General features: G+C 45.1%; 54 protein-coding genes and 1 tRNA gene. 27 read left to right on the top strand and 28 right to left on the bottom strand.

Going from position 1 to position 57,671, the window contains the following annotated elements; genetic code table 11:
* Window positions 1-84 precede the first annotated feature (84 nt).
* Entirely contained in the window at window positions 85-519 is a 435-nt protein-coding gene (locus NBH14_RS23585; protein WP_186961451.1) for a hypothetical protein, read from the bottom strand.
* Between the two features lie 219 nt (window positions 520-738).
* On the opposite strand from NBH14_RS23585, the gene NBH14_RS23590 reads away from it, so the two are divergent.
* On the top strand, window positions 739-2,211 hold the full coding sequence (locus NBH14_RS23590) for a RimK family ATP-grasp domain-containing protein (protein ID WP_186961452.1): 1,473 nt from the start codon (window positions 739-741) through the stop codon (window positions 2,209-2,211).
* Window positions 2,212-2,214: 3 nt separating this feature from the next.
* Window positions 2,215-2,676 carry a GNAT family N-acetyltransferase gene (locus NBH14_RS23595; protein ID WP_186961453.1) on the top strand — a complete coding sequence of 154 codons (462 nt, stop codon included), beginning with the start codon at window positions 2,215-2,217 and terminating at the stop codon, window positions 2,674-2,676.
* 5 nt (window positions 2,677-2,681) lie between these two features.
* Here the strand turns inward: NBH14_RS23595 and NBH14_RS23600 are convergent, their stop codons facing one another.
* Window positions 2,682-5,282, bottom strand: a complete 2,601-nt coding sequence (locus NBH14_RS23600; protein WP_186961454.1) for a glycoside hydrolase family 2 protein — start codon at window positions 5,280-5,282, stop codon at window positions 2,682-2,684.
* A gap of 96 nt (window positions 5,283-5,378) precedes the next feature.
* The gene (locus tag NBH14_RS23605; RefSeq protein WP_186961455.1) at window positions 5,379-7,367 is read right to left on the bottom strand and encodes a retaining alpha-galactosidase; all 1,989 of its coding nucleotides are present in this window, start codon (window positions 7,365-7,367) and stop codon (window positions 5,379-5,381) included.
* A gap of 123 nt (window positions 7,368-7,490) precedes the next feature.
* Between NBH14_RS23605 and NBH14_RS23610 the strand changes: the two genes are divergently transcribed.
* A complete protein-coding gene (locus tag NBH14_RS23610; RefSeq protein ID WP_186961456.1) occupies window positions 7,491-9,221 on the top strand; it encodes an SGNH/GDSL hydrolase family protein in 1,731 nt (576 codons plus the stop codon).
* On the opposite strand, the gene NBH14_RS23615 is transcribed toward NBH14_RS23610, so the two are convergent.
* The 4 genes from NBH14_RS23615 to tsaD all read right to left on the bottom strand — a co-directional run bounded on the left by NBH14_RS23615 (window position 9,198) and on the right by tsaD (window position 13,821).
* Entirely contained in the window at window positions 9,198-10,562 is a 1,365-nt protein-coding gene (locus NBH14_RS23615) for an MATE family efflux transporter (RefSeq protein ID WP_186961457.1), read from the bottom strand. The two genes, NBH14_RS23610 and NBH14_RS23615, sit on opposite strands and share 24 nt — an antisense overlap.
* 88 nt (window positions 10,563-10,650) lie before the next feature.
* A complete protein-coding gene (locus NBH14_RS23620; protein ID WP_007653179.1) occupies window positions 10,651-11,205 on the bottom strand; it encodes a Crp/Fnr family transcriptional regulator in 555 nt (184 codons plus the stop codon).
* Complete coding sequence (locus NBH14_RS23625; protein WP_186961458.1) at window positions 11,198-11,689, bottom strand: CinA family protein; 492 nt, start codon at window positions 11,687-11,689, stop codon at window positions 11,198-11,200. Before NBH14_RS23625 ends, NBH14_RS23620 begins: the two co-directional genes overlap by 8 nt.
* Before the next feature lie 1,112 nt (window positions 11,690-12,801).
* Window positions 12,802-13,821 carry a tRNA (adenosine(37)-N6)-threonylcarbamoyltransferase complex transferase subunit TsaD gene (tsaD, locus tag NBH14_RS23630; protein WP_128134365.1) on the bottom strand — a complete coding sequence of 340 codons (1,020 nt, stop codon included), beginning with the start codon at window positions 13,819-13,821 and terminating at the stop codon, window positions 12,802-12,804.
* A gap of 144 nt (window positions 13,822-13,965) precedes the next feature.
* On the opposite strand from tsaD, the gene NBH14_RS23635 reads away from it, so the two are divergent.
* Window positions 13,966-18,435, top strand: a complete 4,470-nt coding sequence (locus NBH14_RS23635) for a translocation/assembly module TamB domain-containing protein (RefSeq protein ID WP_186961459.1) — start codon at window positions 13,966-13,968, stop codon at window positions 18,433-18,435.
* Here NBH14_RS23635 and NBH14_RS23640 read toward each other — a convergent pair.
* From NBH14_RS23640 to NBH14_RS23670, 7 genes are all read right to left on the bottom strand, one after another.
* Window positions 18,398-19,333: a tRNA dihydrouridine synthase gene (locus NBH14_RS23640; protein ID WP_186961460.1), complete on the bottom strand. Its 936-nt coding sequence runs from the start codon at window positions 19,331-19,333 to the stop codon at window positions 18,398-18,400. The genes NBH14_RS23635 and NBH14_RS23640 overlap by 38 nt on opposite strands.
* Window positions 19,333-19,998 (bottom strand): lipoyl(octanoyl) transferase LipB, encoded by a 666-nt coding sequence (gene lipB, locus NBH14_RS23645; RefSeq protein ID WP_186961461.1) that lies wholly within the window; start codon window positions 19,996-19,998, stop codon window positions 19,333-19,335. Before lipB ends, NBH14_RS23640 begins: the two co-directional genes overlap by 1 nt.
* A complete protein-coding gene (gene mtgA, locus NBH14_RS23650) occupies window positions 19,944-20,738 on the bottom strand; it encodes a monofunctional biosynthetic peptidoglycan transglycosylase (RefSeq protein ID WP_186961462.1) in 795 nt (264 codons plus the stop codon). The genes lipB and mtgA overlap by 55 nt, the downstream gene beginning before the upstream one ends.
* A 129-nt stretch (window positions 20,739-20,867) precedes the next feature.
* Window positions 20,868-22,415 carry a D-xylose transporter XylE gene (xylE, locus tag NBH14_RS23655; RefSeq protein ID WP_186961463.1) on the bottom strand — a complete coding sequence of 516 codons (1,548 nt, stop codon included), beginning with the start codon at window positions 22,413-22,415 and terminating at the stop codon, window positions 20,868-20,870.
* A gap of 133 nt (window positions 22,416-22,548) precedes the next feature.
* Window positions 22,549-23,877, bottom strand: coding sequence for a xylose isomerase (xylA, locus tag NBH14_RS23660; protein WP_186961464.1), 1,329 nt, complete (start codon window positions 23,875-23,877; stop codon window positions 22,549-22,551).
* Between the two features lie 25 nt (window positions 23,878-23,902).
* Window positions 23,903-25,408 carry a xylulokinase gene (locus NBH14_RS23665; RefSeq protein WP_186961465.1) on the bottom strand — a complete coding sequence of 502 codons (1,506 nt, stop codon included), beginning with the start codon at window positions 25,406-25,408 and terminating at the stop codon, window positions 23,903-23,905.
* Between the two features lie 11 nt (window positions 25,409-25,419).
* Complete coding sequence (locus tag NBH14_RS23670) at window positions 25,420-26,160, bottom strand: NUDIX hydrolase (RefSeq protein WP_186961466.1); 741 nt, start codon at window positions 26,158-26,160, stop codon at window positions 25,420-25,422.
* A 268-nt stretch (window positions 26,161-26,428) separates the two neighbouring features.
* Here NBH14_RS23670 and NBH14_RS23675 point away from each other — a divergent pair, with 268 nt between their 5' ends.
* On the top strand, window positions 26,429-28,252 hold the full coding sequence (locus NBH14_RS23675) for a TrkH family potassium uptake protein (protein WP_186961467.1): 1,824 nt from the start codon (window positions 26,429-26,431) through the stop codon (window positions 28,250-28,252).
* A 13-nt stretch (window positions 28,253-28,265) separates the two neighbouring features.
* A complete protein-coding gene (locus tag NBH14_RS23680) occupies window positions 28,266-28,952 on the top strand; it encodes a potassium channel family protein (protein WP_186961468.1) in 687 nt (228 codons plus the stop codon).
* Window positions 28,953-29,108: 156 nt separating this feature from the next.
* On the opposite strand, the gene NBH14_RS23685 is transcribed toward NBH14_RS23680, so the two are convergent.
* Together NBH14_RS23685 and NBH14_RS23690 are read right to left on the bottom strand one after the other, a co-directional pair.
* Window positions 29,109-29,966, bottom strand: coding sequence for a SecDF P1 head subdomain-containing protein (locus NBH14_RS23685; RefSeq protein WP_186961469.1), 858 nt, complete (start codon window positions 29,964-29,966; stop codon window positions 29,109-29,111).
* A gap of 85 nt (window positions 29,967-30,051) precedes the next feature.
* Window positions 30,052-31,320, bottom strand: coding sequence for a hemolysin family protein (locus tag NBH14_RS23690; RefSeq protein ID WP_007653132.1), 1,269 nt, complete (start codon window positions 31,318-31,320; stop codon window positions 30,052-30,054).
* 96 nt (window positions 31,321-31,416) lie between these two features.
* Here NBH14_RS23690 and NBH14_RS23695 point away from each other — a divergent pair, with 96 nt between their 5' ends.
* Window positions 31,417-32,538 carry a Card1-like endonuclease domain-containing protein gene (locus NBH14_RS23695; RefSeq protein ID WP_186961470.1) on the top strand — a complete coding sequence of 374 codons (1,122 nt, stop codon included), beginning with the start codon at window positions 31,417-31,419 and terminating at the stop codon, window positions 32,536-32,538.
* Window positions 32,539-32,916: 378 nt separating this feature from the next.
* Here the strand turns inward: NBH14_RS23695 and NBH14_RS23700 are convergent, their stop codons facing one another.
* A complete protein-coding gene (locus tag NBH14_RS23700) occupies window positions 32,917-33,111 on the bottom strand; it encodes a hypothetical protein (RefSeq protein ID WP_128134522.1) in 195 nt (64 codons plus the stop codon).
* 29 nt (window positions 33,112-33,140) lie between these two features.
* Window positions 33,141-34,076 (bottom strand): sugar phosphate isomerase/epimerase family protein, encoded by a 936-nt coding sequence (locus NBH14_RS23705; protein WP_007653129.1) that lies wholly within the window; start codon window positions 34,074-34,076, stop codon window positions 33,141-33,143.
* 99 nt (window positions 34,077-34,175) lie between these two features.
* Here NBH14_RS23705 and NBH14_RS23710 point away from each other — a divergent pair, with 99 nt between their 5' ends.
* From NBH14_RS23710 to NBH14_RS23720, 3 genes are all read left to right on the top strand, one after another.
* Complete coding sequence (locus NBH14_RS23710; protein WP_186961471.1) at window positions 34,176-34,451, top strand: zinc ribbon domain-containing protein; 276 nt, start codon at window positions 34,176-34,178, stop codon at window positions 34,449-34,451.
* A 36-nt stretch (window positions 34,452-34,487) separates the two neighbouring features.
* Window positions 34,488-35,297, top strand: a complete 810-nt coding sequence (locus tag NBH14_RS23715; RefSeq protein ID WP_250817799.1) for an AraC family transcriptional regulator — start codon at window positions 34,488-34,490, stop codon at window positions 35,295-35,297.
* A gap of 74 nt (window positions 35,298-35,371) precedes the next feature.
* On the top strand, window positions 35,372-35,779 hold the full coding sequence (locus tag NBH14_RS23720; protein WP_122327895.1) for a pyridoxamine 5'-phosphate oxidase family protein: 408 nt from the start codon (window positions 35,372-35,374) through the stop codon (window positions 35,777-35,779).
* A 107-nt stretch (window positions 35,780-35,886) separates the two neighbouring features.
* Here the strand turns inward: NBH14_RS23720 and NBH14_RS23725 are convergent, their stop codons facing one another.
* Window positions 35,887-36,576: a CDGSH iron-sulfur domain-containing protein gene (locus NBH14_RS23725; protein WP_186961473.1), complete on the bottom strand. Its 690-nt coding sequence runs from the start codon at window positions 36,574-36,576 to the stop codon at window positions 35,887-35,889.
* 92 nt (window positions 36,577-36,668) lie between these two features.
* Complete coding sequence (locus NBH14_RS23730) at window positions 36,669-39,242, bottom strand: hypothetical protein (RefSeq protein WP_250817800.1); 2,574 nt, start codon at window positions 39,240-39,242, stop codon at window positions 36,669-36,671.
* Window positions 39,243-39,417: 175 nt separating this feature from the next.
* Here NBH14_RS23730 and NBH14_RS23735 point away from each other — a divergent pair, with 175 nt between their 5' ends.
* Window positions 39,418-39,669 carry a hypothetical protein gene (locus NBH14_RS23735; RefSeq protein ID WP_250817801.1) on the top strand — a complete coding sequence of 84 codons (252 nt, stop codon included), beginning with the start codon at window positions 39,418-39,420 and terminating at the stop codon, window positions 39,667-39,669.
* A 39-nt stretch (window positions 39,670-39,708) separates the two neighbouring features.
* On the opposite strand, the gene NBH14_RS23740 is transcribed toward NBH14_RS23735, so the two are convergent.
* The gene (locus NBH14_RS23740) at window positions 39,709-40,758 is read right to left on the bottom strand and encodes a PDDEXK nuclease domain-containing protein (RefSeq protein ID WP_186961476.1); all 1,050 of its coding nucleotides are present in this window, start codon (window positions 40,756-40,758) and stop codon (window positions 39,709-39,711) included.
* Between the two features lie 525 nt (window positions 40,759-41,283).
* On the opposite strand from NBH14_RS23740, the gene NBH14_RS23745 reads away from it, so the two are divergent.
* Both NBH14_RS23745 and NBH14_RS23750 read left to right on the top strand, forming a co-directional pair.
* Complete coding sequence (locus NBH14_RS23745) at window positions 41,284-42,681, top strand: RtcB family protein (protein WP_186961478.1); 1,398 nt, start codon at window positions 41,284-41,286, stop codon at window positions 42,679-42,681.
* Window positions 42,682-42,805: 124 nt separating this feature from the next.
* Window positions 42,806-43,750, top strand: a complete 945-nt coding sequence (locus NBH14_RS23750; protein WP_186961479.1) for a homocysteine S-methyltransferase family protein — start codon at window positions 42,806-42,808, stop codon at window positions 43,748-43,750.
* Between the two features lie 2 nt (window positions 43,751-43,752).
* On the opposite strand, the gene NBH14_RS23755 is transcribed toward NBH14_RS23750, so the two are convergent.
* Window positions 43,753-44,226, bottom strand: coding sequence for an Lrp/AsnC family transcriptional regulator (locus NBH14_RS23755; protein WP_186961480.1), 474 nt, complete (start codon window positions 44,224-44,226; stop codon window positions 43,753-43,755).
* A gap of 174 nt (window positions 44,227-44,400) precedes the next feature.
* Between NBH14_RS23755 and NBH14_RS23760 the strand changes: the two genes are divergently transcribed.
* Window positions 44,401-45,318: a DMT family transporter gene (locus NBH14_RS23760; protein ID WP_186961481.1), complete on the top strand. Its 918-nt coding sequence runs from the start codon at window positions 44,401-44,403 to the stop codon at window positions 45,316-45,318.
* 21 nt (window positions 45,319-45,339) lie between these two features.
* Here the strand turns inward: NBH14_RS23760 and NBH14_RS23765 are convergent, their stop codons facing one another.
* Complete coding sequence (locus tag NBH14_RS23765) at window positions 45,340-45,867, bottom strand: DJ-1/PfpI family protein (protein WP_007653110.1); 528 nt, start codon at window positions 45,865-45,867, stop codon at window positions 45,340-45,342.
* Window positions 45,868-46,032: 165 nt separating this feature from the next.
* Here NBH14_RS23765 and NBH14_RS23770 point away from each other — a divergent pair, with 165 nt between their 5' ends.
* The 8 genes from NBH14_RS23770 to NBH14_RS23805 all read left to right on the top strand — a co-directional run bounded on the left by NBH14_RS23770 (window position 46,033) and on the right by NBH14_RS23805 (window position 50,476).
* On the top strand, window positions 46,033-46,383 hold the full coding sequence (locus NBH14_RS23770) for a winged helix-turn-helix transcriptional regulator (protein ID WP_186961482.1): 351 nt from the start codon (window positions 46,033-46,035) through the stop codon (window positions 46,381-46,383).
* Between the two features lie 149 nt (window positions 46,384-46,532).
* Window positions 46,533-46,772: a hypothetical protein gene (locus NBH14_RS23775; RefSeq protein ID WP_186961483.1), complete on the top strand. Its 240-nt coding sequence runs from the start codon at window positions 46,533-46,535 to the stop codon at window positions 46,770-46,772.
* A 10-nt stretch (window positions 46,773-46,782) separates the two neighbouring features.
* Complete coding sequence (locus tag NBH14_RS23780) at window positions 46,783-47,121, top strand: DsrE family protein (RefSeq protein ID WP_186961484.1); 339 nt, start codon at window positions 46,783-46,785, stop codon at window positions 47,119-47,121.
* A gap of 57 nt (window positions 47,122-47,178) precedes the next feature.
* The gene (locus NBH14_RS23785) at window positions 47,179-47,595 is read left to right on the top strand and encodes a DUF3788 family protein (protein ID WP_186961485.1); all 417 of its coding nucleotides are present in this window, start codon (window positions 47,179-47,181) and stop codon (window positions 47,593-47,595) included.
* A 6-nt stretch (window positions 47,596-47,601) separates the two neighbouring features.
* On the top strand, window positions 47,602-48,057 hold the full coding sequence (locus NBH14_RS23790; protein ID WP_186961486.1) for a DUF3795 domain-containing protein: 456 nt from the start codon (window positions 47,602-47,604) through the stop codon (window positions 48,055-48,057).
* Window positions 48,058-48,150: 93 nt separating this feature from the next.
* Window positions 48,151-49,011, top strand: coding sequence for a DUF3658 domain-containing protein (locus tag NBH14_RS23795; protein ID WP_186961487.1), 861 nt, complete (start codon window positions 48,151-48,153; stop codon window positions 49,009-49,011).
* 50 nt (window positions 49,012-49,061) lie between these two features.
* On the top strand, window positions 49,062-49,850 hold the full coding sequence (locus NBH14_RS23800) for an aspartate dehydrogenase domain-containing protein (RefSeq protein WP_186961488.1): 789 nt from the start codon (window positions 49,062-49,064) through the stop codon (window positions 49,848-49,850).
* A 38-nt stretch (window positions 49,851-49,888) separates the two neighbouring features.
* Window positions 49,889-50,476 (top strand): sugar O-acetyltransferase, encoded by a 588-nt coding sequence (locus NBH14_RS23805; protein ID WP_186961489.1) that lies wholly within the window; start codon window positions 49,889-49,891, stop codon window positions 50,474-50,476.
* Window positions 50,477-50,555: 79 nt separating this feature from the next.
* Here NBH14_RS23805 and NBH14_RS23810 read toward each other — a convergent pair whose 3' ends face one another.
* Entirely contained in the window at window positions 50,556-51,440 is an 885-nt protein-coding gene (locus tag NBH14_RS23810; protein WP_186961490.1) for an NAD(P)-dependent oxidoreductase, read from the bottom strand.
* A 23-nt stretch (window positions 51,441-51,463) separates the two neighbouring features.
* A complete protein-coding gene (locus NBH14_RS23815) occupies window positions 51,464-51,904 on the bottom strand; it encodes a GNAT family N-acetyltransferase (protein WP_186961491.1) in 441 nt (146 codons plus the stop codon).
* Window positions 51,905-52,053: 149 nt separating this feature from the next.
* Between NBH14_RS23815 and NBH14_RS23820 the strand changes: the two genes are divergently transcribed.
* From NBH14_RS23820 to NBH14_RS23835, 4 genes are all read left to right on the top strand, one after another.
* A complete protein-coding gene (locus tag NBH14_RS23820) occupies window positions 52,054-52,689 on the top strand; it encodes a GrpB family protein (protein WP_250817802.1) in 636 nt (211 codons plus the stop codon).
* A gap of 3 nt (window positions 52,690-52,692) precedes the next feature.
* The gene (locus NBH14_RS23825) at window positions 52,693-53,220 is read left to right on the top strand and encodes a signal peptidase II (RefSeq protein WP_186961492.1); all 528 of its coding nucleotides are present in this window, start codon (window positions 52,693-52,695) and stop codon (window positions 53,218-53,220) included.
* 107 nt (window positions 53,221-53,327) lie between these two features.
* Window positions 53,328-54,173, top strand: coding sequence for an AraC family transcriptional regulator (locus NBH14_RS23830; protein WP_128134539.1), 846 nt, complete (start codon window positions 53,328-53,330; stop codon window positions 54,171-54,173).
* Window positions 54,174-54,180: 7 nt separating this feature from the next.
* Window positions 54,181-54,948, top strand: a complete 768-nt coding sequence (locus NBH14_RS23835) for a GNAT family N-acetyltransferase (protein WP_186961493.1) — start codon at window positions 54,181-54,183, stop codon at window positions 54,946-54,948.
* A gap of 309 nt (window positions 54,949-55,257) precedes the next feature.
* On the opposite strand, the gene NBH14_RS23840 is transcribed toward NBH14_RS23835, so the two are convergent.
* Both NBH14_RS23840 and NBH14_RS23845 read right to left on the bottom strand, forming a co-directional pair.
* Window positions 55,258-56,229 (bottom strand): hypothetical protein, encoded by a 972-nt coding sequence (locus NBH14_RS23840; RefSeq protein WP_250817803.1) that lies wholly within the window; start codon window positions 56,227-56,229, stop codon window positions 55,258-55,260.
* A 67-nt stretch (window positions 56,230-56,296) separates the two neighbouring features.
* Window positions 56,297-56,381, bottom strand: a tRNA-Ser gene (locus NBH14_RS23845).
* A gap of 191 nt (window positions 56,382-56,572) precedes the next feature.
* On the opposite strand from NBH14_RS23845, the gene trxA reads away from it, so the two are divergent.
* Complete coding sequence (trxA, locus tag NBH14_RS23850; RefSeq protein WP_007653008.1) at window positions 56,573-57,046, top strand: thioredoxin; 474 nt, start codon at window positions 56,573-56,575, stop codon at window positions 57,044-57,046.
* Window positions 57,047-57,115: 69 nt separating this feature from the next.
* Here trxA and NBH14_RS23855 read toward each other — a convergent pair whose 3' ends face one another.
* Complete coding sequence (locus tag NBH14_RS23855; protein ID WP_128135461.1) at window positions 57,116-57,664, bottom strand: 30S ribosomal protein S16; 549 nt, start codon at window positions 57,662-57,664, stop codon at window positions 57,116-57,118.
* Window positions 57,665-57,671: the final 7 nt, after the last annotated feature.

Consider the following 57,671-nt stretch of genomic DNA (forward strand, 5'->3'; position numbering starts at 1 on the left):
CAGCTGTTCAATAGCCTTGTTCTTGATACTCTCGAAATCAAATTCTTCTTTCATAAAAAAAACTGTGTTAGCAAAGTTAATACTTTATTCCTTGCTGACACAGTTTAATTTACATCCTCCAAATTTAGAAAACAATTTTTCATCCAACTTAGTATGAATAATTTTAAGTATATCACAAAATTCTTCTTCAGTAATTATTTCTGGTTCATCCTTTATTATTATTTCACAATAATTTTCTCTTCTGTTTGTATATTCATCAGAATTTTCATATTCAAATATACCATATCTAAATCCAGCATAAAAGCCTTTAAAATCAATAACGTCATACCTATCAAGATCCAAACGGTATATTTCTCTTACATAACAAATTTGTAATTCTGAAAGCCGCAAATACTTGTTATTATAGACCTCTTGCAAAAGCTTTTTTCTCTTCTTTTCACATGATTCTACTTTCTTCTTTGCATTAGCGATAGACTTCTCCATCTTCTCTATCTCTGCGTTCAACTCATCTATTTCCATTATTATAATATTTATGTTTCAACAAAAGTAAACATTTCTACATTCAAACCGTAAAAATCAAGATGTTTAACAACATGAGCAACGTGATTGGAAGTTATATGTGACAGGAAACACCCCCCTGAGACTCAATCAGCAAAAAGTGCTTTTAATAATTAATGATTATTCGCATTACAGATTGATTTATTTGTCTATTTTTGCGCACTCATTTTAATATTCAATATGAATAATGTGCTGATTCTTTTAGACAGTCTGAATGATTGGAAACCGTATTACAAGACAAGCAGTATCTTAACTGTTTCCGATTATTTAAAAAACAAATCTCTCCAAAAAGAAAAGGGGAGTAAATTTGTCATCAACCTCAGTAATGACTACAGTTATAATTCCGAAGGATATTACTGTTCATTACTGGCTCAAACCCGAGGACACAAGGTGATTCCCGGAGTAGATATCATCAATAAGCTGGAAGCCGGGGCGGGTGTCCGCATGGACCGGAACTTACAGAAGCTCTGTTATCAATGGATACAGAAAAACAATATTACCGATGATATCTGGTATCTGAACCTCTATTTCGGAACTTGCCAGGAAAAAGGGCTGGAGAAAATTGCCCGGTTCATTTTCGAAAACTATCCTGCTCCCCTCCTTAGGATCAGTTTTAATACCCGGGTTAAGAACCAGATCGAATCCATTCAACTCTTGTCATTGGAACAACTGAACGATGAAGAACAAAGTTTCTTCGCTGAAGCGCTCGACCGTTTCAACAAAAAGGTATGGCGTGCGCCTCAAACCGTTAAATCCGCCCGGTATAGCCTGGCTGTATTATACGATCCGGAGGAAAAGTTCCCGCCCAGCAACAAACAGGCCATAAACAAACTGTTGGAAGTAGCCAAAAAGATGGATATACATGCCGAACTGATCACGGAAGAAGATGCCACCCGCCTGATGGAGTTCGATGCATTATTTATACGTACGACGACATCACTGAACCATTACACCTTCCGGCTTTCGCAATTGGCAAGGCAGAACGGAATGGTCGTGATAGACGATCCGTTATCCATCATACGGTGCACAAATAAAGTATTCCTGAATGAATTATTTGAAAAGGAAAAGATACCGGCTCCCCTCTCAATGCTGATATTCAAGTCAAACGAAAATACATTCGAACAGATCAGCAGTCAGTTAGGATCACCGTTCATCCTGAAGATTCCGGATGGTTCTTTCTCTTTCGGGATGAAGAAGGTAACCAACGAAGCGGAACTGGAAGCAGCACTCGACCTGCTGTTTGAAAAGTCGTCCATCCTCCTCGCCCAGGAATTTACTCCGACTGAGTTCGACTGGCGGATCGGCATCCTGAACGGTGAGCCGTTGTTTGCCTGCAAGTATTATATGGCCAAAGGACACTGGCAAATCTACTGTCATTATGATTCGGGAAGAAGCCGGTGCGGACTGGTCGATACCATTCCTATTTATCAGGTTCCCCGCAAAGTGCTCGACACGGCAGTCAAAGCGACTTCATTTATCGGAAAAGGATTATACGGAGTCGATATGAAAATGGTCAACGACCGCGCCATGGTTATCGAGATCAACGATAATCCGAGTATTGATCACGGTATCGAAGACGCTGTACTGGGCGATGACCTGTATTACAGGATACTGAATCACTTCGGACGTATGTTGGATATGAAACACTTCTAAAAGATGGAACAGGAGATTATAACCAGGCAGGCAACCCGGGCAGACCTGGACGGGATTATGAGAATAGAGACATCTTGTTTCGGTCCGGACAGCTTTTCCAAAAAACAATTCGTCTATCTGATCACAAAAGCCAAAGGAATGTTTTATATCGTTGAATACCAAGAGAGAATAGTAGCTTACGTTTCTCTCTTGCAAAACGATCATACCCCCAATCTGCGCATCTATTCTTTAGCCGTACATCCCGGTTTCAGAAGACAGAAGCTAGGACAGCACCTGATAGACAAAACGATCGAATTTGCCAGACAGCATAATCATCCAAAGATTACGCTCGAAGTAAACGTCTCAAATCCGGCAGCGCTCCGTCTTTACCAAAAAAACAAATTCGAACCGGTCCGCACAATAAACAATTATTATGCGGACGGTTCGAACGCTTATTCCATGCACCGGGAAGTTGACTGCTTTTAAAGATTTCAGAGATCAGCAGGCTTCCCTCCGATCTTCACCTCCGAAAGTCCGGCACGACCGGAGGTGAAGCTGATGCGGACGAAACGGATATTCTTCCCCAGATCACCCTCGACACATTGTTTCTTTTCTTTCTTTTCGCTGGTACGCTGATCGGAAACAGTTGACCATGATTGGTTATCGGCAGAAACTTCAATGATATACCGGTGGATATCCGTAGTCGGGAAGATCACCTCGATCGCACTCAAATCATAAGAGGCTTCCAAATCCAGTTTCCACCAGGCATTTGCATCAGACGGATCGGCAAACCAGGCTGTCTGGTCGTCATCATCATTTGATAAGGTACGTGAAGACAGTTCCGCTGTCGAACTGACAAAAGACGGACGGTTAACCGCCAACAGCAATTCGTTGGCCGGTTCTTCTTTCACCGGAGCAATATAACGTTTATAAGGACGGTCGGCGACCTTCGGACACCCGGCGGATTCCCAGGTCGGTTGTCCTAACGTCCGGATCGTCAGTTCAGACGAAGGCAATCCTTCGGCAGAGGCTTCTATTACAGTAGTTCCGGCATAATAACTACGGAATTCGATGGCAGCTTTACCGTCACGGATCGTGATATCAGAGGCTTCTTCCTCCGATGGAGGCATAAATTGGATAGTCGTTCCTGTCGGGAACTCGCCGGGACCGGAAAGAATGGTCAGTTTAACCGGAACCTCATTGCTGACAGGATTACCATCTGCATCCGACAAGGTAATCAGGATATGGGCATCATCCGTTCCGTCGGGAGCAGCAAGCGTTGTTTTATCCGCAGACAAAACAATCTTTGCCGGAGTACCCGGTACAGGCCAGGCCGGTTCTGCCGGATTCCGGTTCCCTTTGGCATAGGCTTCCCGGTACCAATACCAGGAACGTTTCGGGATACGGAAATAGTCGACCAACCCCATGATAGCCAATCCTGTTCCGCCAACGGTCCCATGATCGAAACCACACCAGATAACTTGTCCCCCGCGCCACTCCGGACGGTTGAACCCGTCTTTCAGGTCTGCCCAGCCCGGATCGAAAGTTCCCGGACGGTGGGTTGTCACACTGCCGTATTCAGAAACCATGCTCGGAACGCCCGGTTCGAGGAAACCGGCTCCATCGCCATTATAGAAAGCAATCTGATTCTTTCCCAGCTTATCTACTCCTTTACGCTGGCTGCCACCAATGGCAACCAGGCGGGTCGGATCCCACAGATGCGTACTGTCCGTCGCTTTATTCAGCAATTGCTTCATCCGTTCGTTGGTAGAAGCATCCGTAAAGAAAGGTTCGTTCGACATGCTCCATGCCGTAATGGAAGGACTGTTCCGGTTGATACGGATCAGTTCTTTCAGCTGAGCCAGCACACTTCGGTCGAAATGATCCTGGTCTGCCGGGTTTGGCGGATAACAACTGGACGACGGAGTACCCCAACCGTCACGGTCGCCGGAGCCACCCCCCATTCCCCAGAAAGCATTTTCCGGGAAAAACAAAATACCTATCTCATCGCAAGCCCTGGCAAACGAAGGGTCGTGCGGATAATGAGAGCCGCGAATCGTATTGAAGCCGCAGTCTTTCATCATTTGTATATCCCGGCGGAAACCGGCGTTGGTTACAGCGTCTCCCCAACCGGCATGATCCTGGTGCACGTTAGCCCCCAGCAGGTAATAATGTTCACCATTGATAAAGAACCCTTTATCAGCCCTCCATTCAAACCAACGGATACCGAAAGTTGTCTCCTGCCGGTCTACGATGTTCGTTCCTTTCAGGATGGTAGTCACCGCTTTATACAGGTTCGGGGTATCAGGATGCCACAGGGACGGATTGGTTATAGCTGCCGGATACTGGGTAAATATCCGGGTACTTCCGGCTTTCAACATTTCTTTAGTCTCTGCCTGCGATACGGTTTTGCCTTCGGGCGAAACAATTTCCGTACGGATGGAAAATTGCTGCGACTGCGTATAGTCGTTTCTAATCTCCGTCTCCGCCCGAAAAGAGGCAGAAGCTCTGGAAACTTCCGGGGTAGAAATAAAAGTACCGCACCAGGAAACATGCAACGGATCCGTCACATGCAGATAAACATCCCGGTAAATACCTCCGCTAAACTGATGGTCGCCGGCACGCGGAGCCACATCGGGTTTCCAAAGATTATTGACCCGGACGGCTAATATGTTTTTTCCCGGTTTCAGGAAAGGAGTCAGGTCATAACAAAATCCGGTATATCCACCGGTATGCTCTCCCACCCGTTTCCCGTTCAGGTAGACCTCGCTTTGAATAAATACGCCTTCAAACTCGATAGCCACTTGCTTTCCTTTCCATTCCTCCGGCATTTCAATTGTCCTCCGGTACCAGCCATAGCCATTATATACACTCTTCCACATAAAATAAGGAAGAGAAAACGAATGGGGAAGATTGACCTGTTCCCAGGTTTGATCAGAAAACGAAGGTTGTTGCGCCCCGGCGGGATCACCCAGGGTAAAATGCCAGTCACGGTTCAGGTTGATTTGTTGGCGGACCGGATCAGCTTTTAATTCAGAAAAGATACTTGCCTGTAGCAAGCATAAAAATACAATCAAGATCTTTTTAAACATAGTATTTTAGATTTGTCATTTACCAAAGAAGTAGCGGCCAACAGATTAGAGACCGCTACTTCTTCGTTTTTTAAAATTTGTCAGATATGGATCTGCTTATTTATAGATCTTTGCAGCATATCCGCCGCCCGGAGCCATTTTGATCTTCAGCTTACGGTCGGCGGGAACCGGGATGATTTCTTTTTTATAATCGCAGGCGGCACGGTCGGCATTGATACCGTCTTTGAAAAGTTCCAGTTTGTAATTGCCGTCGCCCAGGAAAGAAAGATCCAGTTCCATCTCGCGTGGTTCCCAATTAGTCAGGGCACCCAGATACCAGATATCGTCGTGCTGGCGGGCCATAGCGATATATTCGGATACTTTTGCATCGAGCACCTGTGTTTCGTTCCAAACGGTCGGGATGTTTGCGATAAACTCGGTACATTCTTTTTCACGCATATAATTGGTCGGATTATCACAAAGCATATTCAGAGGCGATTCGAAAATCACATAAGTAGCCAGCTGGCGGCAACGGGTACCCTGGCTCATCGGTTCGGAGTTGACCGGACGATAATTGGCACGGGTTGCATTCCGCATGGCACCTTGTGTATAATCCACCGGACCGGCAACCATACGGATGAACGGGAATGTTACGTCGTAAGTAACCATATCATAAGAGGCAGGCGACCATTTCAATTGTTCCAAACCATTCACCCCTTCATAATTGATTACGTTCGGATAAGTACGCTGCAAACCAGTCGGTTTACATACGCCATGGAAATCAACCAACATCTTATATCTGGCACAAGTTTCTGCCGAGCGATACAAGAAATTAATCACCTCCTGATCGTCACGATCCATAAAGTCGACCTTGAAACCTTTGACACCCATATCCGCATAATGCTTCACCACATTCTCCATATCACGGTCGAAAGCATAAAAGCCTGCCCAAAGGATAATATCCACATTCTTCGATTTGGCATACGATACGATTTCTTCCATATCAATTTCCGGGATGACTTTCAGCAAATCTGCTTCCAGGTTAACAGCCCAGCCCTCATCCAAAATTACATATTCAATGCCATGTTCGGAAGCGAAGTCAATATAATACTTATAAGTCTCGTTATTGATGCCGGCACGGAAGTCCACTCCGTAAATGTTCCAGTCGTTCCACCAGTCCCAGGCAACCTTACCCGGTTTGATCCAGGAGACATCACTTACACGGGAAGGAGAAGCCAGGCGATACACCATATCGCAATCGACCAGTTGCTTGTCATTTTCAGAAACGACAAACACGCGCCACGGGAACGAACGATTTCCTTTAGTTTTAGCTATAAAATTTTCACGTTCCTTGACCAGCATCTGAAGGCGGTTATGTCCCCCCTGCTGTTTTACCTTCGGATAAGGGGCATGCACAGATTTCAGAGAGGGTTTATCTGTTGCATTGTTCAGGAACATACCCGGATAGTCTTCCAAATCAGCTTCGGTAATACACAGTTTCTTTCCGTTACCCAGATCCACCAGATAAGGGAGGATCATCAAACGCTTGTCGTTCAGTTTGGTGATAGCTTCATTCACATAAGGTTGCTCAAACGAGTTGGAGAACTGTTCTTCGAATGTCGGCTTCGTACTGTTCACATAAGCAGAAAATGTCTTATGGTCTGTCGAGAAGTTATAGGTTGCCGCTTCGTCTGCAACGACAATTTCCCCTTTCTTACGGGTAATGAAACGATAAGCCAGTCCATCGTTATATAAGCGGAAGGCGATACTGTAATCTCCACGGAAAGAAATCGTCATTTCATTATAGATATCGCTTACTTCCGTCTTCTTATAGAAAGGAGAAGGGATCATTTTGTCTACCGACCCTTTGGTTACTTTCGAGACTTTCGGTTTTGCTCCCAAAACTTCTCCATTCTGTAAAGTCATGGAGATTGCAGATGGTGCCAGGACCTCTGTCCCGTCATGAGTCAGGGAAAATTCTACATTATCACCTACGGAAACTACCGTTTGCAGTTTTCTGTCCGGCGATTGTAACTGATAACTCTTCTGAGCCATCAGCGACATGCTTCCGGCTAGAAGGAATACGAGCAGTGCTTGTACTTTCATGGTATTTTTACTTTTTGTTTAACTCTGGCAAATATACATGAATAAATAAAAATAGAATTCCTGAAATTGTTTTATCTTTGTCAATATCGTATCAAAAAGTAACATAAACACATAATAACGACCATGAAAAGACTCTTTTGCCTACTATTTTTCTGTATGGCATGCCTTTCTGCCGGGGCACAATGGAAATGGCAGAATCCGATGGATGCAGGTTTTCCTGTAGTACAAAACCAGGGCTGGCCTGATGAAATAGGTTACAAATATGTCCGTCTGCCTGACCGGGCAGAGAAGGAAATAAGACCCGCCGTATGGAACCTCTCCCGCAACTCGGCCGGGTTAGCGATTCACTTTTATAGTAATGCCCCACAGATCACCGTCCGCTACAAAGTGAGTGGCGGATTGAATATGCCGCACATGCAAAGTACCGGTGTATCCGGCGTTGACCTGTACAGTATCGACAGCGACGGGAAATGGGGCTTTTGCTTCGGAAACTATTCTTTCGGAGATACCATAACATACAGTTACAGGAATTTAGGCCAGGACAGCTATCATAACCGTGGGTTTGAATACCGTCTTTACTTACCTTTATATAATACGGTAGAATGGATGGAGATCGGCACTCCCGAAGACAGCGAACTGACCTTTATCCCGCAATCGCCGGAAAAGCCGGTCGTACTCTATGGTACCTCCATCGCACAAGGAGCCTGCTCCTCCCGTCCGGCTATGGCCTGGGCCAATATCCTGCAACGTTCGCTGGGCTACCCGCTTATCAACCTGGGATTTTCCGGAAACGGGAAACTGGAAAAGGAGGTGCTGAACTACATCATAGAGCAGGATGCACGTATATATATCCTGGATTGTCTGCCTAACCTGACACCAAACACCGAACAGGAAGTTACAGACCTGGTCGTTGCCGCTGTAAAACAAATCAGGGCGACCCGCAACGCTCCCATCCTGCTTGTCGAACACGCCGGATATAGCAATGCACCGACCGACAAGGGACAATATGAACTATATACCCGCCTCAACAGAGGTTCGCAAAAAGGTTTCGAAATACTACAATCGGAAGGAGCGAAAGACCTCTACTACCTGACACACGACGAGCTCGATTACTCGTCGGATGCCTGGGTAGATTACGTACACCCCTCCGACCTGGGTGCACAGGCTCAGGCAACAGCCGTAGAAAAGAAAGTACGTGAAATACTCCGTATCCCGGAAGGTAACCGCCCTACCTGCCAACCGGTAACCCAACGCCGCGAACCGAACAATTACGAATGGCAAAAACGCCATCGCGAAATAGTAAGCCATATCAAGCAGCATCCTCCCAAAGCCGTTATCATAGGCAATTCAATTACGCATTTCTGGGGAGGCGAACCAGCCGGTCCGCGAAGCAGAGGTCCGGAAAGCTGGAAGAAATACATGGCAGCCGCCGGTTTCCAGAACCTGGGATATGGTTACGACCGCATCGAAAACGCACTCTGGCGTATCTACCACGATGAACTGGACGGTTACGAAGCAGAGAAGGTCGTCCTGATGATCGGAACAAACAATATGGGTTCCAGTACGGACGAAGACATTGTAGAAGGTCTACGATTCCTTATCACAGCCGTTCGTAACCGCCAGCCGAAAGCAACGATCCAGGTAATGGGTATCCTTCCCCGTCGCGAACATGAGGACTGGGTGAAAAACATCAACCGGAATATCCGGACGATGGCCGAGGAGGAAAACTGCCTGTTCGGCGATGCAGGACCAGCCTTACTCCTGCCCAACGGAAAGATAGACGAATCCCTCTTCTCCGACGGATTGCATCCGAATGAAAAAGGATACCGGTTAATTGCTCCGATTATTAAATAACGACCTACGTACCAGCCAGAAAGAAACGGACAAGGTACATATCTCAGCGATCGGTACATCATACCAGATGGCATCGATACCGAACACGGCAGGGAGGACAAGTATGCCGATTCCCACAAATACGAGTCCTCTCAAAGCTGAGATAATAATAGATATCTTAGCATTCCCTATCGCCGTAAAATAGCTGGAAGCCAATATATTCAGTCCACACAACAAGAAAGCGAAACAATAAATCGAAACACCCCTCGAAGCAATCTCAAAAGCCTCGCTCCCATGATCCTTGAAAAAGAGTCCGATCACCTGCTCGCCAAACAGCAACAACAGCAAAAACAAACCGATCCCGATCAGCGAATTAGTCCGCGCCGCCAATTTCAGGATCAATTTGATACGTTCCTGTTGTCCGGCCCCGTAATTATACCCGATAATAGGAATGATCCCATCCGATATACCAAGGAATACGGTCGTTCCGATAAACAATATATAATTGATTGCCGTAAATGCAGCCACCCCACTCTCTCCCAGATACCTCATCATGGTAATATTGAAAAGAAATACCGTAATCGCCACCGACAACTCCGACATACCTTCGGACGAACCGTTATAGAAGGCATTCCATACCAGCCGCTGGTCATAGCGTCCACGCTGCACGGCAACCACTTCATGACGTGAAAATAAACGGGGCACGTTAAAACAGGCTCCCATCGTAAAAGCAATACCGGTAGCCAGTCCGGCTCCCATAACGCCCCACCCCAGAACGGCAACAAACACGAGGTCCAGAACAATATTCAGAACCACAGTCATCCCCATAACAGAGGTCGCATACAACGGATGCCCCATCGCCTTGATTATGTAGTCACCGAAAAACATCGCACACAGCAGCGGGAAGAAAGGAACGAGTGCCCGTATATAATGTACCGCATCGGGTAACAACACTTCGTTCGCTCCCAAAAAAGAAGCAATCTTTCCTGCTGACAGAAAAATAACCAGGCTCACCACCACAGACATCCCCAGCAAAAACACGAATACTGAGCGCAAAGCGTTATTAGCCTCCTGCTTATCCCCTCTTCCGAGGCTGATACTGACGAGGGTTTGCCCCCCGATACCCATCACGATTGCAAATGCCGAAATCAAACTGTAACACGGCAAAACCAGATTCACACTGGCAAGCGCATTGGCTCCTACGAAACGTCCCAACACAATCCCGTCGATCACAGATTGTATACCCAAGAACAACAATCCCGCAACACCGGGAAGTGCATACTTCATAAATAAGCGGGGAATCTCACCTGTCAACAATAATTTCTCCCTTTCCAGGCGGAAGAGAGCTTTGTCTTTATTCATAAATCAACTCACTTTTGGTTTCCGGCTGCAAAGGTAGGGAGGTCTTTTCAGAGAAAAATTACCATAGGATAATTTCGGTCTGCTCTTTTTATTTAGAAGAAGAACGAATACGGCTCAACGATTGAGGAGTGATCTGGAGATAAGAAGCGATATGCTTGAGAGGTACTCGCTGGAAAAGTTCGGGATTGCTGCGCAACAAGGCTTCGTATTGCTCACGGGCATCACTCCAGCTATCATTAATAAAATAATTTTCATACTCCCGGAGATAATAATCAAGCAGTTTGAGTCCCCAGACAGCAATGTCGTGCGACTGCTCGAAAAGTTCTTCCAGCCTGCGGGCAGGGATACGGAGCAAGTCCGAATCTTCCACCATCTCGATATTATAAGCGGCAATATCCCGGTAGACGAAATTTATCATTTCGCCATCCGAAGCGAACCATAATGTGATGTCTTTCGTTTCCCTTTCGACATATGAACGGATCAATCCCTTCCTGACGAACCACACGAACGGATCACGGTCGCCCTCCCTGATAAGAAGATCGCCCTTCGGGAAAGAAACCTCGTCCATCTCATCGATCAGAAGCCGGATGGCTTCGTCCGACATCGGATAGATCAATCGCTGTTGTTCTATAAATTTATCCATCGGACTTCTGTAAAAGTTCCAGTAACATTGTCAAAGCGGCATCGGCTGCCGACTGTATGTTTTCGGCCCGCACCGTACCGAAATGATAACAATGCGAAACGACCTGTTCCTTCAAAGCGGCAGCGATCCAGACTGTTCCTACCGGTTTTTCGGGACTTCCCCCGCCTGGTCCGGCAACTCCCGACGTCGCCACCGAGCAATCGCATCCCAATGTACGGATAGCTCCCTGCGCCATCTGTTCCACCACTTCACGGCTCACAGCACCGTAAAGACGCAAACTGTCTTCCGAAACTCCGAGCACATTATGTTTCACCTCGTTGCTATAAGAAACAACGCCTCCGACAAAATAATCGGAACTACCAGCCACCAGGGTAACCATATTGGCAATACGTCCGCCCGTACAGCTTTCCGCCGTACCCATTACCAAACCTTTCGAACGGAGAAGTCCGCCAAGTTGTTCGCTGAGCGAATTATTATTATTCATATCGTTTTATTATCAGGTTTAAATGTTTTAATAATTATCAGAAACGAGTCTGTTTATAGTAGCTGGTTGTAACTGATTCCCCTCTCGAGAGGGGGAAGGGGGTGTGTCATATCCCCACCTATCAACTATCATAATCAGAGTTACTTGACTATTACAGGTCCATTTGCCGTCTGCTTCAGCTCAATGTCATTAAGTTAAGGATATAAGCCTTAAAAATCAGAGTCACTTGGTCATTACAGATTCATTTGCCGTCAGTTTTAACTGACGGTTTGGATGTCTAACTATTGTTTTGGCTTTAGCCACATTTCCATTAATTATCAATATGTGTAATCATAGAGAAATGTGACTAAAGTCCGGAGAAATAGATAATTTACCAATCCGTCAGCTGAAGCAGACGGCAAATAAACCTGTAACAAGGTCTGTTTTTATTGACTGGCTTTAACACACCCCCTACCCCCTCTCAAGAGGGGAAGCAGTTACAACCAGTCATTATAAATAGACAACTCAATTCTTCTAAAATAGAATTATCCCTCTCAACGCAAGAGGTTTTCACGGAATATACTATCATACTGTCATTACGACATATAAATAACTATATAGCAATCATTTAAACTATGACAGTACGTTTTTATACTATCATTTACCTATCATGCAACCATCATTTTAACTCTATTTTAACCAACAGACAGTCTTTTTAACCCGACAAAGGCGTTGGTTACAACCGCCTATGGCATCTTATCATTCGTCAGATTACTACCTTTTTATCCCAAAACTATGACTTAATTTCACTCGAACACAGACTTTTTGTTGCCGGGATGCCCATTCCACCCCTTTTTACACCCCCATCTCGACGATGCCTACACCCGGGTGTCAAGGGTATCGAGACCCGGGTGTCAAGTAACTTTTGCTTCTATGCCACTGATTTTAAGCTATATAATTACTAAAAACAGTATACTGTCTATCCCATTTTTTAAGTAGGAAATGATAGTAGTATGATAGATAAATGATCGTTGAAAACAGCTACTATCATACTATAACAAACATGTATACAACTACTTATATCGAAATATGATAGTATGATAGTATATTTCTTCCAACCTTTGTATTCTTCTTTAAATAACAACCCTTGAGAAAGGAACTGCATCCATCGGGCAGAAATCCTTATCGAGGTATTTATAATAACCTGTAATGGCGACCATCGCTGCGTTGTCTGTTGTAAACGCAAACTTCGGGATATGTACCTTCCAACCATACCGCTTGGCATGATCCAGGAAAGCATCACGCAAACCGGAGTTTGCCGATACACCTCCGGCTACCGCCACCTCTTTTATATTCAGGTCTTTCGCTGCCTTGCGCAACTTATCCATCAGGATATCGATCACTGTAGACTGTAAGGAAGCACAGAGGTCTTGTTTGTTCTTTTCGATAAAATCGGGATCTTCCTGCAACCGATCCCTCAACGTATAAAGGAAAGAGGTTTTCAACCCGCTGAAACTATAATCGTATCCCGGAATATGCGGTTTACTGAAAGCGAAGGCTTTCGGATTTCCTTCGTTGGCCAGACGGTTCACCACCGGACCACCGGGATAACCCAATCCCATCACCTTGGCACATTTGTCGAAGGCTTCGCCGGCCGCGTCGTCTATTGTCTGGCCTATCACCTCCATGTCGTTATATGCGTTCACCTTGATGATTTGCGAATTGCCACCCGACACCAGCAAACAAAGGAAAGGGAAAGAAGGCGCATGATCATCTTCCGGCGTTTCCTTGATGAAATGGGCAAGCACATGGGCCTGCAAATGGTTAATCTCGATCATCGGGATATCCAGAGAGGCGGCAAATCCTTTGGCAAAAGAGGTCCCGACCAACAGGGAACCCATCAATCCCGGCCCTCGTGTGAAAGCGACAGCGCTCAGTTCCGATTTATCGATACCGGCCCGTTTGATGGCTTCAGCAACCACCGGAATAATATTCTGCTGGTGTGCCCGCGAAGCCAGTTCAGGAACGACACCGCCATAAGCCTCGTGAACGGCCTGGCTGGCTATCACGTTCGACAGCATCACGCCGTCGCGTATTACGGAAGAGGAAGTATCATCACAGGATGATTCTATCCCCAATATTGTTACACTCATACTCTTCTCTCGTTTTTTTTGTGCAAATTTAATGAAATCTATCGCGATATTGTTGTAGATTTGCGTTTAAAATATAGTAAAGATATCAGAGGACTAAAATACATAATCATTACCCTACTTGTTTTGTTCTGGATATTCTATGCAATGCCTTTCATTTTATTGAAGATACCTTATATCCAATCTCAGGTTTCCGGCATTGCATCGACAGAATTATCCAGCCATCTCGGTGTGCCCGTAAAGATAGGAAATGTAAATATCGAGTGGTTCAACCGCGTGGTACTCGACAACTTATACCTGGAAGACGAGGCTGGTAAGACCTTATTCGAGGCAAATCATGTGGCTGCCGGTTTCGAAGTCCTCCCATTGCTCAAAGGTAAATTTGTATTCTCTACGGTCCGGTTATTCGGCTTTTCGGTCAATCTCAATAAAAAGACTCCCGACAGTCCGTTGAACCTCCAGTTCGTTATCGACGCTTTCGCCAGCAAAGATACGATGAAGAAGAATCCGAATATCGACCTGCGCTTCAACTCCATCCTGATACGCCGCGGGAATTTCCGGTTCGATGTGGAGAGCGAGGCGCAAACGCCCGGTAAGTTCAACGCCAAACATGTGGATATCAAAAACCTGAGTGCCAAGATTTCCATGAAAGCGTTCAATAAGGACAGTCTCAACGCGAACATCAAAAAGATGAGTTTCGACGAGGCATCCGGCTTTACGTTGAATAAACTCTCGATGAATATCATCGGCAACCGCGACAGCACGTTTATCAATAACTTCGAAATCAAGTTACCGGAAACCGATTTGAAAATAAGCAAGGCCAGGATAGACATGCGCGAAATCAACAATGCTTCCGAGCTGCTGAACCATGCACCGCTGGCGCTGAACATATCTCCGTCGCAAATCTGCCTGAAAGACCTTTCGTCCTTCGTTCCTGCCTTTAGTAATTTCACCGAAACCATCGAACTTTCGGCCGAAGCCTCCGGAGCCATCAACAATATCAACCTGAAACAGTTGACATTACGATACAGCGACAAGATGCTGTTTATCGGGAAAATGGACCTGAAAGGAATCAGCCACCCGGAAGATGCCTATATCTTCGGACAGGTGAACAAAATGTATATTACCACCGACGGACTGAGCGGACTGATAAACAATTTCAATAAAAAACCGGTCGTGCTGCCCGATCCGGTTATCAGACTGGGCACAATCAACTTTACCGGGGAGATATCCGGCTTCTTCGATAACCTGGTGGCTTTCGGAAAGTTCTCTTCGGCTATCGGCTCCGTACAAACCGATATGATATTCGGTAGTGATAAAGAAAATAATATCACAGCCTACCTGAAAGGACATGTTTCCACCTCCGGCCTGCTTCTGAACGAACTTTTCGACGAAGGCAACCCTTACGGTAACGCCAAGCTGAACATATCGGTCGATGCCAAACGGCATAAAAACAGCAGTTTCTTTGGTAATATCAAAGCAAATATCGACGAATTCGAATACAAGAAATACAAATACGAAGATATTCAGTTATCCGGAAATTTCAAGAAAAACAGCTTTGACGGAATGGTACAGGTGAACGATCCGAACGGTAAGTTGTATGCAGAGGGTATGTTCCGCCACGAAGGAAAGAACTCCATGTTCAACTTCACCGCCAATCTGGAACATTTCCGCCCGGACAGCCTCCACCTGATCGATAAATACGAATCGCCGGACATCTCGTTATCCCTAAACGCCGACTTCACCGGCAACAATATAGATAACCTGGAGGGGAACATCACGATAGACAGTCTGTCCTTCCTCACAGCGCCCAGCAGCTTTTTCCTGAAAAAGTTCCAGGTAACGGCCTCCGGTCATTCGCTGGATCGCCATCTGACGATCTCGTCCGACATTCTGAACGGGGAAGTGACGGGTGCTTACTCGTTCAAAACGATCATCCCGAGTTTCATGAATACCTTCAAAGGATATATTCCGGCGCTTATCAATGCCACCCAGAAAAAGCAGCAGGTTGAAGAAAACAATTTCTCGCTGTTGCTGACTGTGGAAAACACAGAGAAAATATCCGAAACACTCAAATTGCCGGTAACAGTAGTAAACCAGGCACGTATCACGGGGCATTACAACAACCTGTATAACAAATTCCGCATCGAAGCCTTCCTCCCCAAGTTCAGGCTGGGCAAGTCCATGTTCGAATCCGGCTATCTGACATGCGACAACCCGCAGGAAAACATCAACCTGCTATTAAAAGCGATCAACTACAACCAGAAAGGACTTCGCAACTACCTCGATCTGAAAGTGGATGCCAAGGATAACCGGATCAATACGCTGATCGGATGGGCAAACAACAAGGAAAAAGAATTTCGTGCCGAACTTTCGGCTTCCGCCCTCTTTACGGAAGAGGAACAGGAGAAGAAGCCTGCCATGCTACGGACCGATATTGCCGTGAAAGAGAGCCAGCTGGTGCTGAACGATTCTCTATGGATCATCCATCCGTCGGATATCAGAATAGCCGACGGTAAAATAGATATCCATAAATTCAGGGTAGGCAACGAAAAACAATCGTTGTTGCTGGACGGGAGTATCTCCAAAAATCCGGCAGATACCCTTTTAATGGCTCTGAAACAGGTTGAACTCAGTTATATATTCGATATACTGAACATTCCGGTATTACAGTTTGCCGGGAAAGCAACGGGTACATTCAATATCTGCGACCTTTACGGAAGTCGCATGCTGAACACCGACCTTGAAATAAATGACTTTTCATTTAACCAGACTCCCCTCGGCCGGCTAAATCTGTTCAGCGAGTGGGACGATGCCCAGAAAGGTATCCTGATGCTGGGCAGCATCTATAAAAACGATACGACATGGACCGACGTAAGCGGCTATATCTTCCCGGTCGGACAAAATGCCGGACTCTCCCTGTTCTTCGATGCCAACGATATCAACCTGGGATTCCTCCATCCTTTTGTGGAAAAGGTTGCCAAAAACATGAAAGGACGGGGATTCGGAAACGTCCACCTACACGGCCCGTTCAAAGCGCTGACCGTAGAGGGCGACGCATACGTGCTGGACGGCGGCCTGGGTATCGAATATACCAATACGTATTATACATTCTCCGACTCCATCTACATGGATGCCGGTTCCATAAATATGCGCGACCTGACGGTTCACGACGAGTTCGGCAATCCGGGTACCGTCAACATGAGCGTCTATCATAACCACTTCAAAGATGTCAGCTTCGACGTGAATGTCAAGACAAAGAATATGCTGGTATTCAACGCTACCCGCAAACTGAATCCACTGATCTACGGTACCGTTTTCGGTAGTGGTTCGGCCTCCATCAAAGGAAATGACAAGCTAATCAACTTCGATATCAATATGCGGAGCGATCCTAAGACGTCCATTACCCTCGACTTCATCAACAATACTACAGCTGCCGACTATGACTTTATCACTTTTGTGGATAAAAAACAATTGAAAGATCTGGCCAACGGAACTTTATCGCGGGATTCCCTGAAGATTGTAAACAATGAAGAAGAGGAAGGGGCCGAAATGCGCATGAACTTCCTGCTCGATATCACTCCCGATGCCAGGATCGAACTGATTATGGACCCGATTGCCGGCGACAAAATAACCGGTAATTGCAGCGGAAGCATGCAGATAGAATACGGGACAAAAACGGACTTACGCATGTATGGCAACATGGGAATCGTCAGCGGTAACTATAATTTCAGCTTACAGCAGATTATCCATAAAGACTTTAAGATACGTGAAGGCAGTGCAATCGACTTCCGTGGCGATCCTTTCGATGCGACGATGCATATAAATGCTATTTATAACCTGACAGCCAACTTGCGTGATCTGGATGAAGGGCTTGCCAGGGAAAGTCCACGAACCAACGTCCCCGTCAACTGCGTGCTTAACCTGGATGGTATGTTGCGCAGTCCGGCAATCTCATTCGACCTGGAACTGCCCGGCACCAACGAAGAGATAGAACGGCAGATGAAGGCATTGGTCGATACCGAAGATATGATGACGCGTCAGATCATCTATTTGCTGGTATTGAATAAGTTCTACACACCCGACTATTCTCAGAATGCTTACCGTTCGAGCGAGTTCAGCGCAGTAGCTTCTTCTGCCATCTCATCCCAGATTTCAAGTATCCTGAACAGCCTGACCGACAAGGTACAGATCGGAACGAATATCCGTACCAGCGAAGACGGCATACAGGATACGGAGGTGGAAATGTTACTTTCCAGCCAATTGCTCGACAACCGCCTGCTGTTCAACGGCAGTTTCGGATACAGGAACAATACGTATCAGCAAAAGAATGATTTTGTAGGTGAGTTCGACCTGGAATACAAGTTAACTCCCAGCGGAGAAATCCGCCTGAAAGCATACAATCATGCAAATGATATGTACAAATACCTCAACGGAGCGTTAACAACTCAGGGCGTAGGTGTCATGTTCAAGAAAGACTTCTCCCATCTCTCCGAGTTTTTCCGCCGGAGAAGGAAGTTATTACCGATTATCCCGCTTGCCCCTGCCGATACAATCGCACCGGCGAAGGCTGATTCAACTATTGTAACAGTTCCTTCACGGCCTGAAGGTAAGTAGGCAGTTGGTTGCTTTTCAGTATCTTCTTCCGCAGACGTTTCTCAGCCTCCGGCAACAGGTAATCCCAAAGGGTTTTCATTTTGGCCAGTATCTGATGGTCGCCTCCTTCAAGCGCACTGCTGTATTTTTCAAACAACAACGTGTGGAAATGAAGCAGTTTCGCTTTCTTTTCTTCATCCGTAAAACCGTTGCCAGCTGCTGCATATTCCGCTGCCAGCCAGGGAGAGGATAACAGGCCACGCCCCGACATCACACCTGCCAGACGGGGAAACCGGCAGAGAATCCGGTCTATATCTTCCAGGCTGTTCAAATCTCCGTTATAAAAAAGCGGATGCCTGCATACCTCATAGAAACGGGCGAAACTGTCTGTATCCACATTCCCTTTGTATTGTTGCGTGCCTATCCGGGGATGCAAAGTAACATGAGCCAGAGGCAGGGAGTTCATAACCGGAAGCAAGGCAAAGACCTCATCCGGGGCATTCCAACCCAACCGGAGTTTAACCGAAAAGCTCATCTCCGGGAACTCCCGGATCATCTGCAACAAAGCCTCCGCCTCTTCTACAAAAGGAAGAATCCCCGCCCCCCGGTGCAAACGCGCCTGCATAGGGAAAGGACACCCCATATTGATATCCGCCTGCCGATATCCCTTTTCCCGGAACAATGCTGCCAGACGGCGGAACTCATCGGGAGTAGCAGCAATCAGTTGGGGAATCACCGGTGTTTCCGAATTTCTTTCCGGAGCGATATCACGGATATCTTTGTTACGGAAACCGTCTTTCTCCACACGCACAAAAGGGGTGTAATAATTCTCCACCCCACCGAATATACGGTGATGGACTTCCCGGTACACGGCATCGGTATATCCTTGCAAAGGAGCGAAATGTATTTTATAATCCATCAGGGAAACAGTTCTGAGAATAATGAATGAAGTTGTGTTTTAGCTAGTTCGAAATCCTGCTTTCCGCCTAATTCCTTTTCCAGCGAAGTGACGCCTTTATCTGTGAAGCCACAAGGATTAATCAGGGAGAAATAGCTTAAATCCGTATTGATGTTCAGCGCAAAACCGTGCATAGTGACATACCGGCTGCTCTTCACCCCGATGGCACATATCTTACGGGCACGGCCTTTTACCAGCGGGTCGATCCAGACCCCGGTCGCCCCTTCCAGCCGCTCCCCTTTTATCCCGTAGAGAGACAGGAAGCGGATAAAGATCTCTTCCAAGAGATGAATATATTGTTTAAGTCCCAGCTGCCAATGCTCCAGGTCGAATACCGGATAACCGGTAATCTGCCCGGGACCATGATAGGTGATATCCCCTCCCCGGTTCGTATGAAAGAAGGAAATGCCCCGCAGTTGCAGCAGTTCGGCAGGGATCAGCAAGTTTGTGTCTTTCCCGCTCTTACCGATTGTCAGCACCGGCTCATGTTCGCAGAAAAACAGTTTATTCTCTCCTTGTCCGCCCCACACTTTTGCATGCAGCAGCGTCTCAAACGCTTCCGTCTGGACCTTTAAAGCATCGGTATAAGCGATATGTCCGAGGTCGTGATAAGTGAAGCTCTCCATTTTTTTCTCTTTTTTATCTTTTTGTTTGTATTTTCTATTTCACCGGCTCCGTAACCCATCTGTATCTTTAGCAGTTTACCCATCAAGGAAAGAATCTGCCCCTGCCGCTTCAACATATAAGGGGAAGGTTTACCGGAATTAAACTTACGGGGATTCGGCAGGGACGCAGCGACCAAAGCCGCTTCTTCACGGGTCAGCTGATAGGCCTGCTTCTTAAAATGGGCTTTGGCTACCGCCTCCGCTCCGTAGATGCCGTCTCCCATCTCAATCGAATTGAGATAGACTTCCATAATCCTTTCTTTGCCCCATATCCATTCGATCAACAGGGTGAAATAGACTTCTATGCCTTTTCGTATATAACTTTTCGTTGGAAGCAGGAAGACATTCTTGGCTGTCTGCTGGGATATGGTGCTGGCGCCACGCACCCGCTTTCCTTTCTCCGCCTCATCACGTGCTTTCTGTATCTGTTCGATATCAAAACCGTTGTGGTCGAGAAACAGATTATCCTCGGAAGCGACCACGGCCTGCACCAACGGTTGGGCTATCTTCGACAGCGGAACCCACGTATGTTCGAGTTTGAAAGGCTTCCCCGATTTATACTGGTCGTACAGTCGTGTCAGCATCAATGGCGTATAATAAACAGGAATGAATTTATAGGCCACCACCGCCAGGATGCTGGATATAAACAGGAATAGAAGGATATTCCTGCACCAGATCAGGATCCGTTTTATAATAGGCATACTAAAAGTCTTTTTTAACGCAGACAAATGTACAAAAAAGCAGTAAAACAGATGATAAGATTATGCAAGAGAAAACAAAAAGAGGCCGCCAAAAGATATGACAGCCCCTCTATTCATATGGAAAATAAATTATCTCTTCCAGTACTGTTCCATCTGTTCCAATGTCTTACCTTTCGTTTCGGGAACGAATTTCCAGATAAAGGCAGCGGCAAGGATACCCATCAAGCCGTAAATCCAGTAAGCCACACCGTGGTTGAATGTTTCCGTGAGATACTGGTTCTTGTCCAGCATTGGGAAAGTCCATGAAACAAGGAAGTTGGCTATCCACTGTCCGGCAACGGCAATACTCATCACCGTCGAACGGATAGAGTTCGGGAAGATTTCCGCCAGCAATACCCAGCAAACAGGTCCCCATGACATAGCGAAACCGGCAGTATACACCAGCATACAAACCAACGACCCCACACCGACAGAGTGTGTATAGAATGTTGTTCCCAGGATAATCATGGAAACGGCCATCACCAACGCACCGATAATCATCAACGGACGGCGGCCGAACTTATCGACCGTAAAGATTGCCAGCACAGTAAACGACAGGTTCACAGCCCCTACCACAATCTGCTGCAACAAAGCGGCATCGGTAGCGGCTCCCATCGTCTTAAATATCTCCGGTGCATAATAAAGCACTACGTTGATACCGACAAACTGCTGGAATCCCGACAACAGGATACCTACCATAATAATAAGTACACCGTAGGAACGAATCGGGAACGCCAGCGAAACGAAGAAACTGCCGATCAGGGCAATCTCCAGAGCACTTGTATTTCCGGCCAATTCCAAGGCTCCATAGGCCAACAAGAACAAAACAAGCCATGCTCCCATAAAACGGAAATAAGGACGCATGGAGGGCGCCTTTTCCTTGAAACTTTCTTTTATGTCGACCAGTTCTTTCGCCGCTTCGTCTTTTCCCATCAGGCGATCGAGAATGGTCAATGCCTTTTCCGTCTTTCCGCGCATCACCAGGTAACGGGGCGTTTCAGGAACAAACATCAGCAGGGTAAAGAAGAATACGGCAGGAATAATTTCAGAAGCAAACATCCATCTCCATCCAACCGTATGCAACCAGGAAGCATCGCCTTGCAAGGCGATCGTGTAATTCACGAAATAAACGACCAGCATACCGAAGATGATTGCAAACTGGTTCCACGAAACCAGGTTACCACGACGGTCTGCCGGAGCAATCTCGGCAATGTACATCGGCGAAACCATCGAAGCCAGGCCGACCCCGATACCACCAAGAATACGGTAAGCCACAAATAAATACATGTAAGTATGATCTCCGCTCCCCGGTAATCCCAGACCGAATTCGGGCCAGGCCGAACCGATAGCCGAAAGCAGGAAAAGGATAGACGCCACGATCAGCGTCGGCTTACGTCCGTAACGCTGGCTGACCCATCCAGCAAAAGAGGCACCCAGGATACAACCGATCAGCGCACTGCTGACAACAAACCCTTCCAGCGAATTGGCCTGGTCGAGCGGTAATCCGTAAGGTTCAATAAAAAATTTTCGTAGTGATTCTACTGTTCCGGAGATAACAGCCGTGTCATATCCGAATAATAACCCTCCCAGGGTAGCAACGAGGGTGATACCAAAAATATAACTGTTGTTGTTTTTCATGTTTACCAGATTAAGAGTAACTTTTCCCCTCTCGAGAGGGGGCAGGGGGTGTGTTAATGCCAGTTATAGGACTAAATTTAACACACCCCTTAATCCCCTCTCCAGAGGGGAAAGAGTTACTCCTTGTAACTAATTATATATATAAATTGAGAATCATCTCATATAACTCCTGCTTACCGCTGATCTGTTTCGGTTCTCCGTCGCGGAGAGCGATCGTACGCAGGTCTTCCAGGGTAAGTTTGCCGTCTTCAAAAGCTTTACCTTCGCCACCATCGAAGCTGGCATAACGTTCGGCACGCATTTTGGTGTAATCAGAGTTTTCGAGAATAGCGGCAGCCGTAATCAGAGCACGGGCAAACGCATCCATACCACCGATATGAGCCAGGAAGATATCGTCCAGGTCTGTCGAGTTACGACGAGTCTTTGCGTCGAAGTTCGTACCCCCGGTTGTCAGACCGCCACCCTGAAGGATGACCAGCCATGCCTGAGTCAGTTCGTAAATATCCATCGGGAACTGGTCGGTATCCCAACCATTCTGATAGTCGCCGCGGTTTGCATCGATACTGCACAACATGCCGGCATCCACAGCTGCCTGCAATTCGTGTTCGAATGTATGTCCGGCCAGAGTCGCGTGGTTCACCTCGATATTCAAAGCGAAATCTTTATCCAGGCCATAGTGGCGCAGGAAGCCGATAACTGTTTCCGAGTCTACGTCGTACTGATGTTTTGTCGGTTCCATCGGTTTCGGTTCGATCAGGAACGTGCCTTTGAAACCATTCTTGCGGCCATAGTCACGTGCCATAGTAAGCATCATAGCCAGATGGTCTTTTTCACGTTTCATATCTGTATTCAGCAAGGTCATATAACCTTCACGACCACCCCAGAATACATAGTTCTCGCCACCTAAAGCGATACAAGCGTCGATAGCATTCTTAATCTGCGTTCCGGCGCAAGCCAGTGCAGGGAAGTAAGGATTGGTTGCCGCACCGTTCATATAACGTTTGTTACTGAAGACGTTGGCGGTAGACCATAACAGTTTCTTTCCGGTTGCCTGTTGCAAACCTTTGGCATGTTCCACCATTGTCTGCAAGTCTTTCTCAAACTGAACCAGTGTAGGAGCTTCGTCCACCACATCCACATCGTGGAAACAGTAATAAGGAATGCTACATTTAGTCATGAATTCGAAAGCTGCATCCATCTTATATTTGGCACGGCTGATCGGGTCGGAAGCTGCATTCCAGGGGAATGATTTTGTTCCTCCGCCAAACTGGTCACCGCCTTCGGCACATAATGTATGCCAGTAAGCCATCGCAAAACGAAGATGGTCTTTCAATGTTTTACCCATTACCACCTTGTTTTCATCATAATAATGAAATGCCATCGGATTCTTTGAATCGCGTCCTTCAAACTGAATCTTTCCTATTCCCGGGAAGAATTCTTTTTCACCTTTATAAAAGTCCATGAAATTAATTGTTTAATGATTTATATTACATTGGTATGTTATTCTCACACATCAGTTTGTCCAGCCGTTCTTTCCATATGCTGTAAGCTGCACAATATTTGTCCGCCTTCAGTCCGTCGGGTTCAATCACATCGATTTTCTTGAGGGAGGCAAATGCTTCTTCGGCCGACTGATAAATACCGGCACCGATACCGGCTCCCTTGGCAGCACCTACAGCGCCGTTTGTATCGAACAGCTCGATCACCGTTCCGGTCACACCCGACAAAGTATCACGGAAGACCGGACTCAGGAACATATTGGCACTACCGGCACGGATTACATCTATATCGATTCCCATTTCGTTCATGATATCCATTCCGTATTTGAAAGAGAACACGATGCCCTCCTGAGCGGCACGGGCAATATGGGCTTTGCTATGAATATTAAAATTCAGGCCGTGTATCGAACAATCGATCTGCTTATTCTGCAACATACGTTCGGCACCATTACCAAACGGCAGAATGGACAGTCCTCCCGATCCGACAGGGATACCGGCTGCCAGTTCGTTCAACTCCGGATAACCGATTCCTTCGGGCGCCACATTCTTCTTCACCCAGGAATTCAGAATGCCTACCCCGTTGATACAAAGCAATACGCCCAACCTTGTCTGATCCGCAGAATGATTTACATGGGCAAAGGTATTTACCCGCGACAAGGTATCGAAATTCACTTTTCCGTTTACACCGTACACCACACCGGAAGTACCACCAGTTGCAGCAATCTCACCCGGATTCAATACGTTCAGCGACAAAGCATTGTTTGGCTGGTCGCCGGCACGGTAAGTCACAGGTGTACCTTTCTTCAACCCCAGTTCTGTTGCAACGGAACCGAGCAGTTCCCCCTGCAAACCGAATGTCGGACGTATCTCAGGTATCAGGTCGTTGCTGAATCCGAAATAGTTCATCAGGTCTTCAGAAACCTGTTCGTTCTTAAAGTCCCAGAAGATACCTTCCGACAAACCGGACACGGTTGTTACGATATCCCCTGTCATCCGCATGGCGATAAAGTCACCCGGCAGCATGAACTTATGAACGGAACGGAATAACTCCGGTTCAAACTCTTTTACCCAGGCAAGTTTGGATGCGGTAAAATTACCCGGCGAATTCAACAGGTGGGACAAGCATTGCTTCTCCCCTATATTTTTAAACGCACGGTCTCCATAAGGTACGGCACGGCTGTCGCACCAGATGATAGAAGGACGCAGCACCTCCATCTTCTTATCGACCAGCACAAGTCCGTGCATCTGGTAAGAGATACCGATCGCTTTGATATCGGTCCCCTGAATACCGGCTTTCGCAATCGCTCCTTTAATGGCTTCTTTCAGATACTTCCACCAATCATCCGGCTCCTGTTCCGCCCAACCGGGTTTTACAGCTTTAATAGGCGCTTCCTCTTTCGGATAGAAATCCGCCCCGATAGTTAATCCCGAATTGGCATCTACAATCGAGGCCTTCACAGAAGAACTACCTATGTCACAACCTAACAAATACATATATTCACTGATTAATTCTTATTAAATTTCGAATGCAACTTATTATACTTCACTTTGTCGAAACGATAATAACGGGCGGCACGGTGGGCAACTCCTGTTTCGATCTCGTCGGTCTGTACGATATATTCCAACGACCCCATTTTCTTATGGAAGTTACGGACATCCATTTCCTTATTATATATGATCTCGTACGTACGACGCAACTGATAGGCCGTAAATTTCAAAGGCAGGTAATCGAAAATGATGGATGGCTCCTTTTCAACCCATTCACGTATTTCCTCCACAGCGGCCTCGATGATTTCTTTATGGTCGAATGGCAAAGAAGGCAGTGCGTCGACAGGGAACCAGGCCAGTGAATTATATTTATTGGTCGGGTTCGACTTCCGTCCGATCTTACTCAATGCCAGATAAGCTACGGTTACGATCCGTTCGATCTTCAGCTTCATAGCGTTTTCCAGCCACTGCATATCATCTTTATTTTTCGTACGTGAAGGAGAGCCAAAACTGCGGAACTGTTTCAAAGGTACGCGTTTCAAACCTGTAGCTTCATTAAATACACGGTAAGCAGCCGTGTCCAGATCTTCGTTCTCAAAAATCAGGCTACCGGGTAGCTTATAATGTTTTTCGTCACTCTTGTCTATTTTCCGCTCTACGAGCAGTACGCATAATTTATCTTCGTTTACGCCCAGCAGCACGCAATCAACAGACACATGCGAGTAAAGCATCTTGTTATTTTCCATATGTGTTTCCATAATATTACGTTAAACAGTTGCAAATATAAACATTTATCCAATATACAAAACACACAGAATCATTTTTTCAATATTTATAACAGCTTATTTATCTGATAATTTACTATCTTACCTCATACAATAACATTTATCGCCCATAATGTAAACAAAACAATATTGTGATAAACCGTTGATCTTTCTCTTTTTAACATGCTTTATCTAAACTTTCTGAACTATTCTGTCCTCCAACTACTTTTATTAATACTTTTGCTGCAGATTATACTTGAAAATGGATATAAAACATATACAGTTCACATGCCGGATGTACTGGGCGAACATGAAAGGCATCCTGAATATATTCGCGGAAGGCCTCATTCTTCTGGCATCTATCGCTTCCTTATTCGTACTGATCTACCAGTTCGGGTTCCAGCAGACAAGCGAAACCATACACCATTTATATCTGAGCCGTATTTATATTTTACTGGCATTTTTTATCGGTATCACGCTCCGCTACATCGTCCGGTTCGGTGAGATCATACAGGAAAAGCTCTTATATCTGGATATCGGCATCTACTTTCTGCTGTTTGCCGTTTTGTCGGCAAAAGTATTTTTCAGAGAAGTGATCCAGCAGTCACTGCCATACCTCGATTTCCTGTCGAAGCCGTTGTTTGTCTATACGCTGATGTTATTGCTCAGTATGATCCATCTGTCACGGCAGACTTTCACGCTTATGCAAACACGTATCAAGCCGTCACTGCTGTTCCTGCTGAGTTTCATATTCGTAATCCTGATCGGAGCCGGATTGCTGATGCTGCCGAATGCGACAACCCGCCCGATCCATTTTGTCGATGCGCTGTTTACGGCAACGACCTCTGTCTGTGTAACGGGACTGACTACGGTTGACGTAGCGACTACTTTTACACATATCGGGCACGTTATCATTATGATCCTGATACAAATCGGCGGAATCGGAGTAATGACTTTTACCAGTTTCTTTGCCCTTTCTTTCATGGGGCATTCTTCTTTCACCAGCAAACTGGTTCTGAAAGATATGCTGAACGAAGACCGTATCGGTGGGTTGTTCCGCGTTATCCTGAATATTCTGTTCGTTACTTTCTTTATCGAAGGGATCGGGGCCTACTTTATCTATATGGATATCAGAGGCGTGTTGCCGGAAGCCACTACGCAGGATAATATCTTCTTTGCTATCTTCCATGCGGTTTCCGCCTTCTGTAATGCCGGTATTTCCACACTGAGCGGCAATATGTGTGATCCGATAGTGGCCCATAACTACAATCTGCACGTATGGATTTCCCTGTTAATCATCTTCGGAGGCCTGGGATTCCCGATCGTTTTCAATTATCTGAAACTGCTAAGGCATTTCATCGTTAACACTTTTATGATAGCTATCGGACAACAGAAACATTATATCCATACACCCCGTATCATCAATATCCATACATATATAGTAGTAATAAGTACGCTGGTCCTGATCGTCGGAGGTATGTTCTTTTATTTCCTCTTTGAGATGAATAATACGTTGGCCGACCTGCCTCTGAAAGGGAAGCTGGCAGATTCGCTGCTCGGTGCCGTGACACCCCGAACGGCCGGTTTCACCGTGGCAAATATGGATGCGCTTCGTCCGGTAACGCTGATGCTGACCCTTATCCTGATGGTTATCGGGGCGGCTCCGATGTCGACTGGTGGCGGCTTAAAAGTAACGACCGTTTTTGTAGCTATTGCCACGGCATTGAATGTTTCCCGTGAAAAGGAAAAGGTTGAAGTTCGTAAACGCGAGATATCTCCCGCCACTATCCGCCGGGCTTTTGCAACGATTGTCTTCTATTTTATCTTTGCCTCGCTGGCTGTCTGGATATTGTCTTATACGGAAGAAGGGACACCGGTGTTTACACTTACATTCGAAGTTGTTTCGGCTTTGAGTACGGTGGGATCGAGCCTGAACTTCACCCCTATGCTTTCCATGGCCGGAAAGTTGATTATCATCTGTACGATGTTAATCGGACGTATCGGGGTACTGACATTCATGGTCAGCTTTATGAGAGAGTACAAAAAGAGGGATTACACATATCCCCAGGAAAATATATTAATGTAATATGTAATGCCTTATGAAATTTCTGGTTATAGGATTAGGAAATCTGGGACGCGCCATCGCGGAAAATCTCACCCGTATCGGCGATGAAGTGATAGGTGTCGACCTGAACCTGCATAAAGTGGAGGCCGTAAAACAAACGATCTCCGGCTCCGTCAGCCTCGATACGACTGACAGGGATGCACTAAATACACTGCCGTTGAGCGAAATGGATGCCATCTTCGTTACTTACGGCAAGAATTTCGGAACGTCGGTACAGACTGTCGCCTTATTGAAGAGCCTGGATGCAAGCAGGTTGATCGTCCGTTCGATCTCTCCCATTCATGAAACGGTGATCCGCTCGATCGGTGTATCGGAAATCATTCGTCCGGAACAGGATTATGCGGCAACCTATGCCTCCCAGAGTTTACTGGGCGACCTGTTCCAGCGCTGGTATCAGGTAACGGAAACACATCATTTGTATAAAATAAAGACACCGGGAGCTTTAGTCGGACAGACGCTAAAGACGATCGACTTCCAAACGAACTTCGGCATCCGCCTGGTCGGAGTAGAACGAGCCAAAGAAGTACGAAACCTGATCGGATTGAAACAAACAAAATACTATGTGGTCGACCCACTGACCGATGATCTGGTGCTGGAAGCCAACGACAAGCTGATCCTCTTCGGAAAAATGGAGGTACTTCATAAGATCAAAGAATTGTGAGGAGAGAAAAACTATATTGAAGGCTTTTTCAAAGCATATATGTTTCGTCATTAAAACATATATGCTTTGAATACAAAAGTCCCTTATTTTGATTACAAAAGAAGGGTGCTTTTCAAACCTGCTTCGCATAAGAGTTCTGCCGGTCCGGTTGAAGCCCTAACGGGATAGCTCGCTTTTGTTCTTGCTTCTCTCAATATCCATTAATTTCCGGATTGTTTTTTGATAATCTTCTAAGGTCAGTATATCATAATCTTTACTGCCTGTCCCTTCTCCAGAATTCCCTCTGATACTTGGTGCATCGGGATATTTCTCTTTTATTATATCGTCTATCAAATAACCATACAACCCTTGAGGACTACTTTTGAACAGAAAACTTTGAAACAGCCTTTCAATATAGTCCGGATTTTTACCAATGAAAGTCTTATAATTCAGATATGCTTCAGATTTCATATAATCTTCGGCACAACTACTAAAGTTAGGCTTTTGTAATTCCTCAAATAAAGCTCTTTCCAGTTTCTTATATCCAAGGGTATCGGTTAAATCGCCTTTTTCCAAACAGTGAATTCTTTCCTGTTCTACGTCCATTTCTTCTCTGATTTGCCGAAACATAGTTTTCAGATCATACCCTTTATAAGTAGAGATAGAGAAAGCACCACTTTCTATCCGTGCATTTACCTTCGGGTCTGTGATAACTTTATTGTCAAAAACAAAACAAATTCGTTTACCGATAGATCTTTCCGTAGCGTCTGCCCATCGACTCACTTGGGGTTGGTTTATAGTCCCAACAATCATATACATCATTCTATTATCCGAGTATGAGAAAGAATCCAATCTTAGAAAGGCAAAATCTTTGACTGTTATAATTGATTCTTTTGAGATACTGTCTTTCCTCCCTTCCATTATATAATACCAGCCATTTTCTCTTTCTATCGTTTGTGCATTACAAGAGTTAGGTTCAAGAACTATAACAGATGCTATTGCAATAAGTATCAATAAGCAATTTAATTTCTTCATTTCCGCCAATCATTTGATTTATTCCTGAATAATCCAGTTGGTCTATATAAAAAACCTTCCACAATAAACCTTTAACTAAAGATTATCAATCGATCTTCTTCACCAGCACCTTGTCGATACGTGCACCGTCCATATCTACGATCTCAAATTCAAAGGTCAGCCAGGTCAGCGTCTCACCGGTCTTCGGAACGCGTTCAAGAATTTCCAGGATCAGACCACTCAACGTATTATAATCGTGTTCGGCATACAGATCTTCCATATCGAAATACTCCAGAAAATCATAGAAGTTATACTGTCCGTCAACCAACCAGGAGCCATCGGCACGCTGCACGATCTCGGCCTCCTCTCCCACTTCCGGAACCTGTCCGATCAGCCCTTCCATAATATCTTTCAGGGTAACAATTCCCTGGATTCCTCCAAATTCATCCGTAACAATACCATATTTAACACGTGCTTCCTTAAACTGCTCCAAAGCATTATACACACTCTGGTTCTCGGGAAGGTATTGGGCGGGACGTATTACCTCTTCCAACGAAAAGTCAGGTTCGTCAATCCGGCCGAACAGGTCTTTCAGATAAACAACACCTTTGATATTATCAAACTTCTCGGATGCTACCGGATATATATTAAACAGGTTTTCCTGTACCTTTTCACGGATTTTCTCAATGCTGTCGGTGACATCCAGCCATACCAGATCGCTCCGGTGTGTCATGATCGAACCGACATTACGGTCTCCCAGGTTGAACACACGTTCTACGATATCCTGTTCCACTTCCTGCACTTCACCTCCGTCAAAGCCTTCTTTGACAATCGCCTTGATCTCCTCTTCCGTCACTTTATTTTCTTCGTTTGCTTTAATTCCGGTAATTTTTATAACAAGGGAAGTGCTCTTCGACAATAACCAGACAAAAGGCAAAGCCAGCTTCGATAAAAAGTACATCGGCTTAGCGACCAACATAGAAACCCGTTCGGCATACCCCATACCGATACGCTTCGGAACAAGTTCACCCATAATCAAAGTCAGGTAAGTCACAATTATAACGATTATTGTTTTAGATACTCCGAGTGCATAAGGCTCCAGCACAGGCACATGACGTACCACTTCTGCCAGGTTATAGGCAAACGCCTCTCCTGAATACAAACCGGTCAGGATGCCGATTAGCGTAATTCCGATCTGGATAGTTGATAAAAACCGGTCGGGTTCTCCAGCCAGCTTCAAAGCTGTTTGCGCTGATTTATTACCTCTTTTTGCATCCAGTTCCAGCCGGGCCTTGCGGGCAGACACCAGAGCAATTTCAGACATAGACAAAATACCGTTCAACAAGATAAGGCCGATAATAATAAAAATTTCCATTTGCTATATATACAGCGATTGATTAGGCAACGAAGATATGAATTATATCGAAATTAATACTACATTTAGAACCTTAATTAATACATGATTTAAAACATGAAACATCAGATCATATTACTTGGCAAAGATATAACCTCCGTTTATCACGGAATCAAAGAATTCGGGCCCGACCATGTGCATTTGCTTTGCACGAATGAGACAAAAGAGGTGGCAGCTCCCCTATTTCCGCTCCTTCCCGACAGCATCCGCCGGACATTATACCGGACCGAACCATACGACGGAGAACATGTCCGTAACGTTTGCCGCAAAATACACCAAACGTATCCTTCCGCCGAATTTGCCTACAACCTGTCGGAAGGTACCAAAGTAATGGCATTCGCAGCTTTCACCATCGCAAAAGAATACAGCGTCCCAGCCTTTTACCTGTCACAATTGGGCGAACTGATCCGACTGGACAGCTTTGAGAAATACCCGATGAAAAGCCAACTGGATAACAAGGAGATACTGGGACTGAGCGGAAATATCCTGACAGAATATCAGGACGCCAAACACTTGAGTAATACCGACGTGCAGGCTTCCGGCCTGATCAAACAGTTCATCGAACAATATCCGAAAGAGCATACCATGATACAGAAGTTCTTCAACATCTTCTGTAACAGGGAACTGTCACGCCTTCCGGCATCACGTGTTTTCAAAAACGGACTGCGTTTCAAACAGAGGCAAGGTACTTTTCTTGTTGCCCAACAGAACCGTGTGTTGCTCAGGCTAACGACACCGAACGCCTGCATGTTGTTTTTCAAAGGACGCTGGTGGGAAACACTGGTAGCACACAAAGTCAGATCATGGAGCCAAAAACGTCCCAACAGCCCAGAGGTATGGCAAAGCGTCCTGTTTCAGACAGAGGGAAACAATCCAAGGACAAAGAATGAAGTAGATGTACTGCTGAACAACCAACAGAAACTAATCTTTATCGAATGTAAATCAGGACAAGTCACCCAAAATGATATTTATAAGATTGATGCGGTGCGCGAAACATATGGCGGAGATATTTCTTTAGCCGTTTTAGCCAGTTATTATCCGGTAGAAGACAACCTGCGGGAGAAATGCAAGGATTTACAAATAAACCTGTTCGCCCCTTCTTATATAGAAGAGCGCATCAACCACCTGAACATGCTGCCTGCATGGCTTGAAAAGTTATCCAACTCCCTGCAACTATAAAATAAAAGAAGCCGTTCTACCTTCTCAGGCGGAACGGCTTTTATCAATCGATAAGTTTTTGCTAATCTAATACATATTAGAAAACAATATCGGGAGATAGATACTTACACTTATTCTAAATTCTAAACTTCATCATCATATTCATAGAGGGAAACTTGTTTGTCTCCCCAACATCTATTTACACTGCAAATGACGTGCCAAAAACAGCAATGAACAGAAAAACAACCACTAACAAGCTAGTTGTCAGATAATAAAAGATCATTTTACAACATTTCCAATTTTACTCTACCGCAGAAGTGTGGTGGGGAATTAATGGGGAAATGGGGAATTTTTCCACACCACACTCCTATTGCATATCACAACTGTGTTCCTTTTGTTTCACAGATGGATTCCGTTTGTATCACAGTTGGATTTCTTCTGTTTCACAGCTGTGATACGAATAAGGAATATGATAAAAAGAGAAGCATCTAAAGGGTTTACAGCACTGACTGCCGGGTAGTCCTTAACAAACCGGCAGATGACCGAAGTTATATCCCGACAAAAAAGCCAGTCCTGCAACAGACTGGCTTTCATTCGTACCTTATATATAATTGAGACTTTACTTACTTTACAAACTTTGCTTTTAACAGATAATCCGCACAGCCTTTCACCCCAGCAAACTGGGTACGGCCATCCGGCATACCTTCCAGCTCTACATAATATTCTTTCACTCCAATCTGATACGCCTGTTTGAAAATCATTTCAAAGTTCATGAAGCCGGATTGTCCCAGAATGGCGCGATCTTTAATATGCAACAGTTTAATACGATCCGGATACTTCTTCATATATTCCACCGGATCATTCTGCCCGATCACCGTCCAGTACACATCCATTTCGAAAAATACCAAATCAGGATCCGTATCTTTCAAAAAAAGATCATAGATTTTTTCGCCTTTATTATGGCGACCAAAGACAGCTCCCGTACCTCCCGGAACTACTTTGGCAAACTCAAAATCATGATTATGATAACCGAACGGAATACCAGCTGCTTTGACAATCTTTCCAGCTTCATTGAATACATCGCAAACATAAGCAACCTCTTCCACACTACGGGTGCGTGGTTGTCCGGGCTGAACCAGATATTTCACACCTAACTTGGCATGATCGTCTGCCGTTTTTTTCCAATATTCCATAATTGTATTGCGGGTATCCGGCGTGTACTCGCCTGTCGGAGGATTCACATGGGAACTGGTGATCTTCAATCCGGCATCTTCTGCCATCTTCTTGAATTCCATCATATCGACACCATTGATCTTGCCATTATTGTAACCTGCCAGTTCAAGGGTAGAATAACCCATCTGTTTAAGTTGTTTCATTCCGGCAGGAACATCTTTAGTTAACTCACCTCCTAAAGAATAAATCTGCAAACCGATACTTTTTTTGGCGGTCGTTTCCGTACGAACGGGAGTGGCTGCCTGTAACGCTTCTGCCTTTCCGGCTACTAACCCTCCAAGAGTTAGAAAAGAAGCACTTTTCAGGAAATTTCTTCTATTTACCATGGTCTATAAAATTTAAAGTCTTCAAAGGTATTATTTTAAATCTGAAAAATAATTCTATATTTGTCCTAATTTAAGAACCTTATAAATAAATTTAAGAGTATGGGCCCTATTTATTGCCAAAGTTGCGGTATGCCGCTAGTTTCTGATACGGATTATGGAACAAACCAGGACGGAAGTAAGAACAACGAATATTGTGCTTACTGTTTCAAGGATGGCCAGTTCACACAAGACGTTACGATGGAAGAGATGATCCAGACCTGCCTCCAGTATTCAGACTCCTTCAAACATGAAAACGGTGAAAGCTACACCAAAGAGGAAGCCCTGGCGGGAATGCAGTATTATTTCCCCCAATTAAAACGCTGGAAAAAGGATTGAGTATCCAGCGAAACCTATAAAACCGTGTAGACCGTTATGTATCAGGAATATCCTCCATGCCAACTACTTGCCCCCTATATTGACAAATACTGGGAGTTCAAAGGTGAAACCGAATACGATATGCGCTATAAGATACTACCCGACGGCTGCACGGACTTTATCTTTTCTATCGAGGAACCGTCGCAACCTCTGAACGGAGAGATGCTGATGCAACCCTACCGTTTCTATTTTGTCGGTCCGATGCGAGTTTATTCGGAGCTGGTGACCCGCTCTACCTGCCTTCATATGATGGGTGTCCGCTTCTCCCCCTGCGGCCTGGCGGCTTTTGCCCGGATGCCTTTAGGCGAGTTTACCGACACGAGGGTCAATGCGTCCGAGTTGAATGTCCTTTTCGACGATCATTTTGCAGAAATGTTATGCGAAAAGGAGTCTTTGCAGGAACGCATACATATAATAGATAGACATCTTATCGCCCGTCTACCGGGGCTCCAGCCGGTAGACCCGCAGATCATCCGGGCTACCGATCTGATTGTTCAAGCAAACGGGATGCTGCCCATACAGCAATTGACGGACAAATTGTATATCGGGCAACGGCATTTCGAGCGCAAGTTCAAACACATCACCGGCTATACACCCAAAGAGTTCAGCAGAATCAGCAAGTTCCGGTATGCAACCCGCGTATTAAGACAGATGAAGGGGGAAGATATGCAGCAATTGGCTATCGACTGCGGCTATTACGACCCGTCCCATTTCATCAAGGAATTCAGGAAGTTATCGGGGAGCACCCCCTCCGCTTTCATGGCTTTGCCGATACCGGAAGACGATCCGCTTACTTACATAGAATAAAGAAAGTCGATTTTTTACAACAGGAAGCGGGAAGTTTCCTTTATGTTTGCCGAACGAAATTAATAAATCAGAACATGGAAAAAATCAAACAACAAGCGATCGATTTGCTGAATAAATGCGAAGTCTTAACCCTTGCCTCCATCGACGAACGGGGCTGTCCGCGTCCGGTCGTCCTGTCGAAGATTAAAACGGAAGGGATCGATACGATCTGGTTCTCAACGGGAACAAGCTCGGAGAAGACAAAAGATTTTATCAAAAACCCGAAAGCCGGAGTCGCTTTCTACGAAGGACACGACAGCGTTACGCTGACCGGCACAATCGAAGTGGTAAGCGATGTGGAAGAAAAGAAAGCCCTCTGGGTGGATTGGTTCTATGAGCACTTTCCCAAAGGGGTGGACGATCCGGAGTATTGCATTCTGAAGTTCACAGCTGAACAGGCAACGTACTGGATCGGCAATCAGTTTATCAAAGGAAAAGTTTAACCGGTAGGTATCGGTCGAAAGATTGCTGCCGACGTTTTTCCGAAAAGGATACATGCTTTTTACCAAGAGGGCGCATGCTTTTCGGAAAAAGGTCGGTAGCTATTTTTTTAATCGTCCAGTTCTCCCTGGTTTCGCATGTGTTTTCCGTCGCAGAACGGTTTATTCTGAGACAAACCGCAACGGCACAAAGTGACACGGTTGTGGACAGGATAAACTCGTCCGTGCTCATCTTCTATCGGGATACCGCCTTTCACCCAGATAGGGCCGTGAACACTAAGAGCCACGTCTTCGAGGATACTGATGCCTTCGGGCAGTTCCGGTTCGATACGTTTTCCGTCTTTCGTGACGGCTGTGAGACGTCCGCTGGGACAGTTGGCGCATTGCTGTTTCACGATTTCAATCGTTTCGGCCGAGTCGCCCTCTTCTACTTGTTCCCAGGACGTACCGTGGGTATCACAGAAACGGGCCACGGCGCAAAGACTTTCGGCGTCCAGCATATCGATCACCTTCCCTTCGTAGAGGACAGACATTTCATCGTATGTGTCATGGCTGGCGGTCGTATCTCCTTTAAAGCCGTTTTTCTTATGCGTCCCGTCGCAGAACGGTTTGTTATGCGAACCGCCGCAACGGCACAGATGATATACGCCTTCCGAAGCATACTTCTGTATTTCCTTATAACCGGTGGAAGCACCTTTACGGTCGTTTACATAACGCAATTGGTTCAGGGGAATATCCCCGATCACTTCATAAGGTCCGTTAGGAAGAACCTTGATTTTCTTTTCACTATTAGCATCCATTACCTAAGTTGTTTTAATTTTATGTACTATTTAATAAACAACCGGCAAATGGGTTTGTTTAGGCATATCTCCGGAAAAACAATCCGGGAGGGTCAGAAACCCAGCCCCAACTCAAACATAAAACGGAAACTGTCGGTCGAACCGAAGCAGGAATATTTCGTCGTAATCTTATTAATCAACGTCAGCCAGATACCTCCCCCGTAGGACGTATGCCATCTTTTGGATTGCTCGCCGGGAAACCAGACACGCCCGTAATCGAAACCGGCAAAGACACCGTACTTCAGCGGGGTAAACGGATTCTTCAACTTCCCCATATCCAGCCGGATGTCCGAATACTGGTAAAAAGATTGCTTCCCGATGAAACGGTTATCCCTGTAACCGCGCAATTCGGTGGATGCTGCCTGGTAAAACTCATACTTATTATTGAAAAGCTGCTGGGTTTTCGCCATCGTAGCCCAGGTAAGGCGGTCGGTTATCTTTACATCCAGTTCCACCGATGCTTCGGCGTAAGGGAAATTACGGCTTGCATCTTTCAGGTTCATCTTCCAACCTCCGGTAAGCGTCCCTCCCAGTTTTGGAATGAAGGAACATATCTCTTTTTCCGTATGGAAGGATAGTCCGAGGTCGATGAACAGGTTGGTTTTGAAGATACGATGATCCTCAGGGTAAAACTGGTTAATGAAACGGTCGTTGGTCTCCTTGGCTTTAAACATTTCCCAAGAGGCTTGCACGACCAACCTCTCCTTTTCGCTGAAATCCAGATGGAAGGAAGGGGATAATTTGAACTGGCGGATATGCACGCGGTTATAGTTCTTCTTCGCATCCTTATAGCCGTCCGTATTGTTTCCGAAGCCGAAGAAATTGTAAAAGTTCCTCCTCGAGCTGATCGTTGCATCTATATTAAACGATTTCTTCCCGTCATAAGACGGAAAAATCCCCTGATAGACAAAGCCTTGTATATAGTTGTACCCGACACGGTGCTGGTAAGTGAAGGGCGAACGTTTGAAACCATACATCGTATAGGTAAAAAAGGTTCCGAGACTGAATCCCTTGTCCGAGTCGTAAATTCCCCAGGGAGTGAAAGACATCTTATGATGCTTTATCTTATTATAATCGTACTGATGAATCTCAGGAATATCCGAAAATACCTTTTTGACATGGGGCACGGTATCGAGGGTTGCCTTCCCCGACTCATATTCATAAACACGTATGTGGTGACCCGGTTCCATCCGGTAGGTATTCTTTCCTTTCCCGGCAATCAGGAAAACAGGCACCTCCTTGTTTGCCCTGCCACTTACTTCGAAACAGTCGTCACCCTCCAGGCCGTAGAGCCAGATCTCTTTTGTCTTTTTCCGGCTGTATTTCCGGTCGAACACCCGTTGTCCGGTCTGTTGGTCGTACATCTGTATGAACAGACTGTCCGGGTTATGGCGGTCGATCACGAAACGGTCTGAACGGTTGGTTCCCGTCAGCACCGGAGTTTGTTGCAACGAAGCAAAATAATTTTTTGCTATCACCTCCAGCTTCTCCCGCCTTTCCTTTATTATCCGGGTAATCCGTTTAATTTCTTTGTCTTCTATTCCTTTGGGAAGCCTTGAAAAAGCTTCGTCGATGATAGAGTCGGTAAGCGTCTGCCGGATAAATCGCGCCTGTCCGGTCCATACAGAAACGTCGCTTTGGGAAGCCAGCGCCATATCCAAAGCAAAGCCCAACGTATTCTCTTTCCGGACGCTTTTCGGGGAAGCGTCGTAATTGACGATGAAACCCAATCCCAGCACACGGAGCATTTGTTTGAACAAAACACCGTCTACCTTCGTAAAAGCGTGGTTACGGTCTATGACTATCGGGGCATAGAGGATGCTGTCTCCCTCGGAGCGGCCCAGCCAGTTCCAGTTTTCGGGTATTTTATTCCAGTCGCCTATCAGCATATCCAGCAGGCGTTCGCGGATATAAAGCACCTGATCTACCTGAAAATTCTTGTTAGCCTGTATGGTATCCAGCAACTCTTCCGTCAGGAGAATATTCGGACGGGTATTGAAATCCGGTACATCAATAACACTGACCAACTTATTTTCGATAGACGTCCCGTTGGCAACCGTATCACGGGTCGAATGTTCCGGCAGGTAAAATATCCGCGAATTGTTTGAACTCAACCCCGACGAGCGTGCCAGATAATCGGCAGAAATAAAGGTATAGGGATTGATTATCGTATAAGCATCCCCGATAAACTGATCCAGGTAAGTATTTTTAAATACCTTCTTGTTATAGACTTCCTGAAAGAATTTCGACTCGATAAATGTGGTATATCCGCCTAACGGCTTCAAAAGACAGAGTTGTTGTTGGTTGTTTTCAAGCAATAATCCTTGAAAATCGGCCGCCTGTTCAACCACCTTCACCCCTCCCCACAGCGATTGCAAGGTAACGGCGGGAACGGTAATCGGGAGAGAATAAAGTGTGCGGTAATGCTCACCCCACAACACATTATACAAATCACTTTTACGCGTGGCAGAAGGAGGGTAAATGGATTTTCGGACAAGAGAGTCACCTTCGCCCACCCGTGACGAGTCCGGCCGTAAGACAGAAGCCGTCATATCCGCTGAAAAGACAAACAGCATAACAAGAAAGACTATATAAGAAGCAGGACTAAGCCGCATTTTCATCATCATCAGATAATTAAACAGTAATTACTTCCTACAGATAAATACCTGTATATATAAGTAACATATTAGGCGTTTTACTTGTTTTAATATGATTTTTTTCCGTATTTTGTTACACAGTTTATGCAGTTAAGTATTCACCCTTAATTAAAAGCTTATGAGTTTTGCCGGCCATGTTTTTGATATGATACGAAGAAATAAGGAAGATCGCGAAAAGCTCAGTCAACTTCGCGGCCGGGGAAAAGATATGCGTGCCAAATATTCTCCCCATATCCCTGACATAAGCGTTGAAGAATATGAAAAGATCAACCAACAATTGAAAGAACGTGAAAGAGACGAACAAACCTACATTTCACGAATAAAACTATTTGTCTTAGCTGCTATCATAGCCATAATTATGCTATCATGGGTTATAATTAAACTCTTTTCTTGGTAAAATCAACAAGAGTGATTTATAAGTTGTCATTAAAAAAAGTTATTCGTCTTTCAACTCATTCTCAATTTCTTCGATACTTGGTAAAGAACTCCGGAAATCTTTAGGCAACAATTCAGCTAACTGATATTCAGATATACCAATAGGTTGATTAATACTTTCAAGAGTATATTTAGCAACAACCTCATCCTTTGTCTTACAAATCAGTAATCCAATAGTAGGATTATCATCTTTATGTCGCATTTGATGATTTACAGCCGAAACATATAACCCCAACTTACTGACATATTCAGCTTTAAACTTTCCAGTCTTTAGTTCCGTAACAATAAAACAACGAAGCTTGTAATTGTAAAACAACAAGTCAATAAAATACTCCTCTGCCCCTATTTCCAACCGCACCTGACGACCAATATAAGCGAAACCATTCCCTAACTCCAGAAGAAATTTAGTAATATTTTCAGTAAGTGCATCCTCCAGCTCCCGCTCTCTATATCCACTTCTCATAGATAAAAAATCAAAATTATAAGAGTCTTTCAACGTTTGTTGGGCCAAATCACTTTGAGGGTTTGGCAAACAACTTGCAAAGTTAGTGATAGCTTTACCTTCCGCTTTGTACAAATCAGCTTCAATAAAGTTCATCAAGACATTACGACTCCAGCCATTTTCCACAATTTTCTTCATATAAAAAAGAGCTTCTTCTATCGTATTACATTTTGTCATCAAAACAATATGATGCCACCATGGGATAGAGAATAGCAAATGCTCTTGCAATTCGTCAGCAAGTTGCTGACGAATTATATCGCTCTGGCTATAAAATAGATACATCCGTTTCATGTATTTCAGATTAGTAACGGAAAATCCTTCCATATCAGGGAAAGCATCTTTAAGATCCTGACTCAATTCATTAAAGAAACCTTTTCCCCATGCACTTTCCGATTGTCTTTCCGCTATATCTTTTCCCAGCGTCCAATACAGACGTATCAACTCTGTATTTACTTTTACGGCTGCTTTGAACTGAGACTGACGGATATGCTGTTTAATCTCTGTCACCCACGCTTTGTAGTCATTGTTTGTTTTAATAAGCTTGCTCATCAGGTATGGTTTTTAGTTACAAACAAGGGTAATAGAAATTCACACTTTTTGTTACAAATATTTGTTAATTCAAAAACTGATATTATCTTTGCATCGAAATTTTAGTACAAACCCTAAAAACAGAGAAAGGGTACAAATATGTTGGAGCAGAAATAACATTCGAAAATCGGGACTAAGGTGGTTCTTCGGGAGGAAGGATCTTTGTAACTCGCGTCTTTTATCTAATACAACTTATAATATGACTTCTATAAGTTAATTAGTCCCACAATCATATCATACATTTTATTAACAGACTGATGCGTCAGGGCTGAGAGGATAAATTATATTCTTTTCAGGCTGCCAGGCTATCAGTACAACCCAATCGTTATGGGCAATTATACGGATGAAACAAAACTCATCTTCGATAATAATTTGTCCTCAGCACGTTGGAAGACAAGGCGTATCCGTACGGCATTCAACAAACGACTGCGCCGTGTGAATACCCCTTCACGAAATCGTGGAAGAATACAACACTGAAAAAGATTTATGGCAATACGAACAAAAGATTTAAGTAAGATAGGATATACCGACAATGTAGCCCGTAGCAAGGCTGTGAACATTATCAGCAAACATTGCAAACATGACAGCAAAGAAACGGTACTCGCCTTGTTGAGCGACCTGTTGGAGGATCCTGGAAAATATAAGGATAACGACGTCTGGAAGCAACTGGCGGAACACTTCGCTCCTACGATTGAAGAGAAGCAGTTCACCACCTATCTTCTGGCGGACGAGCCGAAAGGATATAAAACTTATGGCGGGAAATTCATCGACACCCTGGCCAAACAACAGATGGAGCTGGCAATGCGTCTGCCGGTAGCCCTCGCTGGCGCCCTGATGCCCGACGCACATGCCGGTTACGGACTGCCTATCGGTGGCGTGCTGGCCGTTGACAATGCGGTCATCCCTTATGCAGTCGGTGTCGATATCGGCTGCCGGATGAGTATGACCGTCTTCGATGCCAAGGCGGAAAGCCTGAAACGTTACGCCCACCAGATCAAGGAGGCGTTGAAAGACTATACGCACTTCGGTATGGAAGGCGGCCTCCCGTTCGCCCAAGAGCATGAGGTACTCGACCGCGAGGAGTTTCGGTCGACACCCTTGCTACGCATGTTTCACGGGAAAGCCCTGCGACAACTGGGAACATCCGGCGGCGGAAACCATTTTGTCGAGTTCGGCGAACTGGAACTGGCGGCCGGCAACGTACTGAACCTTCCCGAAGGTAATTACATGGCGCTCCTCTCCCATTCCGGTTCCCGCGGTTTGGGAGCGGCCATCGCCCGGCAGTACAGCGACATCGCCCGCGAAGTTTGCAAACTTCCCCGCGAAGCACAACATTTTGCCTGGCTGGATTTACATACCGAGGCGGGACAGGAATACTGGATGAGCATGAACCTGGCAGGCGACTATGCTCGTGCCTGCCACGAACAAATACACCATAACCTGTCGAAAGCATTGGGACTGAAGCCTCTGGCAAACGTGAACAACCATCACAACTTCGCCTGGCAGGAAGAGATTACCCCCGGCCGTCACGCCATCGTTCACCGCAAAGGCGCCACTCCGGCAGGCAAAGGACAACCAGGCCTCATCCCCGGAAGCATGGCGACACCCGGTTACCTGGTCTGCGGACGAGGAACGGAGGAGTCACTCTGCTCCGCTTCACATGGGGCCGGACGGGCGATGTCGAGACAGAAAGCCAAAGAGCAATTCACGCAGTCGGCCATGAAAAAGTTCCTTTCGCAGGCCGGAGTCACCCTGATCGGTGGCAACGTGGAAGAAATGCCGCTGGCTTATAAGGATATAGAGAAGGTTATGCCTGCCCAGGAGTCGCTGGTCGATATCCACGGCAGGTTCATACCCCGGATAGTAAGAATGAATAAAGAATAGGGAAATTCCCCTGCTTACCAAAGCACACGAAGTACATTATATAATATAAAAGCAGCAAGATTGGACAAATAGAAACCGGAAATGTTTCATACATTTGCCATTCAGGCCAAAAGACTCTATTTTAATGAACGAACAGACATTTACCGAAACTTTCAACACCTCTTCCGCCCTGCTGACGGAAGGGGCCATCGTTGAAAGATTACGTCATGAATACCGTATCCCCCTGGACGAACAAATCGTCCACGCCGGGTTGATATACAACGAACAGCACAGGCAACAACTGGCAGCCATCTACCGCGAATACCTCGATATTGCGGAAGCCCGTCGGCTGCCCCTTTTGCTGACGACGCCCACCCGGAGAGCCAACAGGGAACGGATCGCCGCATCCGTCTATAAGGACAGGGACGTCCTGAAAGACAATGCCGCCTTCCTGTCCGGACTAAGGCAACCCTACACCACGCCGGTCTATATCGGCGGGTTGACCGGTTGCCGGGGAGATGCCTATAGCGGCCAGAAATACTTCTCTGTCGAAGAGGCTTTCGATTACCATCTCCCGACACTTCTTGATTTCCGGGAGTCAGGAGTCGATTTCCTTTTTGCCGGCATCATGCCCGAACTGAGCGAAGCAACCGGCATGGCAAAAGCGATGGAGACAACCGGACTCCCTTACATCATCAGTTTCATGATCGGACGCAACGGGCGGCTGATGGACGGAACGTTTATCCACGAAGCTATCGAAAAGATTGATAAACAGACCTCGCGCCCTCCCATCTGCTATATGGCAAATTGTGTACATCCGGACATCCTGCACGAGGCTTTGCTTCACCCGATGAACGATACGGAGTTGGTAAAAGCCCGCTTCGACGGCATCCAGGCAAACGCCGCCGCCCTCAGTCCAGAAGAACTGGACGGATGCTCCTGCCTGAAATCGTCGACGGCAGCCGAATTATCCGACCGCCTGTTGAGTCTGTTATGGGATTTCCCGCTGAAAATCTGTGGCGGCTGTTGCGGAACCGATGCTTCGCACCTGGGAATGTTTGCCGATATTTTAGCGAACCGCATAAAGTAACGTCACTCCCCCGGCACAACCTTCAGGGCAGTCGTATGCTTGATCTCGTTCAACACGAAAGAACTCTGCATCTTTACGATGCCATTTACTTTGGTTAGCTTGTTAAAGACAAACTGGTCGTATGCGGCCAGGTCTTTAACAACTACCTTTAGAAAAAAATCATAGATGCCGCCGATCGAATAACATTCCATCACCTCATCAATCTCCTGTATCTCTGCTTTGAAACGTTGGATATGCTCATCCTTGTGCACCGCCAGCGAAACGTTGCAGAAGACCACCAGCGGAAGTCCTACCTTCTTATTATCCACCAGCGCAACATAATTCCTGATATACCCCTCTTCCTCCAGCCGTTTCACCCGTTCGTAAACAGGAGTTTTCGAGATATTCAGTTCCGCCGACAACTCTTTCATGTTCACTTTTGCATTATTCTGCAACGCCTGTAAAATCTTAATATCAATCTGATCCAGTAAAGCCATAGTATTTTTTCCTATTTTCGTTATCAAAGTTATTCCTAAAACATACAACGTCCTGTATTCACTTCAAATATAGGAATAATTCCTTATTTTAAATAAATCACCAGAACTGATTTACTAAATACATATATTTGCAGTACGATTTTCCTGAATTATTAATAGAAATTTACCGACAACATGGCAAAAACAAATCTGACTTACTGGTATCACCTGATCGCGATCATAACGGTTATTATCTGGGGTACTACATTCGTATCGACAAAAGTACTGATCCACCACGGGCTTTCGCCGGTCGACATCCTCTTTTACCGTTTCGCGCTGGCTTATATATGTATCTGGTTTATCTCGCCGAAGGTGTTGTTTGCCCGGAGTAAGAGAGACGAGCTTATGTTCGTTGCCGCCGGACTTTGCGGGGGATCGATCTATTTTATTACTGAAAACACGGCTTTAGGCATCACGCTGGCCTCGAATGTGTCGCTGATTATCTGTACAGCTCCTATCCTGACGGCATTTCTTTCGTTGCTTTTCTATCGGCAGGAAAAGATAAAGCCAAACCTGATATATGGCTCGGTCATGGCTTTGATCGGCGTAGCGTTTGTGGTGTTCAACGGTAGTTTCCTGCTGAAAATCAATCCGCTGGGAGATATGCTTACGTTGATTGCCGCATTGATGTGGGCGTTTTACTGCCTGATACTGAAACAGATGGGGAACCGTTATCCGACATTGCTGATTACGCGGAAAGTGTTTTTCTACGGGCTTGTCACGCTGACGCCGATGTTTCTGATTCATCCGTTGAATACGGATACCACGATCCTCCTCAACCCGGTAGTGGCAGCTAACCTGCTGTTTCTTGGAGTGGTAGCATCGATGCTTTGCTACATCATGTGGAACACGGCGGTAAAAGAGCTGGGGCCGTTCCGCACGGCAAATTATATCTATATCGTTCCGCTGGTGACGCTGATCACTTCGGCCATCGTGATTGATGAAATCATCACGGTCGTTGCCCTGATCGGTTCAGTGTTTATCCTAAGCGGGGTATATATTGCGGAGAGAGGGTTTCGGTTCGGAAAGAAACAGAATTGTCCCCCAAATTGAGGGACAATATAAAAACTATTCTTATTTCAGTGCCTCAACCACCTTCGGCAGCATCGTCCAGATGGCATTTTCGCACTGGGCGGTGTAGAAGTTTCCGTCTATTTCAGATTTTTCGTCGGTGGCCAGTCCGGATTGGATGGCGGGTTTTGCCAGCGGATGTACGGCTACCTTCTTACCTTTCGCAACGCCTGCAATTTCAAACATCAACGCTGCTGCACAATGGCCTATCATCATCTTTCCTTTATCACCAAAGGCTTTGATGACAGCCAGCATATCCTGGTTGTACTGCTTTCCGGCGTTTTCGCTGAACACAGGAACGGCATCCCCGCAACCGAACACTAAAGCGTCGAACTCGTCCTCATGCCCTTTCAGGTTGGCTACCACATCGTCCACCGTCAGCTTGATACCCGAATTAGTCTTAATCTCTGTCGTTTCGGCAACAGCAAATACCTTATAAGAAATTCCATTTTCAAAAAATGCTTCCAGATACTGGAACAAACCTGATCCGTTTACCGGATTTACTGCTAAAACTGCTACTCTTTTTGACATAATTGTAATTATTAAGTGAAACAATAGTTACCTTTCGTAAGTTTATTACCTTTGTGCAGCAAATGTAGACGTTCCGTGCGAAACAAACAAGAACGCACTCCGGGATAAGCTACTTACACAGAGGTAACTATTATTGAATTTCAGCTTGATAGAAAAAGGAAAAAAATGAAAAATTTTCACCCCACAGGTAATTGTCCGGTAAGGGACGTGCTCAGCCGGCTGGGCGACAAATGGTCGATGCTTGTCCTGACTACTTTGAACGTGAACGGCACGATGCGTTTCAGCGACATTCACAAGACCATCGACGATATTTCACAGCGGATGCTGACCGTCACGCTCCGGACTTTGGAAGCCGACGGCCTGGTGCACCGCAAAGTATATCCCGAAGTGCCGCCCCGTGTGGAATACTGCCTCACGGAACTGGGCACAACTCTGATGCCACATATCGAAGCCCTTGTAAACTGGGCGGTCGGAAACATGTCCAGCATACTAGAGAACAGAGAAGCCTTCAAATAACTCTTTATTCATGGTATATATTTTTTCAGGAAATGAAGATAGGATTTTAAAAGAAACAATCTACTTTTTACCAGAAAAAGAGAGAAAAGAATAGGATAATAATCTATTTGTATTTAAGTTTGCAAATCAACATACAAATACACAAGCATATGTCAAACAAAAATCCTTTCGATCTAATATTTAAAAAGCAGATCATTATATTACCGATATTAACAGGATTAGTTATCGCTGCTTTTTTATCTGGAAAAATCATTCCAATGCCCTCCGACTTCCCCTACAATAACGGAACATGGGGAGCAATGGGAGTTGCTATAATTATCCTAACCTCTTTTATAATCTCCTTCTTATTTTATGTGATTGCTTGTAAGAAGAACAAACGCACTCATTAATCATCTTACCATGAACGACAAATTAAACATTCTCTGGACAACCGACAATAAAGACACCATATTCAATATGTTAGCCATGTACACCCTCAACTCCAAAAAGAGAGGCTGGTGGCAGGAAGTGAATGTGATTCTTTGGGGAGCTTCCGTAAAGTTAGCCGCCCAGGACACACAGGTTCAAACGGAAATTCTGGAAATGCTTCAAACGGGTGTCACGGTCGAAGCCTGCCAAGACTGCTGCGAAAGGTTCGGAGTGAAGCCTGTTATTGAGAAATTGGGAGTTACCGTCAGATATATGGGAACTCCGCTAACCGAATATCTCAAAAACGGAGAAAAGGTATTGACTCTTTGATTTGCGAGATATACCTACAAAATAAACTTTATTTTTCACACTGAAATACACAACATTATGGAACTTCCTATTTTAAAAGACAAAAACATCTTCCCCACAAATGAAGTCCTTGCCGACGTTCTGGAGGCTAGTTTCCCTGCATTCGAAACATTCAGCGCATCGGCTGAAGCCGCCGGCCTGACACTCGAATGGAACTATTACAACGACGGGAAGGTCTGGTTGTGCAAAGTCCTGTCGAAAAAGAAAAACCTCGCGTGGCTGGTTGTCTACCAGAACTACTTCAGAACCACCTCCTACTTCACCGAAAAGCATCTGAACCGTATCGCCGACATGGAAATTACGGAAAGCATCAAAGAGGAATTCTACCAGGCGAAACCTAGCGGAAAACTCATCCCTATGAGCGTTGTCATCACCGAAAAAGAGCAGGTGAAGGATGCCTTGTCTATGATACTTTTCAAGAAAGGATTAAAATAAACATATATGGAACCTAACGAGATCATAAAGAAACACATCGCCCCTTGTGAACTTCACTGCGGGGGTTGCTTTGCCTTCAACGGTGGCAACATACAGAAACACAGCACTGAACTCATCAAAAGCCTGGGTAACTTCGATGTCTACGCCCAACGCTTCGTCACCATGCTCGACGAACCTGTATTCGAAAACTACCAGAGTTTCAAAATGATGCTGCATTATTTCTCGGAAGCCAAATGCAACGGCTGCCGCGAACAGGCATGTGCCCTATTCAAAAGTTGCCATGTCAGGGATTGTTTCCGTGAAAAGGGTGTCGATTTTTGTTTTCAATGTACCTCCTTCCCTTGCGAACAAACCGGGTTCGACGAACATTTGCAAAAACGTTTCATCTCCATCAACGAAAAAATACGGAAAATCGGCATCGAAAACTATTATGAGGAGATAAAAGATGTTCCCAGGTATTAGTTTTACTGCTTGACAAACAACAGAATGACCTGCAAAGCATGCCTACCGGACAACAACAATATGTAAATATTAATATATAACTTATCTGATTTCATGAACAAAACATTACATATAGCTTCAGAACCATCAGGAATAGGTACAATAAAGTTATTTTTTAAAAGATCAGGCATCAACGACAAAGTCTTAGTTTTTGAAAATACACTTAAACATGCTTCCCTTTCCTCCATTAAAGATTTAAATAATGAAGGACTGAAAAGACGATCACAATCTCTTGAAAAACTGATTGGGAAACATCATTTTCCTGATAGTCATCTGATAACTTTACAGGACTTCATAAAATATGATTTCGATAAATACGATAATATCGTTGTTTGGCATGGAAATGATGTTGATGGACGACTCTTTTTTTATATGGCTTGCTCACTAATCAAAGGTCAGTTATATGAAGCCGACACCACTGAAATAAAGGTTTTATTTCCTCATCTTGAACAAAATCCATTTATATTGCCGCTAGCATGTTGCTCTATCGATAATATAGCTGTTTTATATGATAAGATTAAGCACATATCAGATAATCAAAAAAAAGAGTACGCTTTACTTTGGGAAAAATGGTCGCAATCGGATGCTCCAATAAGAATTATCAATAAAGAGAATGCAATCCAGGAAGTGGAAGAAGATTATTTTGACGAATCTATTCTCTCCAATTGTACTAACGAATTCCGAAATGTAGCACGAGTTATAGGAGAAACTTTATACGACAGCAACTTTCTCATAGGTGACTCATTTCTCCACATAAGAGTCATCGACTTAATCACTCGCAAGAAGTTATCTGCACAAGAAAACGAAAAATTTACACAAGAAATAGCAGCATCTAATCTGTCGGATAAAAACAAAATCGTTATAAATGGAGTAAATGTAACCGAGTTAAGGTTTTTCTCTATCAAGAAACTATAACCAGGTGTCAGATATCGGATGATACTATAAAAAATGTACCTTTGTCCATCATGAAGAAATTAGTAATTGTCGGATGCGGACGGCTGGGCGGTATCGTCGCCGAAGCCGTTATCAAAGGCATTTTGCCTGAATATGATTTAGTAGGTGTCTATTCCCGTACGGTATCGAAGGCCGAAAGCATGGCCGCCCGGATGCAGGAACAGGGAAAACCTTGCCAAGTGTGTACAACCATAGCGGATTTGCTGGCACTGAAACCCGATTACCTGGTGGAAGCCGCCTCGCCTGCCGCCATGAGGGAATTGGCTATCCCCACCCTGAGAAACGGTACTTCAATCGTAACCCTTTCTATCGGAGCGCTTGCCGACGATGACTTCTACCGCGAAGTCTCGGAAACAGCCAAAGCACACGGTACACGCGTCTACTTGGCCTCCGGAGCAACCGGCGGTTTCGATGTGTTGCGGACGGCTTCCCTGATGGGAAATACCACTGCGAAGTTTTTCAACGAGAAAGGCCCCAACGCCCTGAAAGGCACGCCCGTTTACGACGAGTCGTTGCAAACGGAACAACGCACCGTCTTCTCCGGAAGTGCAACAGAAGCCATCAAGCTCTTCCCAACCAAAGTCAATGTCACCGTTGCCGCCTCACGGGCTTCGGTAGGCCCCGGGAACATGCAGGTCACAATGCAGTCCACCCCCGGATTTACGGGCGATACACAACGGGTAGAGATCAGGAACGACCAGGTACATGCCGTAATCGACGTCTACAGCGCGACAGCCGAGATAGCCGGTTGGTCGGTAGTGAATACGCTGCTGAACATCACCTCACCCATCGTCTTTTAAGAGGTTCATAAACAATCCTTACCGAAAAAACAGTCATTATGGAAACCAACTATCAGAAATTCCTGTCGGGAGAATATTGCAACCGCCTGGATAAAGAAGTGTTTAATATGATCGTCCGTAACAAACGGTTGCTTGCGGAATTCAATTCGACCGACATTTTAAACAGCGAAGCAAGGACAGCTTTGCTGCATGAACTATTCGGTCGCGTCGGAAAACATTCAAGAGTCGATATAAACTTCCACTGCGAATGCGGCAAACATATCTTTATCGGGGATAAAGTGATTATCAACATGAACTGTACCTTCCTCGACAACAATTATATAACGATAGGAAATAACGTACTGATAGCTCCCAACGTGCAACTCTACACTGCAACCCACCCGGTAAGTGCGTCCGAGAGATTTGTGGAAGACTGGGATGAAAACTCGGGAGAGCTGTTCTTTCGTACAAGAGCGCTGCCTATTACGATAGGAAACGATGTCTGGATTGGTGGCGGAGTAATCGTACTGCCCGGCGTTACTATCGGCGATAACTGCGTAATCGGTGCCGGAAGCGTTGTCACCCGGTCAATACCCTCCAACAGCCTGGTGGTCGGGAATCCCTGCCAGGTTGTCAAAACGATATAAAAACATAGGGCACGCGGATAAAACACTGATAATTAATATTTTTCAGCGGTTATCCGTGTGCGACCTATTCCAACTCTGTTTATTTGCAATTAGCTGAAAGGTTTGCCAGCACTCTCTCGCTCAGACGGTCAAAAGCCTGGCGCGTACGTCCTGTCGAGACTTGCATGCAACGTACATGCGGATGGTTCAGCAGGTGGCTGTCTCCCAATGCTCCGGCAGTATCGCAGAAGCAGAGGTTGTCGCCTTCGAGCCATTTCATGAAGGGAGCCTCGTCCCAGGCCGGAGACAAACCGGTATTAAACAGCATCTTTTTATTGCCCAACTGCCCGAATTCGGCTTCATGCAACAGGACGGTGTTCTTATTCAGGCAACAGAAAACGGCTTCGCTCTGCGACAACAGTTCACCAAGCGGCAGGAAACGGTAGCCCTTCCCGCGTGCCGCCTCTTTCTCGCTCCGGGCGAAATAGGCAACATCAGCCCCAAAGAACTTCAAGGCATCCGCTATCATGCCACCGGACTTACCCAGTCCTACGATACCGACTTTCATCCCAGTAATCTCACGGGGAATATCGTCCCACGCCTCCTGCTCAAAACCATGCAGGCAACGCACCAGTTCGCTGATCACATACTCCACTACCCCTTCATCGCCATAATCGCGGATACCGGTGACAACGATACCCCGTTCGTTCGCATAGCAAATATCGACATTCGCGCTTTCCGGCGAGTAAAGCGAGCAACACATCCCGATATACCGGACGTTCGGACACTTTTCCAGTGCCGCCCTCCCAATCCGCGAGGTGTAACTCAACAAAACAGCGTCCGCATCCCCGATACGGCTTGCCACCTCCTCATCGCCGGAGGGTATATCGTCGTACATAATAACTTCTTTCGCAAAATCTTGCAATTTCTTTTCTGCTGATGGAATCAGGCTTACAGGCTCTATCGCCACAAGTTTCTTAAACATCGGAATTTCTACTTATTATATTTTTAAAAGACTAAATCACAATTCTGTTCTACGCCATTCACTTCAGCGCCTAGCTTCTTATAAAAATCAATAGCCGAATGGTTCCAACCCGACACCTGCCAACGCAATTTATGGCAACCTGTTTCTTTCGCATGGGAAATAACCTTCTGTATCAAAGCCGAGCCCAGACCTTGCCCTCTGAAATCAGTTTTCACATACAAATCATCCATATACAATGATTTACCTATCCAGGTATAATAACAAAAGAAATAAGTTGCATAACCAACGATTTGATTATCGGACGTCTCCGCCACAAAGCAATTAAAATAATCTTTTTCGGCCACCATTCTTTCTACCGTATTTGTCATCATTTCCGGTAAATTCTCAAATTCGGCAAGTTCTTTAAACAAAGCATTAATCTGATTGAAATCCGAGGTTTCGGCTTTCCGTATATTTATTTCCATGATTTTACTGTCTTATTTATATCTAATCTTCGCATTGCACGTCTGTAAAAGTATGAAATTTATTCGAAAAGTCACCTTCCCCCTTTTGTATTTCACCCGGATAAACAAGAATAGGTTATATATCGAAAACTTATCCTACCTTTGGGAACATGGAAACAAAGAAAGCTACAATCAGCAAAATCAACGTTGTTGTCGACATGAAAAAAAAGAACTTGAACGAAATGAGCAACGAGGAACTTTGGCAACTGTTCCCTATTATACTGTCGCCCCATAACCCGGAGTGGCCCGGACGTTACGAAACAGAAAAAGAGCTGCTCGTAAAAACCATCGGAGCGGAAAACATCATCCGTATCAACCATATCGGAAGCACTGCCGTCCCCGGTCTGACAGCCAAACCGACGATCGACATTTTGCTGGAGATACAGCAGGAAACCGATCCCGCCCGCCTCATCCCAACTATCGAGTCAGCAGGTTATATCTATTGCCACAAACCCGACAACCCGCCTCCCCACATGATGTTTATGAAAGGATATACGTCCGAAGGATTTAAAGGTCAAGCCTTCCATCTCCACATAAGATACTCCGGCGACTGGGACGAACCTTATTTCCGCGACTATCTCCTCGCCCATCCCGATACGGCCAAGGCCTACGGCGAGTTAAAGGTCAAACTACAAAAGCTATACGAACACGATCGCGACGGCTACACCGACGCGAAAACCGATTTCATTCGGGAGATAACAAACCGGGCAAAAGAACAGATTACTTATCTCACAAACACGGAATAAATAATGAAGACCAAAGAGATTATATGGTGGATACTTCTGCTGGTCGTCATTGATCAGGCGACAAAGATTGTAATCTATCATTTTTATATGGATACCCATTTTGAAATTATCCCCTCGCTATTCGAATTCAGTCCGGTATTCAACGACAAACACAGCTACGTCAACTATCTTCTGAACCAGAAACTGAATATCAATATGGGCTTCTGGATCCACATGGTCATCTTCGCCGTGGCCGAATGTATCATACTGGCATTATACATTTTCCTCAGAAGCCTATCAAAAAAAACAAAGCTCCTCGACACCGCCATTACCTTTCAAATCGCGGGACTGATCTGTGCTTTGCTCGGCAATATCGTCTGGAAAAAGGGGGTATTGGATTTCATTTATCTCAAGCCCTTATTTGTTTTCGATCTGAAGGATTTATACAATAACTGTTTTGTTGTTTTCCTTCTTATATATGTACATAAGTACAGGGAAAAAGTAAATACGACAAAAATAAAAGAGGTCATCAACCTGCTCCGCAACAGATAGAAGAGGCTGACGCACAGGAAGCAATCGAAACGAAAACGAATTTGGCCGGATTGGACAACTCCCGATCAGTATAGATTGCCTACTTTTGTCCCTAAAGAATCAGAAGTATGCGAAGCAGTACCGAAAATATCTATCAGGAAAAGGTGAACCAGGTAATCGATTACATCAGCGCTAACCTACACCAGCCGTTACAGCTGGATGTAATAGCCGAAAGGATCTGCATATCCCGGCGGCAGTTGCTCCGCATCATGCGCTCCGCCCTCAACGAATCCCTCTATGCCTACATGGCCAGGCAGCGGATGGAACGGGCTATCATGTATATGCAGACGGAGGAAATGACACTTGCCGAGCTGGCCGCACGGGTAGGTTACGACAATCCGCAGTCGTTCTCGAAAGCCTTCAGGAAGCTATTCGGTATCTCGCCGAAAGCCTATATCAACGAATTGAACGCCCGCTTGCAGGAATATGTGAAAAGCAGCGGCGGCAAATACGAAACCGCCTCTTCGGAAATCTGTGAGGAGGAAGATCTGAATCTGATTTATATCCGCATCGTGGGACAGTACGGAGAGGAAATGCCTTACAAAACGGCCTGGGACAAACTGATGAAGTTCCTGAAAGAAAAGCAGGCACTATCCGCCGCCACCCGCTTTATTGGTCTGAGTTTCGACGATCCGAACGTCACCATAGCCGGACAATGCCGCTTCTACGCCTGTGCAACGATAGATAAACCGGTCGAAGCGGTAGGCGTCTTCGGCACACTCCGACTGCGGAAAGGGAAATATGCCGTTTATACGTTGAAAGACAGTTATTCCAACCTACAGGAGTTTTACAACAACATCAGCGTCAGCTTCAACCACACTATCCGTCACGGGATGCTTTTCGAAGAATACATCCATTATACCGGAACGGACAGCGAAGCGGCTCTAACCAAGATTTACATACCCATAAAATAAGATCATCATGGAAACGAAATACATCACCCTGACGAAGGAAAATATCGCAACCGAACATATCTGCTGCACCTTCTCCGACAAAAAATGCAAGGAAAGTTATGAACTGAAAAAGGAATGGCTCAGGAAAGAGTTTGATAACGGATATGTATTCCGCCGTCTTGACGAACGCGCCAAAGTATTTATCGAATATGTTCCCGCCGAAAAGGCATGGGTTCCCGTTGATGCCCCCGCTTATCTGATGATAAACTGTTTCTGGGTTTCAGGGCAATATAAAGGATGCGGACATGGAAAGGCCCTGCTGCAATCCGCCATCGACGATGCCAGGGCACAGGGAAAAGCGGGGCTGGTCACCGTAGCGGGTACATCCAAGTTCCATTTTATGAGCGACACCAAATGGCTTTTGCACCAGGGTTTCCAAACGGTCGAAAAACTGTCCGACGGTTTCAGCCTGCTGGCTTTGAAAATCGACTCCGAAGCCCCTGACCCGTCGTTCAAAACAAGCGTGCGAAGCGGAGAATGTGAGGAAAAGAACGGCGTGGTCGTCTATTACACCAACCGTTGCCCATTCACGGAATTTCATGTGCGCGGTACACTGGCAGAGGTGGCCGAAAGGAAAGGTATACCGCTTAAAATCATCAAACTGGAGACGATGGAACAGGCACAAGACGCTCCTACCCCAGCTACCATATTCACCCTTTTCTACAACGGGAAGTTCGTTACGACTGACGTCAGCGTATGTATGGAGAAACGGTTCGAGAAGATTGTCGGGATTTAATCGCCCGTCTGCCAACGGATGAGTTACCCGAACAAATCGGCGGGAAACTCCAATTCGAGTAACAGCTGCTTCGCTGGGAGACCTTCGGTATAACCTATCAGACGTGCAATACCGAAACTCAATAGGATGCCGATTAACACAATCACTGTATATCGCTGTAGCAAATTATAAAACATTGAACTACACATATAAATATAAACTCAACAACTTATAATTTACTTTTATAAATACAGAAACTTATATGCAATTTGAAGTCAACAAGGAACTAGTCAAAACAATAATAAGTTATATATTACAAGACAATAAGTCTCACATATCCAAATAAAAATCGATATTCTTTTTGCGTGAAAACTCGATATCTGATTCATTAAAAGAGACTACCCTGCTTGCATCTTTGAGCATTGGAATATTTATTAGGTGAATTCTTTTCGGTGGAACGATGTCTGTATATAGGTGTACACCTGTCTCCTTGGTAGCAAACTCTACAACAAGTCCAGAAATATCTACACCCATAAAAAAACGAGCAGCTTTCGTATTCAAAGTATCTATACTATGCTTCAAATAATTGTTATATTTTGGTCTAAAATAATTAATTAAAATTTCTTCTATAACATCTACCTCTATTTTCCTTGGAATATGCATTTCATTAAATGTATTTATTCTCTTTTTTTCTCTTTCATACGTAGACTCAAAGTATTCAAAACCAGTACTAAATATCTTTTGTTTATGTCTAAAATTAAAAGCCATAATAAGCGCCTCTTTATCTGGGTTCAACTCTGTGATATTCATCAATATAGATTTCAAGGCTTTATGATTTTGATTATACAATCTATCCACAATATTCAATTTTTTCTTCACACCATATGAACGACCGATATAAAGGACTTCAAATAATATAGAAGTATGTTTAAGCAAAAACTCATGTCTATGGAATGTCTGTATTTCTTCATTTTCCGAGTTTTTAAATATCAGATATTTATGGGGAAAGTCTGAAACTTCTATTGATTTCACCTCGTTTGGTACTTCAAATTGAACACACATAATATTCCTGTCATATTGATTCATAATAACAATACATATTTGAACAATATTCCTTTTATTATCAAAGGTCAAACTATCTACAAGAAACCATGCTCTGTTAGTCCAGGTTATAAAATATATATTATAATTATCAGATAATTCAATATCCCCATTTTTGAAATCTTCTAAAACGGAAGGTGTAAAGATATAAGGATCATCAGAATAATAATTGAATATTGCTTCAAAATCAAACTGTTTCATATTATCAATGTATTAATAAATAAAAAATCCTCATAAACCTAAGTTTACAAGGACTTCTTATACTCAGCGGAGAGATAGGGATTCGAACCCCAGGAACCTTTCAGTTCAACGGTTTTCAAGACCGCCGCAATCGACCACTCTGCCATCTCTCCAGTATGTTTTGCTATCGTTTTCTCTCGATTGCGGTGCAAAGGTAGTGATATTTTTTATATCTCCTAATTTTACAAAGTATTTTTTTCTTTTTAAGCTATTATTTTTCTTTTAACCACTCAGGATGGGGAGTCATATCCGTTTTATTACTATTTTTGTATTCTATAATTATCAATGAAGTAATAAGTTTTATATGAGAAAGTTGAAAGATTTATTCCTGATTTCGGTGGTGTTGCTGCTGGTTAGTTGCTCCATGTCTGCCAAATCGGATAAAAACGAAACAGGAAACGTAGCTGCCCAGGGCGAAGTTGTAGTACTTAACAAAGCTGACTTTCTGACCAAAGTATATAATTACGAGAAAAACCAAACAGAATGGGTTTATGAAGGCACCAAGCCTTGCATCGTCGACTTCTATGCTGACTGGTGCGGACCTTGCAAGAAGGTTTCTCCTATATTAAAAGAATTGGCCGGAGAATACAAAAACGACATCATCATTTATAAGATCAATGTCGATAACGAAAAGGAACTGGCTGCCGCTTTCGGCATACAGAGCATCCCTACCCTGCTGTTTATTCCTGCTAAAGGAAAACCGCAACTGGCACAAGGAGCACTTTCAAAGGAACAGTTCGTTGAACAAATCAACGGTTTCCTGCTGGGAAAGAAATAAGGGGACACACAATAAAAAAGAGGACACTCCACACAGGAAATGTCCTCTTTTTATTTGGCATTAAGCGAATTACTCAGCGCTTTCTGCTGCTGGAGCTTCTTCTACAGGAGCGTTTGCTGCTGCTTCTTCAGCTGCCTTTGCTGCAGCGGCTGCTGCTAATTCAGCTTTCTTTTTAGCTACTTCTTCTGCTTTTGCCTTGTTAGCTTCTTTTTCAGCTTCCAGACGAGCTTTTTCTGCAGCCTTAGCTGCTTCGCTGTCTTTCGATTTTACTGCTTCAACAGATGCTTGTTTGTTTTTCAACCAAGCCTGGAATTTTGATTCCGCTGTAGCTTCGTCGAATGCACCTTTCTTAACACCTTCCAGTAAATGCTTTTTCATGCATACACCTTCGCGTGACAGAATGTTGCGAGTTGTGTCTGTAGGCTGTGCACCTACCTGTAACCAATACAAAGCTCTTTCGAAGTTCAAATCTACTGTAGCAGGATTAGTGTTCGGATTATAAGAACCTATCCTTTCAATAAACTTTCCATCACGTGGAGCCCTGCTGTCTGCAACTACGATCTGATAAAAAGCGTAGCTTTTACGACCGTGTCTTTGCAATCTAATTTTTGTTGCCATGTTTGAA

This window comes from Parabacteroides caecihominis, assembly GCF_023656785.1.
GTDB lineage: Bacteria > Bacteroidota > Bacteroidia > Bacteroidales > Tannerellaceae > Parabacteroides > Parabacteroides segnis.

Bases quoted from the DNA above. Each gene is read 5' to 3' on its own strand.
- NBH14_RS23675 (WP_186961467.1), top strand. From the start codon at position 26,429: ATGGATATAAAACATATACAGTTCACATGCCGGATGTACTGGGCGAAC.
- mtgA (WP_186961462.1), bottom strand. From the start codon at position 20,738: ATGCCTATTATAAAACGGATCCTGATCTGGTGCAGGAATATCCTTCTA.
- NBH14_RS23685 (WP_186961469.1), bottom strand. From the start codon at position 29,966: ATGAAGAAATTAAATTGCTTATTGATACTTATTGCAATAGCATCTGTT.
- NBH14_RS23775 (WP_186961483.1), top strand. From the start codon at position 46,533: ATGTCAAACAAAAATCCTTTCGATCTAATATTTAAAAAGCAGATCATT.
- NBH14_RS23600 (WP_186961454.1), bottom strand. From the start codon at position 5,282: ATGTTTAAAAAGATCTTGATTGTATTTTTATGCTTGCTACAGGCAAGT.
- NBH14_RS23605 (WP_186961455.1), bottom strand. From the start codon at position 7,367: ATGAAAGTACAAGCACTGCTCGTATTCCTTCTAGCCGGAAGCATGTCG.
- NBH14_RS23590 (WP_186961452.1), top strand. From the start codon at position 739: ATGAATAATGTGCTGATTCTTTTAGACAGTCTGAATGATTGGAAACCG.
- NBH14_RS23855 (WP_128135461.1), bottom strand. From the start codon at position 57,664: ATGGCAACAAAAATTAGATTGCAAAGACACGGTCGTAAAAGCTACGCT.
- NBH14_RS23745 (WP_186961478.1), top strand. From the start codon at position 41,284: ATGGCAATACGAACAAAAGATTTAAGTAAGATAGGATATACCGACAAT.
- NBH14_RS23750 (WP_186961479.1), top strand. From the start codon at position 42,806: ATGAACGAACAGACATTTACCGAAACTTTCAACACCTCTTCCGCCCTG.
- NBH14_RS23615 (WP_186961457.1), bottom strand. From the start codon at position 10,562: ATGAATAAAGACAAAGCTCTCTTCCGCCTGGAAAGGGAGAAATTATTG.
- lipB (WP_186961461.1), bottom strand. From the start codon at position 19,998: ATGGAGAGCTTCACTTATCACGACCTCGGACATATCGCTTATACCGAT.
- NBH14_RS23680 (WP_186961468.1), top strand. From the start codon at position 28,266: ATGAAATTTCTGGTTATAGGATTAGGAAATCTGGGACGCGCCATCGCG.
- NBH14_RS23610 (WP_186961456.1), top strand. From the start codon at position 7,491: ATGAAAAGACTCTTTTGCCTACTATTTTTCTGTATGGCATGCCTTTCT.
- NBH14_RS23805 (WP_186961489.1), top strand. From the start codon at position 49,889: ATGGAAACCAACTATCAGAAATTCCTGTCGGGAGAATATTGCAACCGC.
- NBH14_RS23730 (WP_250817800.1), bottom strand. From the start codon at position 39,242: ATGATGATGAAAATGCGGCTTAGTCCTGCTTCTTATATAGTCTTTCTT.
- NBH14_RS23770 (WP_186961482.1), top strand. From the start codon at position 46,033: ATGAAAAATTTTCACCCCACAGGTAATTGTCCGGTAAGGGACGTGCTC.
- tsaD (WP_128134365.1), bottom strand. From the start codon at position 13,821: ATGAGTGTAACAATATTGGGGATAGAATCATCCTGTGATGATACTTCC.
- NBH14_RS23810 (WP_186961490.1), bottom strand. From the start codon at position 51,440: ATGTTTAAGAAACTTGTGGCGATAGAGCCTGTAAGCCTGATTCCATCA.
- NBH14_RS23795 (WP_186961487.1), top strand. From the start codon at position 48,151: ATGAACAAAACATTACATATAGCTTCAGAACCATCAGGAATAGGTACA.
- trxA (WP_007653008.1), top strand. From the start codon at position 56,573: ATGAGAAAGTTGAAAGATTTATTCCTGATTTCGGTGGTGTTGCTGCTG.
- NBH14_RS23665 (WP_186961465.1), bottom strand. From the start codon at position 25,408: ATGTATTTGTTAGGTTGTGACATAGGTAGTTCTTCTGTGAAGGCCTCG.
- NBH14_RS23760 (WP_186961481.1), top strand. From the start codon at position 44,401: ATGGCAAAAACAAATCTGACTTACTGGTATCACCTGATCGCGATCATA.
- NBH14_RS23755 (WP_186961480.1), bottom strand. From the start codon at position 44,226: ATGGCTTTACTGGATCAGATTGATATTAAGATTTTACAGGCGTTGCAG.
- NBH14_RS23635 (WP_186961459.1), top strand. From the start codon at position 13,966: ATGCCTTTCATTTTATTGAAGATACCTTATATCCAATCTCAGGTTTCC.
- xylE (WP_186961463.1), bottom strand. From the start codon at position 22,415: ATGAAAAACAACAACAGTTATATTTTTGGTATCACCCTCGTTGCTACC.
- NBH14_RS23790 (WP_186961486.1), top strand. From the start codon at position 47,602: ATGGAACCTAACGAGATCATAAAGAAACACATCGCCCCTTGTGAACTT.
- NBH14_RS23800 (WP_186961488.1), top strand. From the start codon at position 49,062: ATGAAGAAATTAGTAATTGTCGGATGCGGACGGCTGGGCGGTATCGTC.
- NBH14_RS23830 (WP_128134539.1), top strand. From the start codon at position 53,328: ATGCGAAGCAGTACCGAAAATATCTATCAGGAAAAGGTGAACCAGGTA.
- NBH14_RS23700 (WP_128134522.1), bottom strand. From the start codon at position 33,111: ATGAAAGCCAGTCTGTTGCAGGACTGGCTTTTTTGTCGGGATATAACT.
- NBH14_RS23835 (WP_186961493.1), top strand. From the start codon at position 54,181: ATGGAAACGAAATACATCACCCTGACGAAGGAAAATATCGCAACCGAA.
- NBH14_RS23705 (WP_007653129.1), bottom strand. From the start codon at position 34,076: ATGGTAAATAGAAGAAATTTCCTGAAAAGTGCTTCTTTTCTAACTCTT.
- NBH14_RS23740 (WP_186961476.1), bottom strand. From the start codon at position 40,758: ATGAGCAAGCTTATTAAAACAAACAATGACTACAAAGCGTGGGTGACA.
- NBH14_RS23715 (WP_250817799.1), top strand. From the start codon at position 34,488: ATGTATCAGGAATATCCTCCATGCCAACTACTTGCCCCCTATATTGAC.
- NBH14_RS23625 (WP_186961458.1), bottom strand. From the start codon at position 11,689: ATGAATAATAATAATTCGCTCAGCGAACAACTTGGCGGACTTCTCCGT.
- NBH14_RS23670 (WP_186961466.1), bottom strand. From the start codon at position 26,160: ATGGAAACACATATGGAAAATAACAAGATGCTTTACTCGCATGTGTCT.
- NBH14_RS23735 (WP_250817801.1), top strand. From the start codon at position 39,418: ATGATACGAAGAAATAAGGAAGATCGCGAAAAGCTCAGTCAACTTCGC.
- NBH14_RS23710 (WP_186961471.1), top strand. From the start codon at position 34,176: ATGGGCCCTATTTATTGCCAAAGTTGCGGTATGCCGCTAGTTTCTGAT.
- NBH14_RS23765 (WP_007653110.1), bottom strand. From the start codon at position 45,867: ATGTCAAAAAGAGTAGCAGTTTTAGCAGTAAATCCGGTAAACGGATCA.
- NBH14_RS23780 (WP_186961484.1), top strand. From the start codon at position 46,783: ATGAACGACAAATTAAACATTCTCTGGACAACCGACAATAAAGACACC.
- NBH14_RS23785 (WP_186961485.1), top strand. From the start codon at position 47,179: ATGGAACTTCCTATTTTAAAAGACAAAAACATCTTCCCCACAAATGAA.
- NBH14_RS23825 (WP_186961492.1), top strand. From the start codon at position 52,693: ATGAAGACCAAAGAGATTATATGGTGGATACTTCTGCTGGTCGTCATT.
- NBH14_RS23725 (WP_186961473.1), bottom strand. From the start codon at position 36,576: ATGGATGCTAATAGTGAAAAGAAAATCAAGGTTCTTCCTAACGGACCT.
- NBH14_RS23690 (WP_007653132.1), bottom strand. From the start codon at position 31,320: ATGGAAATTTTTATTATTATCGGCCTTATCTTGTTGAACGGTATTTTG.
- NBH14_RS23695 (WP_186961470.1), top strand. From the start codon at position 31,417: ATGAAACATCAGATCATATTACTTGGCAAAGATATAACCTCCGTTTAT.
- NBH14_RS23840 (WP_250817803.1), bottom strand. From the start codon at position 56,229: ATGAAACAGTTTGATTTTGAAGCAATATTCAATTATTATTCTGATGAT.
- xylA (WP_186961464.1), bottom strand. From the start codon at position 23,877: ATGGACTTTTATAAAGGTGAAAAAGAATTCTTCCCGGGAATAGGAAAG.
- NBH14_RS23820 (WP_250817802.1), top strand. From the start codon at position 52,054: ATGGAAACAAAGAAAGCTACAATCAGCAAAATCAACGTTGTTGTCGAC.
- NBH14_RS23595 (WP_186961453.1), top strand. From the start codon at position 2,215: ATGGAACAGGAGATTATAACCAGGCAGGCAACCCGGGCAGACCTGGAC.
- NBH14_RS23585 (WP_186961451.1), bottom strand. From the start codon at position 519: ATGGAAATAGATGAGTTGAACGCAGAGATAGAGAAGATGGAGAAGTCT.
- NBH14_RS23620 (WP_007653179.1), bottom strand. From the start codon at position 11,205: ATGGATAAATTTATAGAACAACAGCGATTGATCTATCCGATGTCGGAC.
- NBH14_RS23640 (WP_186961460.1), bottom strand. From the start codon at position 19,333: ATGGATTATAAAATACATTTCGCTCCTTTGCAAGGATATACCGATGCC.
- NBH14_RS23720 (WP_122327895.1), top strand. From the start codon at position 35,372: ATGGAAAAAATCAAACAACAAGCGATCGATTTGCTGAATAAATGCGAA.
- NBH14_RS23815 (WP_186961491.1), bottom strand. From the start codon at position 51,904: ATGGAAATAAATATACGGAAAGCCGAAACCTCGGATTTCAATCAGATT.